48 protein-coding genes and 1 pseudogene (1 of these 49 running past the window's edge) are annotated in these 57,671 nt (G+C 73.4%); 26 read left to right on the top strand and 23 right to left on the bottom strand.

The genetic code is table 11. The features are described from left to right. Together FB457_RS13605 and FB457_RS13600 are read right to left on the bottom strand one after the other, a co-directional pair. On the bottom strand, positions 1–350 hold the beginning of the coding sequence (locus FB457_RS13605) for a bifunctional helix-turn-helix transcriptional regulator/GNAT family N-acetyltransferase (RefSeq protein ID WP_047015887.1). Its footprint begins 571 nt before the window's first position; only the first 350 of its 921 coding nucleotides appear in the window; the start codon lies at positions 348–350; its stop codon lies beyond the left edge, outside the window. A gap of 129 nt (positions 351–479) precedes the next feature. After that, positions 480–1,523: a LacI family DNA-binding transcriptional regulator gene (locus FB457_RS13600; protein WP_145782040.1), complete on the bottom strand. Its 1,044-nt coding sequence runs from the start codon at positions 1,521–1,523 to the stop codon at positions 480–482. A 248-nt stretch (positions 1,524–1,771) separates the two neighbouring features. Between FB457_RS13600 and FB457_RS13595 the strand changes: the two genes are divergently transcribed. The 3 genes from FB457_RS13595 to FB457_RS13585 are packed head-to-tail and all read left to right on the top strand — an operon-like array spanning position 1,772 to position 4,961. Beyond that, complete coding sequence (locus FB457_RS13595) at positions 1,772–2,941, top strand: Gfo/Idh/MocA family protein (RefSeq protein ID WP_047019928.1); 1,170 nt, start codon at positions 1,772–1,774, stop codon at positions 2,939–2,941. Next, positions 2,938–4,113 carry a dihydrodipicolinate synthase family protein gene (locus FB457_RS13590; protein WP_145782038.1) on the top strand — a complete coding sequence of 392 codons (1,176 nt, stop codon included), beginning with the start codon at positions 2,938–2,940 and terminating at the stop codon, positions 4,111–4,113. Before FB457_RS13595 ends, FB457_RS13590 begins: the two co-directional genes overlap by 4 nt. Continuing rightward, the gene (locus FB457_RS13585) at positions 4,110–4,961 is read left to right on the top strand and encodes a sugar phosphate isomerase/epimerase family protein (protein ID WP_047015884.1); all 852 of its coding nucleotides are present in this window, start codon (positions 4,110–4,112) and stop codon (positions 4,959–4,961) included. The genes FB457_RS13590 and FB457_RS13585 overlap by 4 nt, the downstream gene beginning before the upstream one ends. 110 nt (positions 4,962–5,071) lie before the next feature. On the opposite strand, the gene FB457_RS13580 is transcribed toward FB457_RS13585, so the two are convergent. Next, positions 5,072–5,668, bottom strand: coding sequence for a DUF937 domain-containing protein (locus FB457_RS13580; RefSeq protein WP_145782036.1), 597 nt, complete (start codon positions 5,666–5,668; stop codon positions 5,072–5,074). A 282-nt stretch (positions 5,669–5,950) separates the two neighbouring features. On the opposite strand from FB457_RS13580, the gene recD2 reads away from it, so the two are divergent. Together recD2 and FB457_RS13570 are read left to right on the top strand one after the other, a co-directional pair. Continuing rightward, positions 5,951–8,167, top strand: coding sequence for an SF1B family DNA helicase RecD2 (recD2, locus tag FB457_RS13575; RefSeq protein ID WP_047015883.1), 2,217 nt, complete (start codon positions 5,951–5,953; stop codon positions 8,165–8,167). Positions 8,168–8,336: 169 nt separating this feature from the next. Continuing rightward, positions 8,337–9,626, top strand: a complete 1,290-nt coding sequence (locus tag FB457_RS13570; RefSeq protein WP_047015882.1) for a citrate synthase — start codon at positions 8,337–8,339, stop codon at positions 9,624–9,626. Positions 9,627–10,003: 377 nt separating this feature from the next. Here the strand turns inward: FB457_RS13570 and FB457_RS13565 are convergent, their stop codons facing one another. Then, a complete protein-coding gene (locus FB457_RS13565; RefSeq protein WP_145782034.1) occupies positions 10,004–10,231 on the bottom strand; it encodes a cation transporter in 228 nt (75 codons plus the stop codon). Positions 10,232–10,330: 99 nt separating this feature from the next. Beyond that, positions 10,331–10,999, bottom strand: coding sequence for a TetR family transcriptional regulator (locus tag FB457_RS13560; protein ID WP_145782031.1), 669 nt, complete (start codon positions 10,997–10,999; stop codon positions 10,331–10,333). Positions 11,000–11,131: 132 nt separating this feature from the next. On the opposite strand from FB457_RS13560, the gene FB457_RS13555 reads away from it, so the two are divergent. Further along, a complete protein-coding gene (locus tag FB457_RS13555) occupies positions 11,132–13,447 on the top strand; it encodes an MMPL family transporter (protein WP_145782029.1) in 2,316 nt (771 codons plus the stop codon). A 43-nt stretch (positions 13,448–13,490) separates the two neighbouring features. On the opposite strand, the gene FB457_RS13550 is transcribed toward FB457_RS13555, so the two are convergent. Then, positions 13,491–13,691: a helix-turn-helix transcriptional regulator gene (locus FB457_RS13550; RefSeq protein WP_047015878.1), complete on the bottom strand. Its 201-nt coding sequence runs from the start codon at positions 13,689–13,691 to the stop codon at positions 13,491–13,493. A gap of 231 nt (positions 13,692–13,922) precedes the next feature. On the opposite strand from FB457_RS13550, the gene FB457_RS13545 reads away from it, so the two are divergent. The 5 genes from FB457_RS13545 (at position 13,923) to FB457_RS13525 (ending at position 21,761) form a co-directional block, all read left to right on the top strand. After that, a complete protein-coding gene (locus FB457_RS13545; protein ID WP_047015877.1) occupies positions 13,923–15,416 on the top strand; it encodes a CoA-acylating methylmalonate-semialdehyde dehydrogenase in 1,494 nt (497 codons plus the stop codon). A gap of 295 nt (positions 15,417–15,711) precedes the next feature. Continuing rightward, on the top strand, positions 15,712–17,313 hold the full coding sequence (locus tag FB457_RS13540) for a vWA domain-containing protein (RefSeq protein ID WP_047019926.1): 1,602 nt from the start codon (positions 15,712–15,714) through the stop codon (positions 17,311–17,313). A gap of 264 nt (positions 17,314–17,577) precedes the next feature. Continuing rightward, positions 17,578–18,696 carry a PucR family transcriptional regulator gene (locus tag FB457_RS13535; protein ID WP_047015876.1) on the top strand — a complete coding sequence of 373 codons (1,119 nt, stop codon included), beginning with the start codon at positions 17,578–17,580 and terminating at the stop codon, positions 18,694–18,696. A gap of 175 nt (positions 18,697–18,871) precedes the next feature. After that, positions 18,872–19,603, top strand: coding sequence for a DedA family protein (locus tag FB457_RS13530; RefSeq protein WP_047015875.1), 732 nt, complete (start codon positions 18,872–18,874; stop codon positions 19,601–19,603). 85 nt (positions 19,604–19,688) lie between these two features. Beyond that, positions 19,689–21,761, top strand: coding sequence for an APC family permease (locus FB457_RS13525; protein WP_145782027.1), 2,073 nt, complete (start codon positions 19,689–19,691; stop codon positions 21,759–21,761). Positions 21,762–21,842: 81 nt separating this feature from the next. On the opposite strand, the gene FB457_RS13520 is transcribed toward FB457_RS13525, so the two are convergent. The 3 genes from FB457_RS13520 to FB457_RS13510 all read right to left on the bottom strand — a co-directional run bounded on the left by FB457_RS13520 (position 21,843) and on the right by FB457_RS13510 (position 25,195). After that, positions 21,843–23,171, bottom strand: a complete 1,329-nt coding sequence (locus FB457_RS13520; RefSeq protein WP_047015873.1) for a hypothetical protein — start codon at positions 23,169–23,171, stop codon at positions 21,843–21,845. Positions 23,172–23,322: 151 nt separating this feature from the next. After that, positions 23,323–24,051: a cupin gene (locus FB457_RS13515; RefSeq protein ID WP_145782025.1), complete on the bottom strand. Its 729-nt coding sequence runs from the start codon at positions 24,049–24,051 to the stop codon at positions 23,323–23,325. 283 nt (positions 24,052–24,334) lie between these two features. Further along, on the bottom strand, positions 24,335–25,195 hold the full coding sequence (locus FB457_RS13510; protein ID WP_145782023.1) for a polysaccharide deacetylase family protein: 861 nt from the start codon (positions 25,193–25,195) through the stop codon (positions 24,335–24,337). Between the two features lie 398 nt (positions 25,196–25,593). Between FB457_RS13510 and FB457_RS13505 the strand changes: the two genes are divergently transcribed. Both FB457_RS13505 and panD read left to right on the top strand, forming a co-directional pair. Next, entirely contained in the window at positions 25,594–26,733 is a 1,140-nt protein-coding gene (locus FB457_RS13505) for a site-2 protease family protein (protein ID WP_047015870.1), read from the top strand. A gap of 166 nt (positions 26,734–26,899) precedes the next feature. Then, positions 26,900–27,319 carry an aspartate 1-decarboxylase gene (gene panD, locus FB457_RS13500; protein ID WP_047015869.1) on the top strand — a complete coding sequence of 140 codons (420 nt, stop codon included), beginning with the start codon at positions 26,900–26,902 and terminating at the stop codon, positions 27,317–27,319. An 85-nt stretch (positions 27,320–27,404) separates the two neighbouring features. On the opposite strand, the gene FB457_RS13495 is transcribed toward panD, so the two are convergent. Then, a complete protein-coding gene (locus FB457_RS13495; RefSeq protein ID WP_047015868.1) occupies positions 27,405–27,950 on the bottom strand; it encodes a YceI family protein in 546 nt (181 codons plus the stop codon). A 110-nt stretch (positions 27,951–28,060) separates the two neighbouring features. On the opposite strand from FB457_RS13495, the gene FB457_RS13490 reads away from it, so the two are divergent. Beyond that, positions 28,061–28,630: a MarR family transcriptional regulator gene (locus FB457_RS13490; protein WP_145782021.1), complete on the top strand. Its 570-nt coding sequence runs from the start codon at positions 28,061–28,063 to the stop codon at positions 28,628–28,630. Positions 28,631–28,743: 113 nt separating this feature from the next. Here FB457_RS13490 and FB457_RS13485 read toward each other — a convergent pair whose 3' ends face one another. Then, the gene (locus tag FB457_RS13485; RefSeq protein ID WP_145782019.1) at positions 28,744–29,745 is read right to left on the bottom strand and encodes a M28 family peptidase; all 1,002 of its coding nucleotides are present in this window, start codon (positions 29,743–29,745) and stop codon (positions 28,744–28,746) included. Between the two features lie 307 nt (positions 29,746–30,052). On the opposite strand from FB457_RS13485, the gene ppgK reads away from it, so the two are divergent. The 6 genes from ppgK (at position 30,053) to FB457_RS13455 (ending at position 37,864) form a co-directional block, all read left to right on the top strand. Continuing rightward, positions 30,053–30,796, top strand: a complete 744-nt coding sequence (gene ppgK / locus FB457_RS13480) for a polyphosphate--glucose phosphotransferase (RefSeq protein ID WP_145782016.1) — start codon at positions 30,053–30,055, stop codon at positions 30,794–30,796. Positions 30,797–30,880: 84 nt separating this feature from the next. Further along, positions 30,881–32,659 carry a BCCT family transporter gene (locus FB457_RS13475; protein WP_047015864.1) on the top strand — a complete coding sequence of 593 codons (1,779 nt, stop codon included), beginning with the start codon at positions 30,881–30,883 and terminating at the stop codon, positions 32,657–32,659. Positions 32,660–32,807: 148 nt separating this feature from the next. Continuing rightward, complete coding sequence (locus tag FB457_RS13470) at positions 32,808–35,042, top strand: MMPL family transporter (RefSeq protein WP_145782014.1); 2,235 nt, start codon at positions 32,808–32,810, stop codon at positions 35,040–35,042. Positions 35,043–35,047: 5 nt separating this feature from the next. Beyond that, positions 35,048–36,400, top strand: coding sequence for a sensor histidine kinase (locus tag FB457_RS13465; protein WP_145782012.1), 1,353 nt, complete (start codon positions 35,048–35,050; stop codon positions 36,398–36,400). 1 nt (position 36,401) lies between these two features. Then, positions 36,402–37,052, top strand: a complete 651-nt coding sequence (locus FB457_RS13460; RefSeq protein ID WP_145782010.1) for a response regulator transcription factor — start codon at positions 36,402–36,404, stop codon at positions 37,050–37,052. A 101-nt stretch (positions 37,053–37,153) separates the two neighbouring features. Continuing rightward, entirely contained in the window at positions 37,154–37,864 is a 711-nt protein-coding gene (locus tag FB457_RS13455) for a S1 family peptidase (protein ID WP_047015861.1), read from the top strand. On the opposite strand, the gene FB457_RS13450 is transcribed toward FB457_RS13455, so the two are convergent. Continuing rightward, on the bottom strand, positions 37,851–38,768 hold the full coding sequence (locus FB457_RS13450; protein ID WP_145782008.1) for an alpha/beta fold hydrolase: 918 nt from the start codon (positions 38,766–38,768) through the stop codon (positions 37,851–37,853). The two genes, FB457_RS13455 and FB457_RS13450, sit on opposite strands and share 14 nt — an antisense overlap. A 133-nt stretch (positions 38,769–38,901) precedes the next feature. On the opposite strand from FB457_RS13450, the gene FB457_RS13445 reads away from it, so the two are divergent. Next, positions 38,902–40,968 carry a BTAD domain-containing putative transcriptional regulator gene (locus tag FB457_RS13445; protein WP_145782006.1) on the top strand — a complete coding sequence of 689 codons (2,067 nt, stop codon included), beginning with the start codon at positions 38,902–38,904 and terminating at the stop codon, positions 40,966–40,968. A gap of 6 nt (positions 40,969–40,974) precedes the next feature. Here FB457_RS13445 and FB457_RS13440 read toward each other — a convergent pair whose 3' ends face one another. The 6 genes and pseudogenes from FB457_RS13440 to FB457_RS13415 all read right to left on the bottom strand — a co-directional run. Then, positions 40,975–41,460, bottom strand: a complete 486-nt coding sequence (locus FB457_RS13440; RefSeq protein WP_047015858.1) for a pyridoxamine 5'-phosphate oxidase family protein — start codon at positions 41,458–41,460, stop codon at positions 40,975–40,977. Continuing rightward, entirely contained in the window at positions 41,457–41,807 is a 351-nt protein-coding gene (locus tag FB457_RS36130; RefSeq protein WP_253911214.1) for an HAD-IA family hydrolase, read from the bottom strand. Before FB457_RS36130 ends, FB457_RS13440 begins: the two co-directional genes overlap by 4 nt. Before the next feature lie 407 nt (positions 41,808–42,214). Next, positions 42,215–42,772, bottom strand: coding sequence for a CGNR zinc finger domain-containing protein (locus FB457_RS13430; protein WP_047015857.1), 558 nt, complete (start codon positions 42,770–42,772; stop codon positions 42,215–42,217). A gap of 138 nt (positions 42,773–42,910) precedes the next feature. After that, the gene (locus tag FB457_RS13425) at positions 42,911–43,507 is read right to left on the bottom strand and encodes a flavodoxin family protein (protein ID WP_145782003.1); all 597 of its coding nucleotides are present in this window, start codon (positions 43,505–43,507) and stop codon (positions 42,911–42,913) included. Between the two features lie 139 nt (positions 43,508–43,646). After that, complete coding sequence (locus FB457_RS13420; protein ID WP_486589027.1) at positions 43,647–44,648, bottom strand: DUF3500 domain-containing protein; 1,002 nt, start codon at positions 44,646–44,648, stop codon at positions 43,647–43,649. An 88-nt stretch (positions 44,649–44,736) separates the two neighbouring features. Continuing rightward, a pseudogene (locus FB457_RS13415) lies at positions 44,737–45,729 on the bottom strand (ricin-type beta-trefoil lectin domain protein); the annotation flags it as partial. 78 nt (positions 45,730–45,807) lie between these two features. On the opposite strand from FB457_RS13415, the gene FB457_RS13410 reads away from it, so the two are divergent. Beyond that, on the top strand, positions 45,808–48,192 hold the full coding sequence (locus tag FB457_RS13410; protein ID WP_047015855.1) for an ATP-binding cassette domain-containing protein: 2,385 nt from the start codon (positions 45,808–45,810) through the stop codon (positions 48,190–48,192). 67 nt (positions 48,193–48,259) lie between these two features. Here FB457_RS13410 and FB457_RS13405 read toward each other — a convergent pair whose 3' ends face one another. From FB457_RS13405 to FB457_RS13395, 3 genes are all read right to left on the bottom strand, one after another. Then, on the bottom strand, positions 48,260–48,859 hold the full coding sequence (locus tag FB457_RS13405; protein ID WP_240662094.1) for a tropomyosin: 600 nt from the start codon (positions 48,857–48,859) through the stop codon (positions 48,260–48,262). 242 nt (positions 48,860–49,101) lie between these two features. Then, positions 49,102–50,493, bottom strand: coding sequence for a nitrosuccinate lyase (locus FB457_RS13400; protein ID WP_145782001.1), 1,392 nt, complete (start codon positions 50,491–50,493; stop codon positions 49,102–49,104). Continuing rightward, a complete protein-coding gene (locus tag FB457_RS13395) occupies positions 50,490–52,445 on the bottom strand; it encodes an FAD/NAD(P)-binding protein (protein WP_047015853.1) in 1,956 nt (651 codons plus the stop codon). The genes FB457_RS13400 and FB457_RS13395 overlap by 4 nt, the downstream gene beginning before the upstream one ends. A gap of 406 nt (positions 52,446–52,851) precedes the next feature. Between FB457_RS13395 and FB457_RS13390 the strand changes: the two genes are divergently transcribed. The 4 genes from FB457_RS13390 to FB457_RS36120 all read left to right on the top strand — a co-directional run bounded on the left by FB457_RS13390 (position 52,852) and on the right by FB457_RS36120 (position 55,414). Further along, a complete protein-coding gene (locus FB457_RS13390) occupies positions 52,852–53,088 on the top strand; it encodes a hypothetical protein (RefSeq protein WP_052770291.1) in 237 nt (78 codons plus the stop codon). A 128-nt stretch (positions 53,089–53,216) separates the two neighbouring features. After that, entirely contained in the window at positions 53,217–54,236 is a 1,020-nt protein-coding gene (locus tag FB457_RS13385) for a lysylphosphatidylglycerol synthase transmembrane domain-containing protein (RefSeq protein WP_253911213.1), read from the top strand. 316 nt (positions 54,237–54,552) lie between these two features. Then, a complete protein-coding gene (locus tag FB457_RS36125) occupies positions 54,553–54,948 on the top strand; it encodes a hypothetical protein (RefSeq protein WP_486589026.1) in 396 nt (131 codons plus the stop codon). Between the two features lie 181 nt (positions 54,949–55,129). Then, the gene (locus FB457_RS36120; protein ID WP_047015852.1) at positions 55,130–55,414 is read left to right on the top strand and encodes a hypothetical protein; all 285 of its coding nucleotides are present in this window, start codon (positions 55,130–55,132) and stop codon (positions 55,412–55,414) included. A gap of 180 nt (positions 55,415–55,594) precedes the next feature. Here the strand turns inward: FB457_RS36120 and FB457_RS13375 are convergent, their stop codons facing one another. Together FB457_RS13375 and FB457_RS13370 are read right to left on the bottom strand one after the other, a co-directional pair. Then, positions 55,595–56,656, bottom strand: coding sequence for an HTTM domain-containing protein (locus FB457_RS13375; protein ID WP_107086102.1), 1,062 nt, complete (start codon positions 56,654–56,656; stop codon positions 55,595–55,597). Between the two features lie 88 nt (positions 56,657–56,744). Further along, a complete protein-coding gene (locus tag FB457_RS13370; protein ID WP_253911211.1) occupies positions 56,745–57,470 on the bottom strand; it encodes a DUF5819 family protein in 726 nt (241 codons plus the stop codon). Between the last annotated feature and the right edge of the window lie 201 nt (positions 57,471–57,671).

Below are 57,671 nucleotides of genomic sequence, written 5' to 3'. Positions count from 1 at the left end.
TGCGCCAGCAGCGTCCCCACCTGCTCGCGCGAGCGCTCCTCCAGCAGGTGCGCCGCCTCCCGCCCCCGCGGCGTCAGCTCCACCCGCTGCCGCCGCGCGTCGGCGGCCGACGGCCCGCGCGTGATCAGGCCGTCCTTCTCGAACTTGCCGAGCAGCCTGCTGAGGTACCCCGCGTCCAGCGTGAGCGCCCCGCGCAGGTCCGCGGCGTCGGCCTGCCGGGCATAACTCAGCTCGTAGAGCACGCGGGCCTCGGTGAGCGTGTACGGCGTGTGGAGCTGGCGGCTGTAATCGAGGGCGCCGATCAGATTCGTATAGAAGCGGTTGAACGAGCGGATGTCCTCGACGGTCACGGGAACCCCACCTCCTGGCGCGCGCATTTCTTTGACTGGGTCAAAGATAGCCCCATGCGCCGACCCTGTGCAGAGTTATCCACAGACCGTGTCGAGCGGTCGGATGATCGACCTGACCCCCGGCTTCCGCTACGCCCGCGGGGCCGCCGTCGACGCCCGCGCCACCAGCTCCGCCGGCACCATGTAGCGCCCGTCCGCCGGCGACTCCTCCCGCCCCAGCGCCAGCCGCGCCGCCCGCGCCGCCGCTTCCTGCAGCGGCAGCCGCACCGTCGTCAGCGCCGGCGTCGCGTCCGCGCTGAACGGCAGGTCGTCGAAGCCCGCCACGGAGATGTCGCCGGGGACGTCGAGGCCCTTCTCGCGCAGCGCCGCGCAGATGCCCAGCGCCACCGCGTCGTTCGAGCCGACGATGGCCGTCAGGCCCGGCTCCCGGTCCAGCAGTTCGAGCGCGCCGTCGAAGCCGGACTTCCGGGAGTACGGGCCGTGCACCGTCAGCCGGCCGAGTTCGCCGGCGTCGCCGCCGAGGTCGTGGGCGGCGAGCGCGGCCCGGTGGCCTTCGAGGCGGTGCCGGGTGGTGGTGCGGTCGGCGGGGCCCGCGACGTAGCCGATGCGGCGGTGGCCGAGGGAGATCAGGTGCTCGGTGAGCCGGCGCCCGCCCTCGCGGTTGCCGAACTCGACGGCGACCGCGGAGCCCTCGGGCGCGGCGCTCGCCGGCCGGCCGAGGAGGACGACCTGCGTGCCGTTCGCCGCGAGCCGCCCCACCTTCGCCGCGCTGGCCGCGGCGTACTCGGGCGTCTCGACGGCGCTTCCGGTGATCACGACGGCGGCGGCGCGCTGGCGCAGCAGGAGTGTGAGGTAGGTCAGCTCGCGCTCCGGGGAGCCGCCGGTGTTGCAGACGACCGCCAGTTTCTCGCTGCCCAGCTCGGACTGCACGGCGCTGGCCATGATGCCGAAGAAGGGGTCGGCGACGTCGTTGACGAGGACGCCGACGAGGTCGGAGGTGGCGGCGGCGAGCGCGCTCGCGGGGCCGTTGATGACGTAGTCCAGCTCGTCCACGGCGGCGAGCACGCGCGCGCGGGTGGCCTCGGCCACCGGGTAGTTTCCGCTGAGCACCCGGGAGACGGTCGCGGCGGAGACGCGGGCGCGTGCCGCGACGTCCGCGAGGGTGACTGCCATCGCTCTGCCTCCCGTTGGGTACGACGTTCCGGCCCGGTGGCCGGAATCCCCCGGGGCCCGCGCGGGCCCCGGCCGGCGCCGGTCGCCGGTCCGAACTGTGAGCGGAAGTCTTGCACGTCGCGGCGCCCGCGTCGCGAGAGTGGCAGGAGTGTGCACGCCTTTGCCCGTACCCGGTCGGGCTCTTGCGCTGCAGGCCGGGCGGGGATAGCTTTCTCCCGGGGCAGAAAGCGCTTACTATGGGAGACCAGATGCCACGTAGGACGCTGCGTATCGCCATGAACGGCGTCACCGGCCGGATGGGGTATCGGCAGCACCTCGTCCGTTCGATTCTTGCCATTCGCGAGGAAGGCGGGCTGGATCTCGGCGGTGGCGACGTGCTGTGGCCCGAGCCGGTCCTGGTGGGTCGCAGGGAGCACGCGCTGGAGGACATCGCCCGCCGGCACGACCTGCCGGAGTACACCACCGACCTCGACGCCGTCCTCGCGGACGACTCCGTGGAGCTGTACTTCGACGCCCAGGTCACCTCCGCCCGCGAGGAAGCGGTGAAGAAGGCCGTCGCGGCCGGCAAGCACATCTATGTGGAGAAGCCGACCGCCACCTCCGCCTCCGCCGCCCTCGAACTCGCCCGGATGGCCCAGGACGCGGGCATCAAGCACGGCGTGGTGCAGGACAAGCTGTTCCTGCCGGGGCTGCTGAAGCTCAAGCGCCTCATCGACGGCGGCTTCTTCGGCCGCATCCTGTCGGTCCGCGGCGAGTTCGGCTACTGGGTCTTCGAGGGCGACTGGCAGCCGGCCCAGCGGCCCTCCTGGAACTACCGCGCGCAGGACGGCGGCGGGATGGTGCTGGACATGTTCCCGCACTGGGAGTACATCCTGCACGAGCTGTTCGGCCCCGTACGCAGCGTGCAGGCCCACGTCACCACGCACGTGCCGCGCCGCTGGGACGAGCACGGCGAGGCGTACGACGCGACCGCGGACGACGCGGCGTACGGCATCTTCGAACTCGCGGCGCCCGGCGGCCCCGTCGTGGCACAGATCAACTCCTCCTGGACGGTCCGCGTCCACCGCGACGAGCTGGTCGAGTTCCAGGTAGACGGCACCGAGGGCTCCGCCGTCGCGGGCCTGCGGGGCTGCCGCGTACAGCACCGGGCGGCCACGCCGAAGCCGGTGTGGAACCCGGACCTGCCGGTCTCGGAGAGCTTCCGCGACCAGTGGCAGGACGTGCCGGACAACGCCGGGCCCGTCGGGTTCGCCAACGGCTTCCGCGCCCAGTGGGAGCTGTTCCTGCGGCACCTGATGCGCGATGAGCCGTACCACTGGGACCTGCTCGCGGGCGCGCGCGGGGTGCAGCTCGCCGAGCTGGGCCTCAAGGCCGCCGCGGAGGGGCGGCGCGTCGAGGTGCCGGAGCTGGCCCGATGACGACGATCCGGCTGCCCAGGCCCGGGGGCGTGCTTGAGGCGTACGAACCGCGCGCGGAGCCCGCTCCGGCGCTCGCGACCGGCGGCCCGCGCCCCTCCTCCCGTACGGTCTTCGCCGCCGCGCACGTCGTCGCCGACCCGTACGCGGACTCCAGTCCCGGCGACCCGGACAGCCCTGCCGCGGTCGACTGGGACGCCACCCTCGCCTTCCGCCGCCACCTGTGGTCCCACGGTCTCGCCGTGGCCGAGGCCATGGACACCGCGCAGCGCGGCATGGGCCTCGACTGGACCCGCGCCGCCGAGCTGATGAGCCGCTCCGCCGCCGAGGCCAGGGCCCACGGCGGCCGCGTCGCCTGCGGCGCCGGCACCGACCAGCTCGCGCCCCAGGGCGCGACCCTCGCCGGTGTGCGCGCTGCCTACGAGGAGCAGCTCGCCCTCGTCGAGGACGCGGGTGCACAGGCGGTGCTCATGGCCTCCCGCGCGCTGGCGGCGTGCGCCCGCGGGCCCGAGGATTACGTGGAGACGTACGGCGCGCTGCTGCGGCAGGCGCGCGAGCCGGTGATCCTGCACTGGCTGGGCGACATGTTCGACCCGGCGCTCGCGGGGTACTGGGGCAGCTCCGAGCTCGACGCCGCCACCGGCACGTTCCTCGACGTCATCGCCCAGCACCCGGATAAGGTCGACGGCGTCAAGGTCTCCCTCCTCGACGCCTCGCGCGAGGTGGACCTGCGCCGCAGGCTGCCGCGCGGGGTGCGCTGCTACACGGGTGACGACTTCCACTACCCTGAGCTGATCGAGGGTGACGAGCACGGCTTCAGCCATGCCCTGCTGGGTGTCTTCGACCCGCTCGCCCCGCTGGCCGCCGAGGCGGTACGGGCCCTCGACACCGGCGACGCGGCCGGCTTCCGCAAGATCATGGACCCGACCGTGCCGCTGGCCCGCCACCTCTTCCAGGCCCCGACGCGCTTCTACAAGACGGGCGTGGTGTTCCTGGCCTGGCTCGGCGGCCACCAGAGCCACTTCACGATGGTCGGCGGGCAGCAGTCGGCCCGCTCCCTGCCGCACCTCGCGCGCGCCTACGAACAGGCCGACGCCCTCGGCCTGTTCCCCGACCCGCAGCTCGCGGCGCAGCGCATGACTTCCTTCCTCGCCGTCCACGGAGTCGCCCTGTGAGCACCGGACAGCCGGCCGGCGGGCCGGCCCGCCTCAGCCTCAACCAGGAGACCATCAGGCAGTGGTCGCTCCCCGAGCTCGCGGACGGCTGCACGGCGGCCGGGGTGCGCGGCGTGGGACTGTGGCGCGCGCCAGTCCAGGAGTTCGGGGTGGAGGCCGCGGCCAAGCTCTTCCGCGACGCCGGGCTGACGGTGACGAGCCTGTGCCGCGGCGGGTTCTTCACCACCGGCGACCCGGGGGAGCGGGCCACGGCCCTCGACGACAACCGCCGCGCCATCGACGAGGCCGCCACGCTGGGCACGGACACGCTCGTGCTCGTCTCCGGCGGCCTGCCGGCGGGCAGTCGCGATCTGCACGGCGCACGGGAGCGCATCGCGGATGCGCTGGGCGCCCTCGCGCCGTACGCGGCGGAGCGCGCCGTGCGGCTGGCGATCGAGCCGCTGCACCCGATGTACGCCGCCGACCGGTGCGTGGTCTCCACGCTGGCCCAGTCACTGGACCTGGCCGAGCGCTTCCCGGCGGACCGGGTGGGCGTGGTGGTGGACACGTACCACCTGTGGTGGGACGACACGGTCGCGGCGCAGATCACGCGCGCGGGGGAGTCCGGCCGGATCGCCGCCTTCCAGCTGGCGGACTGGGTGACGCCGCTGCCGGAGGGGGTGCTGCTGGGGCGGGGCCAACTGGGCGAAGGGAGCGTCGACCTGCGCTGGTTCCGGGAGCGGGTGGACGAGGCGGGGTACACGGGCTTCGTCGAGGTCGAGATCTTCAACCCGGGGCTGTGGGCGCGCGACGGCTCGGAGGTGCTGGCGGAGATCGTCGAACGGTACAAGCGGCTGGTCGTGCGCTGAGCGGCCGGCCGGTGCGCCGTTGACGGCGTGTCGTCGAGCCGCGGCGGCCGGTCCGGGCGGCGGCGGGTTCCGGGCCGCTCGTCGGGTACGGGCCGGTCCCGGCCGTGCCGTCAGGCGCGGTGGCGCCCGCCGCCGTAGGACTGCCCGCCGCCGAACAGCCGTGCCAGTGCGCCGAGCGTCCCGCCCGGCCTGCGGGTCGCCTGCTGCTCCTCCCTGAGCATCTCGGCCAGCCCGTCCGCCCCGACGTTGCGGCTCCGCGCGGCCCGGGAGACGGCGGCCATGGCGACCGGGGTGAGGATCTTCAGCGCCCGGGACACCTGCGCCATGGGGATGCCCGTGCGCTGCGAGACCGCGCGGGCCACGGGCATGCTCGTCCTGCCGACGATCGTCGCCAGCATCCCGCCGCCGAGGGCACTCCCGGCGAAGGTCCCGGCGCCCGCCGGCGCGGACGCCCCCTTCGCCGGGCGCGCGCCCGCTGCCGCGCCCGCGGGCGTCGCACCCTGAGCCTCGTCGAGAGCCTGCTCGACCTCGTGCGCTCCGTGCGGAGTGGCGGCCTCTTCGGCGAGCGAGCCGGTGAGGGCGGCGACCGTCTCGCCGACGACCCGTTTCGCGCCCCGGCTGCCGGTGCCCAGCTCGGTGGCCACCTGGTGCAACTGCTCCGTGCCGAGGTCGTCCAGGACGGATTTGTGTACCGGTCTGTCCCTCATGCCGGAAACGTTACGGCCGATCACCGATGTCGGCACGTCGGGTTACAGATCGATAAAGTGCCGAAGCCGTGCAACCCTTCGCCGTCGACCGGGGTCGTATAGGGCATCAGGCTTCCCGGGGGGAGTACCAGGGGGGTGGGGGAGCCTTCGGAGGGGGACACGCGAGGGGGCCCGGCCGCAGAGGCCGGGCCCCCTCGCTGCGCCCGTCACGGGTTGTCCACAACCGGCGAGTAGTCCACAGGCCGGTCCGCGATGTCGGGGCCCGGCGATAGCGTCTTTCCCATGACGCAACTGGCGGTGGTCGAGGGTGTCCTCGAGCGGATCACGTATGCCAACGAGGACAACGGGTACACGGTCGCCCGCGTCGACACCGGCCGCGGCGGCGGCGATCTCCTCACGGTCGTCGGCGCCCTCCTCGGCGCCCAGCCCGGCGAGTCGCTGCGCATGGAGGGCCGCTGGGGCTCCCACCCGCAGTACGGCAAACAGTTCACCGTGGAGAACTACCGAACGGTCCTCCCCGCCACCGTCCAGGGCATCCGCCGGTATCTCGGCTCCGGGCTGATCAAGGGCATCGGGCCCCGCATCGCCGAGCGCATCGTCGACCACTTCGGCGTCGACACCCTCGACGTCATCGAGGAGGATCCCGCCCGGCTCGTCGAGGTCCCCGGCCTCGGCCCCAAGCGGACGAAGCTGATCGGCGCCGCCTGGGAGGAGCAGAAGGCGATCAAGGAGGTCATGCTCTTCCTCCAGGGCGTCGGCGTCTCCACGTCCATCGCCGTGCGGATCTACAAGTCGTACGGGGACGCCTCCATCTCCGTGGTGAAGAACGAGCCCTACCGGCTGGCGGCCGACGTCTGGGGCATCGGCTTCCTCACCGCCGACCGGATCGCCCGCTCCGTCGGCATCCCGCACGACAGCCCGGAGCGGGTGAAGGCCGGCCTTCAGTACGCGCTGTCGCGCTCCTCCGACCAGGGCAACTGCTTCCTGCCCGAGCAGCAGCTCATCACCGAGGCGGTCAAGCTGCTCCAGGTCGACACGGGCCTGGTCATCGACTGCCTGGACGAGCTGGTGAAGGAGGAGGGCGTCGTCCGGGAGACGGTGCCCGGGCCGGCCGGGGAGGAGGCGGTGCAGGGGATCTACCTCGTGCCGTTCCACCGCGCGGAGGTCTCCCTGGCCGCCCAGTTGCTGCGCCTGCTGCGCACCGAGCGGGACCGGATGCCCGCCTTCCAGGACGTCGACTGGGACCGGGCGCTGAGCTGGCTCGGCGGTCGCACCGGCGCGGAGCTGGCGCCCGAGCAGGAGCAGGCGGTCCGGCTGGCGCTGACGGAGAAGGTCGCGGTGCTCACCGGCGGCCCGGGCTGCGGCAAGTCGTTCACGGTCCGCTCGATCGTGGAGCTGGCCCGGGCCAAGCGGGCGAAGGTGGTGATGGCGGCGCCCACGGGCCGCGCGGCCAAGCGGCTGGCGGAGCTGACCGGTGCCGAGGCGTCCACGGTCCACCGGCTGCTGGAGCTGAAGCCGGGCGGCGACGCCGCGTACGACAGGGACCGCCCGCTCGACGCCGACCTGGTCGTCGTCGACGAAGCCTCGATGCTCGACCTGCTGCTGGCGAACAAGCTGGCCAAGGCGGTGCCGCCGGGGGCGCACCTGCTGCTCGTCGGCGACGTCGACCAACTGCCGTCCGTCGGCGCCGGGGAGGTGCTGCGCGACCTGCTGGCCGAGGGCGGTCCGGTGCCCGCGGTCCGGCTGACCCGGATCTTCCGCCAGGCCCGGCAGTCCGGCGTGGTGACGAACGCGCACCGCATCAACTCCGGGGTCCAGCCCCTCACCCAGGGCCTCGCCGACTTCTTCCTCTTCGCCGAGGACGACACGGAGGCCGCCGGCCGGCTGACGGTGGATGTGGCGGCGCGTCGGGTTCCGGCCAGATTCGGCCTCGACCCGCGCCGCGATGTGCAGGTCCTCGCCCCCATGCACCGCGGCCCCGCGGGCGCCGGCGTGCTCAACGGGCTGCTCCAGGAGGCCGTCACCCCGGGCCGCCCCGGGCTGCCGGAGAAGCGCTTCGGCGGCCGTACGTTCCGCGTCGGCGACAAGGTCACGCAGATACGGAACAACTACGAGAAGGGGAGCAACGGGGTCTTCAACGGCACCGTCGGCGTCGTCACCGCCCTGGACGCCGACGAGCAGCGGCTGACGGTGCTCACGGACGAGGACGAGGAGGTGCCGTACGACTTCGACGAGCTGGACGAGCTGACGCACGCGTACGCCGTCACCATCCACCGTTCGCAGGGCAGCGAGTATCCGGCGGTGGTGATCCCCGTCACCACCGGTGCCTGGATGATGCTCCAACGGAACCTGCTGTACACGGCCGTCACCCGGGCCAAGAAGCTGGTCGTGCTGGTCGGCTCCCGCAAGGCCCTCGGCCAGGCGGTGCGGACCGTTTCCGCAGGCCGGCGTTGCACGGCGCTGGATCATCGGCTGCGTGGGCGAGTAGGTCTCCCATAACGCGCTCCGACAGGGCACGATGGTCCGTATGTGGCACGCAGTGCCGTATGTTGATCCGGCAGCCGACCCCGAGTGCACGGAAGAGCTCCGCATGGGGGAAGCTGGAGGGTAGTCAGGGCACCTCAAGCACACCTCAAAGAAGAGGCACGATACGTCGGGTGAGGACAGAGTGAGCGACAAATCTGCAGTACTTCGGTACGGCGACGGCGAGTACACCTTCCCGATCGTCGACAGCACCGTCGGTGACACCGGCGTCGACATCGGAAAGCTGCGCTCCCAGACCGGGCTGGTGACCCTGGACAGCGGCTACGGCAACACCGCGGCGTACAAGTCGGCCATCACCTATCTGGACGGCGAGCAGGGGATTCTGCGTTACCGCGGCTACCCCATCGAACAGCTCGCCGAGCGCAGCACGTTCCTGGAAGTCGCGTACCTGCTGATCAACGGTGAGCTGCCCAGCGTCGACGAGCTGTCGGTGTTCAAGGGCGAGATCACCCGCCACACCCTCCTGCACGAGGACGTCAAGCGCTTCTACGACGGCTTCCCGCGGGACGCACACCCGATGGCGATGCTGTCCTCCGTGGTCAGCGCGCTGTCGACCTTCTACCAGGACAGCCACAACCCGTTCGACGAGCAGCAGCGGCACCTGTCGACGATCCGGCTGCTGGCAAAGCTGCCGACGATCGCGGCGTACGCGTACAAGAAGTCCGTCGGCCATCCGGTGGTCTACCCGCGCAACGACCTCGGGTACGTCGAGAACTTCCTGCGCATGACCTTCTCGGTGCCCGCCGCCGAGTACGACCTGGACCCGGTCGTGGTCAGCGCGCTCGACAAGCTCCTGATTCTGCACGCCGACCACGAGCAGAACTGTTCGACCTCCACCGTGCGGCTGGTCGGCTCCTCGCAGGCCAACCTGTTCGCCTCCATCTCGGCGGGCATCAGCGCGCTGTGGGGGCCCCTGCACGGCGGCGCCAACCAGAGCGTGCTGGAGATGCTGGAGGGCATCCAGGTCACGGGCGGCGACGTCGACACCTTCATCCGCAAGGTGAAGAACAAGGAAGACGGCGTGAAGCTCATGGGCTTCGGGCACCGCGTCTACAAGAACTTCGACCCCCGGGCGAAGATCATCAAGGCGGCGGCGCACGATGTCCTCTCCGCGCTGGGCAAGTCCGACGAGCTGCTGGACATCGCCCTCAAGCTGGAGGAGCACGCGCTCGCCGACGACTACTTCGTCGAGCGCAAGCTGTACCCGAACGTCGACTTCTACACCGGCCTCATCTACCGCGCCATGGGCTTCCCGACCGAGATGTTCACGGTGCTCTTCGCCCTCGGGCGGCTGCCGGGCTGGGTCGCCCAGTGGCACGAGATGATCAAGGAGCCCGGCTCCCGGATCGGCCGTCCCCGGCAGATCTACACCGGTGAGGTGCTGCGGGACTTCGTCCCGGTCGAAGAGCGCTGAGCTGCCGGCCACCCGCACGCCGGCAACGACGCACAAGAACGCGAAGGCGCCCCGTCTGCGATCCCCCCACGGATCAGTCGACGGGGCGCTTCGCTCTCCCGGCCCCGGTAAGGGCCGGGCGCCTTCATGCCGCCGGGACGCCGCCGCGGGAGGGGCCGCTCAGTGGTCCTCGCACGTGCCGTCCCGGCCTCGTGCACGTCGACTCCGCCGGGTGTCGACGTCACCCGAATAGACACGCGAATGGCGCCGATGGTTACCCCCCGACTAGTGTGATCTAAGTCACTCATCCCGGGTCGCGCAACCGGCGGCTCACGCGCCGACGCCGCCCCCGTGGCGCATGGGGATGCGGGGGCGGCGTTCGCCGTGGACCGTACGGCTCAGGCCGTGCCGGTCAGTTCGTACCCGGCCTCGTCGACCGCGGCGCGCACCTTCTCCTCGTCGAGCGGGGCGGCGGAGGTGACGGTCACCTCGCCGGTGGCGGCCGCGGCCTTGACCGAGGAGACGCCGTCGATTTCGGAGATCTCGGCGCTCACGGCACCCTCGCAGTGGCCGCAGGTCATGCCGGTGACCTTGTAGACGGTGGTGACGGAGGTCTGAGTGCTCATGGGGGTCTCCCTTGTCGACGGTGGGCGCAGCCGTGTCCTGCTCCCTGCACTCGACAGTATACCCCCTAGGGGTATTTTACCTCCGCGCTGATCCCGCGGTCAGCCCGGCGGGGCTATGGCGTCGGTGCCGACGACCGGCGCGAGGTAGCCGAACAGGGCCCGCTTGATCTCCCCGCGGTACGGCTCCCGTTCGGCCTCCCCGGCGGTCATGAACAGCTCCAGACCCGCCTTGAAGATGCTGAACGACATGGCGGTGGTGCGGGCGATCTCGGTGTCCGAGAGCTCCGGGGCGCGCAGGGTGAGCATGCCCTCGACGGCGGCCACGATCGTCGTGTGCACCGCCTCGTGCTCCTCCGCGACCAGGCCCGGGGCGTCCGCGCTCTGCAGCAGCACCTCGAAGCCGGGGTTGGCGGCGCAGAAGTCGATCACCGGGTCGAGGGCGGCGTCGAGCATCGCGCCGAGCGGGAGTGCGGCGTTGGCGGGGGTGAACGCCTCGCTGTTCGCCTCCTGGAGTTCGTGGTTGTAGCGGCGGCCCAACTCGACCGCCACCGCCTCCTTGTTCGGGAAGAACTGGTACAGCGTGCCGGGAGAGACGCCGGCCTCGCGGGCGATGGCGTTCGTGGACGCGGCGGCGTATCCGCCGCGGGCGAACACGGCCGCGGCGGCGTCGAGCAACTGCTGTACGCGCCGCTCGCCGCGCGCCTGCCGGCGGCGGGGCGGCCGGTCGGCGGGGGTGTGTCCGCCGACGGCCGGTGCTGGATTCGACACGGCTATCCACAGCCTCCGGGTAGGAGTTGACAAACACGAGCGTCCGCTCGCATTCTGAGTGAACGCGAGCGCGGACTCGTATTCCGGCACGTGTCTCATTCTATTGCGCTGTGCAACGAGAGGGCGGGTCCGATGGCCGAGGGCACGAACGGGGGGACGGCCGGGGTGAGCCGCTGGACGCGGTTCGTCACGGCGCGGCCCAGGCTGTCGCTGCTGCTCGCGCTGGTCTTCACGGCGCTGGCCGTGGTGACCGGGAGCGGGGTGGCGGACCGCATGAGCGGCGGGGGGTGGCAGGATCCTGCGTCCGAGTCGGCGTACGCCGCGGACGCGCTGGACGCGCAGTTCCCCGGCGCCCGGCCGAACCTGCTGCTGCTCGTGGACAGCGGCCGGCCGGACGGGGTGGACGACCCCGCGGTCGTCGCCGAGGCGGAGCGGCTGGCCGGGCGGCTGGCGGCGGTGGATTCCGTCGAAGGGGTGACGTCGTACTGGGCGGCGGCCCGGACCGCCGGGCAGGCGGAGGCCGGCCCGGCCGGGGGCGCGGCAGGCGCGGACGAGGCGCGGGGCGCGGCGACCGCGGCCGCCGGACTGCGGTCCGAGGACGGCAGCGAGGCGCTGATCGCCGCGCGGATCACCGGGGACGAGACACGCAACAGCGAGGTCTTCGACGAGCTGGCACCGGACTTCCGCGGTGAGCACGGCCCGGTCGAGGTGCGCCTCGGCGGTCAGGCCGCGATCTACGACGAGTTGCAGGGCACCATCCAGGAGGACCTGCTGCGGGCCGAGATCATCGCCCTGCCCGTGACGCTCCTGCTGCTCATCGTGGTCTTCGGCAGCGCGGTCGCCGCGCTGCTGCCGCTGGCCGTGGGCGTCATCGCCATCCTGGGGACGAACGCGGTGCTGCGCGGCATCACCGAGTTCGCGGACGTGTCGGTCTTCGCGCAGAACCTGACCACGGCCCTCGGTCTCGGACTCGCCATTGACTATGCGCTGTTCATCGTCCGGCGCTACCGGGAGGAGCTGGCGGCGGGCGCGGATCCGCTCGGCGCGGTGGGCACCACGCTGCGGACCGCCGGCCGCACGGTGCTGTTCTCGGCGCTGACGGTCGCGGTGTCGCTCTCGGCGATGCTGCTCTTCCCGCAGTACTTCCTGCGCTCGTTCGCGTACGCCGGGATAGCAGTGGTGCTGCTGGCCGCGGTGGCGGCGCTGACGGTGCTGCCCGCCGCGCTGGTGCTGCTCGGCCCGCGGGTCAACGGCTGGCGCATTCTGCCCAAGCGGGGCGGCGGGGTGCCCGGCGGCGCCGAGAGCGGGCGCGGCTGGGCGCGGCTGGCCAAGGTCGTGATGCGCCGGGCGCCGGTCTTCGCCGTGCTCACGACCGGCGGGCTGATGCTGCTCGGACTGCCGTTCCTGGGAGTGCAGTTCGGTACGGCGGACGACCGGCAGCTCCCCGGGTCGGCCGAGTCCCACGTGGTGCAGGAGCACATCAGGGACGGCTTCCCCGGCACTCCCGGCGGGACGATCGAGATCTACGTCGAGGGCGACCCGGCCGCCGCGGAGCTGGCCGCGTACCAGGAGCGGATCGCCGCGCTGGACGGGGTGGAGCGGGTCGACGGCTCCGCGATGAACGCCGGCGCCGGCTATCTCACCGTGACCGCCGAGGGCGAGGCGGTGGAGGCGTCCAGCCAGGACCTGGTGCGCGACATCCGGGACCTGGGGCCGCCGTTCGAGGCGTCGGTCGCCGGCTCGGCCGCCGATCTGGTGGACGCCAAGGACTCCATCCAGTCCGTCCTGCCCTGGGCAGCCCTCATGATCGTGCTGGCCACGCTGATCCTGCTCTTCCTCCTCACCGGCAGCGTGCTCATACCGTTCGTGGCCGTCGTGCTCAACGCGCTGAGCCTCACCGCGATGTTCGGCGCCATCGTGTGGGTCTTCCAGGACGGCAACCTGTCCGGGGTGCTGAACTTCACCGCCACCGGCGACATCGAGACGACGCTGCCGGTGCTGATGTTCTGCGTCGCCTTCGGCCTGTCCATGGACTACGGCGTCTTCCTGCTCTCCCGCATCAAGGAGGAGTACGACCGCACCGGGGACCGGGACGGGGCCGTGGTCTTCGGGCTGCGGCGGACCGGCGGGCTCATCACCGCGGCCGCGGTGATCCTCGCGGTGGTGATGTTCGCGATAGGCACCTCCCGGGTCACCAACACCAAGATGCTGGGCATCGGCCTCGCGCTCGCGGTGCTGATGGACGCGATGGTGGTGCGCGGGCTGCTGGTGCCGGCGGTGCTGAAGCTGACCGGGGCCGCCACGTGGTGGGCGCCCGGGCCGCTGCGCCGGTTCCACGCGCGCGTCGAGCGCAGCGGATTCGGCGAAGGCGGGCCCCGGGCGGCCGGTCAGGAGGAGGAGCGGCCGGCGGACAAGTCCGACGACCTCACGCCTATCGGCGGGCGGTGACGCCCGCCGGCCAGGAGGGCCGGCCCGGCCGCGGGGCGGGGCGTCACCGGCGGCCGCGGCGGGTGCGGCTGCTGGGCCGCTGGGCGACCCAGGCGCGCACCGTGTCCGGGTACCAGTAGGGCTTGCCGTGCTCGACGACGTCGGGCGCCGGCAGCATCCCGTGCTTCCGGTACGACCGCACGGTCTCGGTCTGCACGCCGATGTGTGCCGCGATCTCCTTGTACGACCACAGACTGTCCGTCATCTCTGTACCTCCCGGCGGGGCGCCGGGGCAGCGCCCCTGGTGATCAGTGACCCTGTGCCCGCCGGGAGACACCTCCGACCCTCGCCGGCGGGTTGTCGAGCAGCTGTGGTGGGGAACCGACGTAACCGTGACATTGGTGACGAGACACGCACGCGGCGTGATCGACGCATGATTGACACGGCTCCTCGGCGGCGGTTAGACCGAAACCGTTGCTGGACGAAGGGATTGCCCATGAAGACCATCGGCCACTGGATCGGCGGCAAGGCAGTCGAGGGCGCGTCGGGACGGTCGGGGCCGGTCTACGACCCCGCCACCGGGGCGCAGGCCGCCGAGGTCGCGTTCGCCTCCGCCGCCGAGGTGGACGCCGCCGTCGCCGCCGCCCGCGAGGCGTTCGCGGAGTGGGGCGGGTCGTCGCTCGCGCGGCGCACCGCCGTGCTGTTCCGCTTCCGCGAACTGCTCGCCGCCCGCCGCGAGGACGTCGCCCGGCTGATCACCGCCGAGCACGGCAAGGTGCACTCCGACGCCCTCGGGGAGGTGGCCCGCGGGCTGGAGATCGTCGAGGTCGCCTGCGGCATTCCGCAGTTGCTCAAGGGCGAGCTGTCCACGCAGGTCTCCACCCGTATCGACGTCGCCTCGATCCGCCAGCCCGTCGGCGTGGTCGCGGGCATCACGCCGTTCAACTTCCCCGCGATGGTCCCGATGTGGATGTTCCCGCTGGCCATCGCCTGCGGCAACACCTTCGTGCTGAAGCCCAGCGAGAAGGACCCGTCGGCCTCCGGGCTGCTCGCGGAGCTGCTCGCCGAGGCGGGACTGCCGGAGGGGGTGTTCAACGTCGTCCACGGTGACAAGGAGGCCGTCGACCGGCTGCTGGAGCACCCCGACGTCGCCGCGCTCAGTTTCGTCGGCTCCACCCCGATCGCCCGGTACGTCTTCACCACCGGCACCTCCCACGGCAAGCGTGTCCAGGCGCTCGGCGGCGCGAAGAACCACATGCTGGTGCTCCCCGACGCCGATCTGGACGCGGCCGCGGACGCCGCGGTCTCGGCGGCGTACGGGTCGGCGGGAGAACGCTGCATGGCGGTCTCCGCGGTGGTCGCGGTCGGGGACACCGGCGACGAGCTGGTGACGAAGATCGCCGAGCGGGCGCGCAAGGTCCGTATCGGCCCCGGCGACGACCCCGACTCGGAGATGGGCCCGCTCATCACCCGCGAGCACCGCGACAAGGTCGCCGGCTATGTGCGGGGGGCCGCGGCGCAGGGCGCCGAGGTGGTCGTGGACGGCACGGGCTACACCGTTCCCGGCCGCGAGGGCGGCCACTGGATCGGGGTCAGCCTGCTGGACCGGGTGCCGGTGGAGTCCGACGCGTACCGGGACGAGATCTTCGGCCCGGTGCTGTGCGTGGTCCGGGCGGAGACGTATGAGGAGGGCGTGCGGCTCGTCAACGGCTCGCCGTGGGGCAACGGCACCGCCATCTTCACCCGTGACGGCGGCGCCGCGCGCCGCTTCCAGCTCGAGTCCACGGCCGGGATGGTCGGCGTGAACGTGCCGATCCCGGTGCCGGTGGGCTACCACTCCTTCGGCGGCTGGAAGGACTCCCTCTTCGGCGACCACCACATCTACGGCGAGGACGGCGTCCGCTTCTACACCCGGGCGAAGGTCGTCACGACCCGCTGGCCCGACCCCGCGGACGGCGGCGTCGACCTGGGCTTCCCGACGTCCCGCTGAGACGGGTGCCGCCGTTGGGGAGGCAGATCGTGCGGCCGGGGGGTACTTTGCGGGTAACGGTGCGACATGTCTGCGGCATCGGGATCCGGACGGTCCCGGTGTTCCGCACCGCCTCCACCATCAACCGTCGTGTGTGCGAGGAGCTGATGCCGTGTCACTGATGCCCCGGGCCGGGATCCGCGAGTCGACGGAGTAACGGCACCGAATCGCCCCCTCCTTCGTCACAGTCCCGATGAGGACGGCACGAGGGAGGGGCGCGATGAGACGCGTGGTGCTCACAGGACTGGCAGGAATGATGACGGTGCCGCTGCTGCTGACAGGCTGCAGCGGGGGCGGGGGCGATACGAGCGACAAGCAGGTGTCCCATGACCGGGCCGGCGGCGGGAGCGCACCGCTGCCGGCCCCCGCGGCGCCCTCCGCGGCCCCGGAGGGCGCGTACGACGCCGCCCCGGAGGCCGCGGGCAAGGAGCGGGCGGACTCCTTCGTACCCGAACCCGACATGGTCTCCACCTTCGCGCTCGACGTGGACACCGCCTCGTACAGCTACGCCCGCCGCACCATCGACAGCGGGGCGCTGCCGCAGCCGGACACCGTGCGCCACGAGGAGTTCATCAACAGCTTCAGCCAGGACTACCCCGCGCCCGAGGACGACGGCTTCTCCGTCACCACCGACGGCGCCCGCACGGCGGACGACCGCTGGTCGCTGATGCGCGTGGGGCTGGCGACCCGCCCGGAGAGCAACGAGTACGGCACGCAGCCGCGCCGGCCCGCCGCGCTGACCTTCGTCGTGGACGTCTCCGGCTCGATGGCGGAGCCCGGCCGGCTCAGCCTCGTACGGGAGGCTCTGCACACGGCGGTCGACGAGCTGCGCGACGACGACGCGCTGGCGCTCGTGGCGTTCAGCGACGAGGCCCGTACGGTGCTGCCGATGACGGCCGTCGGCGGGGCGGAGGACCGTATCCACGACGCGGTCGAGGAGTTGCAGCCCACCGAGAGCACCAATCTCGGGGCGGGCGTGGCCCGCGGCTACGACGAGGCGGTCGACGGCCACCGCAAGGGCGCCACCAACCGCGTCGTCCTGCTCTCCGACGCCCTCGCCAACACCGGCGCCACCGACGCGGAGACGATCCTCGACCGCATCGCCGCGGCCCGGGAGGACTACGGCATCACGCTCTTCGGCGTCGGCGTCGGCAGCGAGTACGGCGACGCGCTGATGGAGCGGCTGACCAACCAGGGCGACGGCCACACCGCCTACGTCTCCGGGACCACCGAGGCCCGCAAGGTCTTCGTCGAGGACCTGCCGCGCAACGTCGACCTGCGCGCCCGGGACGCCAAGGCGCAGGTCGTCTTCGACGCGGACGCCGTCTCCGACTACCGGCTGATCGGCTACGACAACCGTCGGGTCGCCGACGAGGACTTCCGCAACGACGCCGTCGACGGCGGCGAGGTCGGCCCCGGCCACACCGTCACCGCGCTCTACGCCGTCCGGCTCGCCGAGGGCGCCTCGGGCAGCGTCGCGACGGCCACCGTGCGCTGGCTCGACCCTGACACCCGCGCCCCGCACGAAGAGTCCAGCACCGTCGACGCGGGCGCCCTGACCGGCGACCTGTGGGGCGCGGCCCCGCCCCGGCTGCAGCTCACCGCGCTCGCCGCCTACTTCGCCGACGCCCTGCGCGGCGGCTCCGGCGCCGGCACCACCCCGACCCCCACCCCCGAGCCGTACGCGGACGGCAAGGAGGGCGCCGGTACCACGGGCGCCGGGTACCTGCCGCTGCCCGGGGCGCCCACGGTCGACGAACTCGCCGGTCACGCTGAGGACCTGGCCGCCGAGACCGAGGACCCGGCCGTGGGCGACCTCGCCGAGACCGTCCGGCAGGCGGTCGAGCTGACGGGCTGAGGCACAGGCTCCGCGGACGCGCCGGGCGGCCGACGGACCGGCTCCCCGGACGAGGCGGCAGGCGGACGGACCGGGCTCCGCGGACGAGGCGGCAGGCGGACGCGCCGGCCGGGCCGGGGCGGCGGGAAGCGGGTTCCCGCCGCCCCCGCCGCGTACGGGCCGCGCTTTCCCGCCCGAACCCCCGTGACGTACTCTTGGCGCCACATTTCCGGGACCCGGCAGCGACCGCGGTGTCCCGTCTCCAGGATCCGGCAACCGGGAGCGGTGGTGGCGCGAACGCGCGTGGCGGGGTCACTCCCCGAGATCCTCGTCGGCTACGCGGACCTGCTGGCCGACGTGTCCGCCACCGGCCGGCTGCTGCGCCGCCCCGAGCTGGACGCGCTGCGCGAGCTGGGCGAGCAGGCCGCCGAGTCAGGACGCAGCCTGCGTGAGCTGGTCGCGGGACACCTCGCCGAGACCCGCCGCACCTGGGCCGCCCTGCCCGGCGTGGCCAGGGCCGCGAGCGCCGCCGAGCGCGCCCGCAGCAGCGACGCCGTGCTGGCCGCCGTCGAGGCGGCCGTCACCGCGCTCGGCGAGGGCCACGAGCGCGCCCAGCGGCTCGCGGTCCGGCAGGAGGAGGCCGAGCGCCGCGAGTTCGTCGACGACCTCCTCTACGGCCGCAGCGACCTCGGCCGCCTCGCCGAGCGCGCGGAGCGCTTCGGGCTCCGCCTGGCCCGCGCCCACGCCGTCGCGGTCGCCGCAGGTGACGAGCCCTTCGCCGACGTGCACCCCCTGGTGCGGCGCATCGAGCGGGAGCTGCTGGGCCGCTTCGTCGAGCGCGACGTGCTGCTGACCACCAAGGAGGGCCGGCTCGTCTGCGTCGCCGGCAGCAGCGAGCGCGCCCTGCTCGACGCCTTCGCCAAGGTGGCCCTGGAGCCGGGCAGCGGCTACGCCGTCGCCACCCGCGTCGCCATGGGCCGCGAGCACGCGGGCCCCGGCGGGGTCGTACGCAGCTACGAGGAGGCGCTCGGCGCGCTCGACATGGCCGCCGCGCTCGGCCTCACGCAGCCGGTGCTGCATGCCGCCGAGCTGCTGGTCTTCCCGGTGCTGCTGCGCGACCGGGCCGCTATGGCCGATCTGGTACGGACCGTCCTCGGCCCGCTGACGCAGGCCCGCGGCGGCGCGGAGCCGCTGCTCGCCACGCTGCAGACGTGCGCCGCCGCCGGCTACGTCAACGCCGAGGCCGCCCGGCGGCTGGGCGTGAGCGTGCGGACGCTGTCGTACCGGCTGGACCGGATATGTACCCTCACCGGCTACGACGTGGCGGACTCCCTGCACCGCTACACCCTGGAGACCGCCGCCATGGGCGCCCGGCTCCTCGGCTGGCCGGAGGAGCCGGTCTAGCCATGCGCCGCGGCGAGCCCGCGGCCCTCCCACCAGGCCCCCACCGCCGCTCCCGCCCGCCTACCCGCCCCTGCGCGCCGCGTCCGGAACCGGACGCACCCGGCTTGCGTTCTCCCCCGTAGGTGGCCCACTCTTCTCCCTGCCGCCCGTCCCAGATGTCTGGAGTCCCGAACCCATGAACACGCTCGCGCTCGGACCCGGATGGCTGGATCCCGACTTCCTGATCGACAAGTTCGGCGTGCTCGGCGTGCTCGTGATCGTCTTCGCCGAGTCCGGGCTCCTCATCGGGTTCTTCCTGCCGGGCGACTCGCTGCTCTTCACCACGGGCCTGCTGATCACCTCGGACGTGCTCGACTTCCCGCTGTGGCTGATGTGCGTGCTCATCGCCGTCGCGGCCATCGCCGGCGACCAGGTCGGCTATCTCTTCGGCCGCAAGGTCGGCCCGGCCCTCTTCAACCGCCCGGACTCCAAGCTCTTCAAACAGGAGAACGTGCAGAAGGCGCACGAGTTCTTCGAGAAACACGGCCCGAAGTCACTGGTCCTCGCCCGCTTCGTGCCCATCGTGCGCACCTTCACCCCGATCATCGCCGGCGTCAGCCGGATGAACTACCGGCAGTTCGTCGTCTTCAACGTCATCGGCGGCATCCTCTGGGGCGTCGGCGTCACCCTTCTGGGCGCCGCCCTGGGCCGGATCGACTTCGTGCACGAGAACATCGAGGCGATCCTCATCGGCATCGTGCTGCTGTCGGTGCTGCCGATCGTCGTCGAGTACCTGCGCGCCCGCAGCCGCGCCAAGAAGGCGCCCCCGGCGGCCCCTTCCGCGGACGAGCCGGAGGGCCACCCGGCCACCCCCGCCGCCGACGGCGGCGACGGCGGCCCGCAGCGCGGGCGGCACGCACGGCGTTAGGGTCGCGTCAAAACATCGGCGCCGTCCTGGACAAAAGTGCACTTCGCATCCCAGAGCGGTATTTCGGATCACTTACGATCGCCCCGTGCCCAAGCTGACCGAACTGCCGAAGCGCATACTGATCGGCCGCGCGCTTCGCAGCGACCGGCTCGGCGAGACGCTGCTCCCCAAGCGCGTCGCGCTCCCGGTCTTCGCCTCCGACCCGCTCTCCTCGGTCGCGTACGCCCCGGGCGAGGTGCTGATCGTCCTGTCGATCGCCGGCGTCGGCGCGTACTCGTACAGCCCCTGGATCACCGCGGCCATCGTCGTGCTGATGGTCGTCGTCGTCGCCTCGTACCGCAAGACGGTGCACGCCTACCCCAGCGGCGGCGGCGACTACGAGGTCGCCACCACCAACCTCGGCCGCCGCGCCGGCCAGGTGGTGGCCAGCGCGCTCCTCGTCGACTACGTGCTCACCGTCGCGGTGTCGGTCTCCGCGGGCGTGGAGAACCTCGGCTCGGCCTGGGGGTTCGTCGCGGACAACAAGGTGCTCTGCGCGCTGATCGTCATCGGCCTGCTGACCACCATGAACCTGCGCGGCGTGAAGGAGTCGGGGACGCTCTTCGCCATCCCCACCTACGTCTTCGTCGGCAGCGTCCTTATCATGATCGCCTGGGGCGTCTTCCGCGCCCTCGTCCTCGACGACACGATGCGCGCCCCCACCGCCGACCTGGAGGTCCACAGCGAGCACGCGGGCGGCCTCGCCGGCTTCGCGCTGGTCTTCCTGCTGCTACGGGCCTTCTCCTCCGGCTGCGCCGCGCTGACCGGCGTCGAGGCGATCAGCAACGGCGTGCCCGCCTTCCGTAAGCCCAAGAGCCGCAACGCGGCGACGACGCTGGCGATGATGGGCCTGCTGGCGATCGTCATGTTCGTCGGGATCATCATCCTCGCGCTCCACACCGACGTGCGGATGGCCGAGCGGCCCGCCGAGGAACTGCTGCGGAACGGCGAGGCGGTCGGCTCCGGCTTTATCCAGAACCCGGTGATCGCACAGGTCGGCGCGGCGGTCTTCGGCGACGGCTCGCTGCCGTTCGTCATCCTGGCGGCGGCCACGGCGCTCGTGCTGTTCCTGGCCGCCAACACCGCGTACAACGGCTTCCCCGTGCTCGGCTCGATCCTCGCCCACGACCGCTTCCTGCCGCGCCAGTTGCACACCCGCGGCGACCGGCTGGCGTTCAGCAACGGCATCCTCTTCGTCGCCCTGCTCTCCGGCGCCCTCGTCTACGCGTTCAAGGCCGACTCCACCCGGCTGATCCAGCTCTACATCGTCGGCGTCTTCGTCTCCTTCACCTTCAGCCAGACCGGTATGGTGCGGCACTGGAACCGCGCGCTGACCGCCGAGCACCGGCCCGACGAGCGCCGCCGCATCCTGCGGTCGCGGGCGATGAACGGCTTCGGCGCGGTGTTCTGCGCGCTGGTGCTGGTGGTCGTCCTGATCACGAAGTTCAGCCACGGCGCGTGGATCGCGCTGGCCGGTATGCTCTTCTTCTACGTGGTCATGGCCGCCATCCGCCGCCACTACGACCGGGTCGCGCAGGAGGTCGCGGTCGCCGAGGGCGAGGAGGACGACGCGATGCCGCGTCCCGGGCACATGCACTCGATCGTGCTCGTCTCCCAGTTGCACCGCCCGACGATGCGCGCCCTGGCGTACGCGAAGCTCGTACGTTCCGACAAGCTGGAGGCGCTGACCATCGGGGTCGACGCCGAGGAGACCAGGCAGCTCCAGCAGCAGTGGGTGGACAGCGAGCTGGACGTGCCGCTCACCGTGATCGAGTCGCCGTACCGCGAGATCACCAGGCCGCTGATCGCGTACGTCAAGCGGCTGCGCCAGGAGAAGCCGGACACGGTGATCAGCGTCTACATCCCGGAGTACGTCGTCGGGCACTGGTACGAGCACCTGCTGCACAACCAGAGCGCGCTGCGGCTGAAGGCGCGGCTGCTGTTCACGCCGGGCGTGATGGTGACGTCGGTGCCGTACCAGCTCGGTTCCAGCGAGCGCGCCAAGCGGCGGGCGCGGCGCAGCGCGGAGTGGCAGGCACCGGGTGCGGTACGGGGTCCGGCGCCGGCGGCGGCGCGGAAGCGGCGGGAGCCTTCGGGGCGGGAGTCGGCGGACCGGTAGCCGGGGCGGCGGCCTTCCGTCCGCCTCGGGCTCGGGCGCTGTCCGGCCGGGCCGGACCTGTTGTCCCGCCGTCCGGCGTGCTCAGAAGCCGCCGAAGCCCCCGTCCCCGAACCCCCCGCCGCCGAAGCCCCCGTCCCCGAAGTGGCCACCGCCGAAGCCGCCGCCGAAGTCGCCGGGGTCGAAGTCGGCGCCGGCGGGGCCCTCCGCGTGACCGCCCTCGCCCATGCCGTCCGCCGCCGCCCAGCCGCCCGCGGCGTACACCGCCTGCCCCAGCATCGTGCCCACGAGCAGCCCCGGGAGGAGGCCGCCGCCGAAGTAGCCGCCCGCCCAGGGGGCGTACGCCGGGCCGGCGTTCCAGTACGGCTGCGGGCCGCGGGCGGTGTGGACCGTGCGGACCATCGGCTCCTCGCCGGCGGCCAGCAGGTTCGCGTCCGCCGTGCACGCGGGTACGGTGCGTGCCGCGGAGCCCGGCGGAGTCCACTTCACGTCGGCGGTCGAAGGGCCGTGGCGGGGGTCGAAGAAGCACGGCGGGCGGCGCTCGGGGAGTGCGGCGCCGGTGCGGCGGGCCTCCAGGGTCGCCAGCGCGAACCGCCCCTCCTCGAGTGCCTCCGTCACACCGCGTACGTCGCCGGGGGCGCCGGCCGCGTCCATCCGGGACTTGGCCTTCTCGTACGCGTCGAGCGCCTTCTGGTAGTCCGCGCGCATCGCGTCGTCGGCGGCCGGATCGGCGGGGTCGAAGGCGATACGGGCCATCGCCTCGCCGTACGCGGTGATGTCCTCGTCGACGACGGTGCGCAGCCGCGCCAGCTCCGTCCTGGCGCGCTCCGCGTCCCGCAGCCTGGCGCGCTGCCGGACGAAGAGGACGGCGCCGACGAGCAGCAGGAGCACGACGCCGACCGTGAGGGCTCCGGTACCGCCGATGCCCGTGCTGTCGCGCCAGCCGGAGGGGGCGCTGCCGCCGGCCTGCCCGGCGGCGTCGTCGGCGAAGGTGACGAGCTGGCCGGTGGCGTCGCCGGGGTGGGCGCCGACGGCGGCGCGGCGGAGGTTGTCGACGGCGCGGGCGGAGAGCACGCGATCGTCGGCGGCGGCGCCGAAGCCGGCGCCGAGGCGGACGGCGTAGACGCCGGCGATGCCGGTACGGGAGCGGAGGTTCGGCAGCACGTCGCGCGCGGCGACGCCCGAGTCCGCGGGGAGCACGGCGACGAAGACGGGGCTGTCCTCGTCCTTGATCCGCGCGGCGAGCGCGTTGGCCTGATCGACGGACATCTGGCCCCGGACGTCGGGATGCACGTACACGGGCCGGTCGCGCAGTGCCTTGGCGGCGTCGCCGACGGGGTCCTGGGCGTGCGCGGTGGATGCCGTGAGGAGTGCGGCGAGCAGGGCGAGGAGCGGGGCCAGGAACCGGTGCATACCTGACATTCTTCTCGCGGGATGGGTGGGCGCCACCCGGGTCGCGGCTGTTGCCGCGGTGTCAGAGGGGGCGCCTACCCTGGGGCGGGGTGTGCGGGGGACGCGGGGTGGGGGTCGGCGCGGTGGTGGGGGCTGCGGTTTCGGGCCGCCGTTACGTGCCCACCGTCACCGCGCCGTCCAGGTCGCACGCCTGGAGCCGGCCGCACATCCCGTACCGCGACTCCGCCCCCGTCCGCTGCACCGACGCCGACCGCAGGTGGGCGCCGTCCGTGCGGAGCGCGGTCAGGTGCGCGTCCGTCGCCGCCGCGGCGGCGGCCGGCCCCCGTTCCCAGCGCTCGCGCCAGTTGTCCAGGTGTGGCCGGACCAGCTCCACCGCCCGCGCGTGGAACGCCTCCAGAGGCGCCGGATCGCCCGCCCGCGCGGCCCCGGCCAGTTCGGCGAAGCCGGCCAGCGCCAGATCGCGGCGCGCCTGCGCGGACTTCTCCGGCTCCGCCGGGTCGAGCGCGGCGGCCCGGGCGTAGGCGGCGTCGTCGTACAGGACGTCGGACGGGAAGGGGAAGACGGCGTCGCCGGCCTCGGGCAGACCGGCGTTCTGCATGAGGACGAGGATGTCGAGCCGGCCGTCGGCGTTGACGAGCCGGTGGATGGTGCCCGGCGTGAACCAGACGACGGCGTCCTCGACGAGCTCGGTCTCGGCGTACCCGGAGGCGGTCAGGGTCTGCACGGCGCCGTGGCCGCCGAGGACGACGTACGCCTCGGTGCAGGCGAGGTGCAGATGCGGGGTGCCGCCGCGGAGGCCGTCGGGGGCCTGCCAGTCGTAGACGCGGAGCCGGGAGACGCTGACGCCGCCGGGGAGGGGCGGAAGTGCGGGATCGGCCATGGCACCAGCATGACGCAAGCGCTTTCTACGGGCCAGACCCCCGAGCCGTCCGATCTGCCGCCCGGCCGCGCCGCGCCACGGGGGGCGGGTCTGCGGGCGCTGTGCCGGCGGGCGGTTCTGTCGGTGGGGCGGCCTACCCTTGGGCGGGTGTGCGGGGGATGTGCGGGGATGTTCCGGGTGTTCCCTGTGTGCCGTGTGTGTGGTGCGTGCCCTGTGCGCTGTACGCGACAGGTGGGGCGGGTGTGCGGGATGTCGGGAGTGGCCGGGGCGGGCTTTCGCTGGGCTACGCCGGCTGCACCAGCGTGTATCCCTCGTCCAGCAGCCGCGGCAGGTAGTACTCCAGCGCCCGTACCGTCGCCCACCTGTTGCCCCCGCCGTCGTGCGCCAGCACGATCGCGCCCGCGTGGGCCTTCCTGAGCACGGTCTTCTCGATGAACGCCTGGTCGCGGTGGTCCCAGTCGAGCGTGTCGATGTCCCACTGGAAGGGCTCCATCTGCAGTTGCGCGCAGATCTCCAGGCTCGGCCCGTGCCACCTCCCGTACGGCGCCCGCGCCACCCGCGGCGGCGCGCCCAGCTCCTTCGCCACCAGCTCGCAGGTCTGCTCCAGTTCGGCGCGCACCCGCGGTGTGCTGATCAGGTCGAGCTGCGGGTGGGTGTAGGAGTGGTTGCCGACGACATGGCCTTCCGCGGCGATCCGGCGCAGTACGTCGCGGTTCCAGGGGATGTTCTCGCCGATGACGAAGAACGTCGCGCGTGCCCCGTGGTGGCGCAGGATCCGCAGGATCTCCGGCGTCTGAGTCGCATGCGGGCCGTCGTCGAAGGTGAGCGCGATCTTCTTGCCGGTCTCCCGGAGCGTGGTGTGCGCTGCCGCGCGCACCGCGACCGGCCGGGTGGGTCCGACGATACGGGCCATGCCGCCCGACGTCGTCATCGGCGCGGTGCCGGTGCGGCCGGCGGCCGGGCGCAGCCCGTACGAGGGGCGGCGGAGCGGCTTGCCGTCCGCCAGGCCCGTCCGGACGGCCGCCGTCCCCGACCTGGGGGCGTGCGCGTCGGGGGCGAGGGCGAGCTGGTACGCGCCGAGCAGGCCCAGGCAGAACGCGGTGCGCCGGGACACCCCTCGCGTGGGGCCTTTGTCATATTTCATGACCAACTGCTCTCATGAGGTGGAGCCAGGGCCGGTCAGTGACACGGGGCGCCGCGCCGAAGCACCGGATCGGGCCCCGGCGAGTGGCGGGGAGATCCGGAACGCGGTAGTTACGGGGGCGTCTTGTGCGCGTCGTCCCTCCGCGGGGGCCGCAGGCACGAGCGTCGTCCGGCGGCGGCCGCCGGGCCGCGACCGGACCCCCGGCGGCGGCCCGCCGCAGGGGCGGCGCCGCCCGTCCGCTACGCCGAATGGCCCAGGTCGCGCCCCTTCGACAACGTGCCGGAGCCGGGACCGGGCTTCACTGGAAGCGTCGATAACGGAGCCGGAGCCGGGAGCGCCGCCGTCACGAGGGCCCGCCGGACCGTCCCCGCGCCGAATGCGAGCTGAGGAGAGACGCCGTGCGGGCGACGTTCACACTGGGGCGCATCGCCGGGATCCGGGTCGGGGTCCACTGGAGCGTGGTCCTGATCTTCGGCATCATCCTGGTCGGCCTCGCGCAGGGCCAGCTCCCGGACTCGGATCCCGGCCGTCCCCGGGCGCTGTACTGGGCGGCGGGCCTGGTGGCCGCCCTGGTCTTCTTCGTCTCCCTCCTCGCCCACGAGCTGGCGCACGCCGTGGTCGCGCGGCGCAACGGCGTCGACGCGGACGACATCGTGCTGTGGCTGCTCGGCGGGGTGGCCCGGCTGAAGTCGGAGGCGTCGAGCCCGGGGGCGGAGCTGCGGATCGCGGGGATCGGCCCCCTGGTCAGCCTCGTGCTGGGCGGACTCTTCGTGCTGGGCACCTGGCTCCTCCACCACGCGTCCGCGCCGGAGCTCGTGGTGCAGGTGATGGGCTGGCTGGCGGGCATCAACCTGCTGCTCGCCGTCTTCAACTCCCTGCCGGCCGCGCCGCTGGACGGCGGGCGGCTGCTGCGCGCGCTGCTGTGGTGGCGTACGGGAGACCGGCTGCGGGCAATCGCCGGGGCCACCGCGGCGGGCCGCGCGCTGGGCTGGCTGCTCATCGTGCTGGGCTTCGTGTGGTTCCTGAGAGGCGGCGGGTTCAGCGGCCTCTGGCTGGCGCTGATCGGCTGGTTCCTCATCGGGGCGGCCACCGCCGAGAGCCGGCAGGCGCAGTTGCGCGGTGTGCTCTCCGGTGTCCCCGTACGGAACGCCATGACGCCGGACCCGGTCGTGGTGCCCGCGAGCCTGGACGTCGCGCACCTGCTGGACAACCCGCTGTACCGGCACTCGGCGTTCCCCGTCCTCGGCGGGAACGGGGAGCCGGTCGGTCTGGTGACGCTGCGCGGCGCCCGGCACGTACGGCCCGACCACGGCGGGACGGTGACCGTGGGCGAGGTGATGGTGCCGCTGGCGGAGCTCGTCGTCGTCGGACCGGACGACTCCCTGGCCGATCTGCTGCCCCGCATGTCGCCGGGTCCCGAACACCGCGTCCTGGTCACCGAGGAGGGCAGGCTCGCCGGGATCCTGTCGCTGTCGGACATCAGCCGGACGGTGAGGTACCTGGCCGAAACCACGCCCCGCGCGAGACAGGGACCCTGACCGCGGGGCCGCCGGCTCCTCGTCCGCCATGGACGTGTACGCCGTGCCGGTGCCAGGCCGTGCGGTGGTGTCGCTCACAGTTCGCGGGCCGCGGGACCGGCGCGGCGCGGCGGCGCGGTTACCCTGGCGTCGCTCCCGTACCCCCTGACCGCAGGCGAGGCCGCACGTGTTCCGGACGATGCTGAAGTCCAAGATCCACCGCGCTACCGTGACCCAGGCCGACCTGCACTACGTCGGGTCCCTCACCGTCGACGAGGACCTCATGGAGGCAGCCGACCTGCTGGCCGGCGAGCAGGTCGACGTCGTCGACATCGACAACGGCGCCCGGCTCACCACCTACGTCATCCCCGGCCCGCGCGGCAGCGGCGTGATCGGCATCAACGGCGCGGCGGCCCGGCTGGTCAGCCCCGGCGACCTGGTGATCGTCATCAGCTACGCGACGGTGGCCGACGCGGAGGCGAAAGCGCTGCTGCCGCGGATCGTCTTCGTGGACGGCGACAACCGCCCCGTCCGGCACGGCTCGGACCCGGCCGAGGCGCTGCCCGGCACGGCAACGGTGCGGGGCGACTCCGTGGCCGGCGACTGAGCGGAAGTCGCCGGCGGGGGTCGCCCCGCACCGTGAGGGGCGCAGCGGGCGGCGCCGCGGCCGCCCGCCGTCGTGTGCGCGGGCCTCAGGAACGGCCCGCCTCGATGTCCAGCGTGATCTTGATCTTGTCGCTCACCGCGGCACCGGCCGCGCCGCCGGTCACGCCGAAGTCGCTGCGGTTGATCTCGGTGGTCGCGGAGAACCCGACGACCGTGTGGCCCTCCTGCATGCCCGGCCCGAAGCCGCCGACCTCGGTCTCCAGGGTCACGGGGCGGGTCACGCCGCGCAGGGTCAGGTCGCCGTCGATCAGGTAGACATCGTCCTTCACCCGGATCCCGGTGGACTTGAAGGTCATCTCCGGGTACGTCTCGACGTCCAGGAAGTCCGCCGTGCGTACGTGGTCGTCACGCATGTCGTTGCGCGTGTTGACCGAGGTGGTCCGGATGACCGCGGTGACCTCGGACTGCAGCGGGTCCTCGTGGGTCACGATGGTGCCCTCGACATGGTCGAACGTGCCGCGGACCCGCGTGACGCCCAGGTGCCGGACGACGAACGAGACGTCGGAGTGCACCGGGTCGATCGTCCAGGTGCCGGTCTGGTAAGCGGGGATCCGGTCGGCGTGAGTGGTCATGGGGATATGCCTCTTCCGTAGCGGTGCCCACCACTGGGCAAGTGGTTGAACTCTCACCAAAAAGACTAGCACTCTCTGGTTGAGGACTCAACTATAGGTATGCTGGACACATGAACGACGTACGCTGGCTCTCCGAGGACGAACAGCGGATATGGCGCCTCTTCATGGACGCGGTCCGTGACTTCAACGCTCATCTGGACCGCCAGTTGCGGCGCGACTCCGGGATGCCCGTGGCGTACTACGAGATCCTGGTGCACCTCTCCGAGGCCCCCGGGCGCAGCCTGCGCATGAGCCAGCTCGCCGAGCTGTGCCGCTCCTCGCGCAGCCGGCTGTCGCACGCGGTGGCGGCCCTGGAGAAGGCGGGGTACGTCTCCCGCTGCACCACCGACGCCGACCGCCGGGGGTCCGTGGCGCAGCTCACCGACGCCGGGTTCGGCGTGCTGGAGGCGGCGGCGCCGGCGCATGTGACGGAGGTGCGCAAGCACCTCTTCGACGTGCTCACGCCGGAGCAGCAGCAGCAGCTCGGTGAGATCAGCGGCGCGGTGAAGAACGGGCTGCGGCCGATCTGCGCGCAGGCGCGGGCCGAGGACGGTGAGGAGGCCGAGGAGGCGGAGGTCACCGTGGAGGCCACCGCGGAGGGCGCCGCAGGCAAGGCGCGGGAAGCCGTCGCGGAAGCCTGACGCCCGCCGCCGGGTCCCGACTCCCCGGCCCGCCGCGGCGGCGGCCGCCGCGCGGGTGCCCGCCCCGCCGCCGGGGATCGCGTCCGGAGCGGAGCGGGCAGGGTGCGTACGCCTTACTCGGACAGCGTCCATACCGCGTGCGCGAGCGCGTCGCTGTTCCGGTTGAGCGCCGTGTCGTTCACGTTCGACGTGGTGTCGCACGAGGAGTGGTAGCACCGGTCGAATGCCTGACCGGCCGTGCCGCCCCACTTCGCCGCCTGCGCCGACGACTTCGTCCGGCTCGCGCCCGTGAACAGCCCGCCGACCGGCACGCCCGCGCTCTTGAACGCCGCGTGGTCGGACCTGCCGTCGCCCTCGGTCTCGATCTCGGTGGGGACGCCGAGGCCGGCGTAGTAGTCCTTGAAGACCTTCTCGATCTGCGGGTCGTCGTCGTAGACGAAGTACCCGGGGTTGGGCGAGCCGATCATGTCGAAGTTCAGATAGCCGGAGAGCGCGGCGCGGTCGGCGGCCGGCAGGTTGCTGACGTAGTACCGGGAGCCGACCAGGCCCAGTTCCTCCGCGCCCCACCAGGCGAAGCGCAGGTGCTCGCGCGGCTGGAAGCCGGACCGGGCGACGGCAAGCGCGGTCTCCAGGACGGCGGCGGAGCCGGTGCCGTTGTCGTTGATGCCGGGTCCCGAGGAGACCGAGTCGAGGTGCGCGCCGGCCATGAGGACCTGGTTCGCGTCGCCGCCCGGCCAGTCGGCGATGAGGTTGTAGCCGGTGCCGCCGCCGGCGCTGAACTGCTGGATACTGGTGGTGAATCCGGCGGCGTCGAGCTTGCCCTTCACGTAGTCGAGCGAGGCCCGGTAGCCGGGACGGCCGTGGGCGCGGTTGCCGCCGTTGGCGGCGGCGATGGACTGGAACTGCGACAGGTGCGCCTTGACGTTCGCGACGGGTATGTCCGGCGCCTGCTCGGGCGCGACGCGCGCCGCGGGCGCGGCGGTTGAGCCGTTGGACGCGGGCTGCGCCGCGGGCTCCGCGGCGACGGCGGCCGGCACGAGCAGCGCGGTCAGCAGCCCGCCGGCGAGGAGCGCGGCGGCCGGCCGCGACCTGAGGCGTGCACGACGGAGGGGCATGGGTGCTCCCAACGGTGGGGGACTGTCGTGCACATGAGGCTGGCGGAGCTGTTGAGGCCGCGTCAAGAACCCATCCGGTCGCGCAAAACCGGTTATCGGACAGGTGGTGTACGCGGCCACCCGCCGTCGTACGCAGTCGCGCCCGGTTCGGCGCCCCCTTCCGCACCCGGTGCACCCGCTTCCGTGCCCGGTCCTGCGCCCCGTCGTACGCCGCCGAGCCCCCCGCGCCGCCGCCCGCACCGGTTCGTACGACCCCTCCGCCGGTCCTCACCGGCGCCGGGCCCCCGTCCCCGTATCGTCTCTGGCTATGAACATCATGGGAGTCGACATCGGCGGCTCGGGCATCAAGGGCGCCCCGGCCGACCTGGACACGGGCGCCCTCGCGGAGGAGCGGCACAAGGTGCTCACCCCGCACCCCTCGGGCCCCGACGCCGTCGCCGACGGCGTCGCCGCGGTCGTCGAGCACTTCGCCGGGCACGAGGGCCCGGTCGGCGTCACCTTCCCCGGCGTCATCACCGACGGCGTCGTACGCACCGCCGCCAACGTCGACAAGAGCTGGGTCGACGTCGACGCCGCCGCCCTCCTCGGCAACCGCCTCGGCCGCCCCGTCCACATCGTCAACGACGCCGACGCCGCCGGCATCGCCGAACTGACCTTCGGCGCAGCCCGCGGCCGCACCGGCACCGTCATCGTGCTCACCTTCGGCACCGGCATCGGCAGCGCCGTCTTCACCGGCGGCCGCCTCGTCCCCAACACCGAGCTGGGCCACCTGGAGCTGCACGGTCACGAGGCGGAGAAGCGCGCCTCCGCCAAGGAGCGCGAGGACAAGGACCTGAGCTGGAGGCACTGGGCCCACCGGGTGCAGCGCTATCTCGCCCATCTGGAGATGCTCTTCACGCCCGAACTCTTCGTCATCGGCGGCGGGGTGAGCCGCAAGGCGGACAAGTTCCTCGACGACATCACCGGCATCCGCGCCGACGTCGTCCCCGCCGAACTGCAGAACAACGCGGGCATCGTCGGCGCCGCGATGGCCGCCGCGGCCGCGCGCTGACACCGCCGGTCTCCGGCGCTCCTGCCGCTCTCCCCTATGGTGAGTGGGTTCCGCATACGGAACGTAGGGAGAAGGTGACCGTACGTGCTCGACGAACGGGTGGAGACGCCCGCGGAAGGCGGCGGCGCACCGGGGCGCTCACCGCGTACCGACGCGGTGGTCTTCGGCGTCGCCGCCGCGCTGACGCTGGCGTTCGTGATCTGGGGCGCGGTGGCGACGGACTCCCTGGAGGACGTCTCCACGTCCCTGCTGAACGACACGATGCACTACGGCGGATGGGCCTTCGTGCTCGCCGCCTCCGGCTTCGTGATCTTCGCCCTGTGGCTGGCCTTCAGCCGCTACGGCCGCATCACCCTCGGCCGGGAGGGAGAACAGCCGGAGTTCCGCACCGTGTCATGGGTCGCGATGATGTTCAGCGCCGGCATGGGCATCGGCCTGATGTTCTACGGCGTGAACGAGCCCCTCGCGCACTTCGCCACCCCGCCGCCCGACACCGTCTCCGCCGGCGCCGGTGCCGCCTCGCGGATGGAGGTCGCGATGGCGACCACCCTCTTCCACTGGACGCTGCACCCCTGGGCCATCTACGCCGCCGTCGGCCTCGCCATGGCGTACAGCGTCTTCCGCCGCAACCGCCGGCAGACCATCAGCGCCGTCTTCACCCCGCTCATCGGCCCGCGGCACGCCAACGGCGGCGCCGGCAAGGTCATCGACATCCTCGCCATCTTCGCCACCCTCTTCGGCTCCGCCGCCTCGCTCGGGCTCGGCGCGCTGCAGATCGGCAGCGGCGTCAGGGAGGTCGGCTGGACGTCGGAGGAGGTCGGCGAGGGGCTGCTGATCCTCGTCATCGGCGTGCTCACCGCGGCGTTCGTCGCCTCCGCGGTCTCCGGCATCGAGCGCGGCATCCAGTGGCTGTCGAACATCAACATGGTGCTCGCCGCGGCGCTCGCCGTGTTCGTCTTCATCGCGGGACCGACGATCCTGATCCTCGACCTCATCCCGACCTCGATCGGGTCGTTCTTCGCCGAACTGCCGCAGATGATGGCGCGTACGGAGGCCAGCGGCGGCTCGGACGTCGCCGGCTGGCTGTCGGGCTGGACGGTCTTCTACTGGGCGTGGTGGATCTCGTGGACGCCGTTCGTCGGTATGTTCATCGCGCGCATCAGCCGGGGGCGCACCATCAGACAGTTCGTCGGCGGCGTGATCCTCGTGCCCAGCGTGGTCAGCCTTCTGTGGTTCTGCATCCTCGGCGGCACGGCGATGCAGCAGGAGGCCCACGGGGCGGGCATCACCGAGGAGTCGACGCAGGAGGGGCAGTTGTTCGCGGTGCTGAACGCGTACCCGATCGCCGGCGTCACGACGCTGCTGGTGATGGTCCTCGTCGGCATCTTCTTCGTCTCCGGCGCGGACGCCGCGTCGATCGTGATGGGCGCGCTGTCGCAGAAGGGGACGCTGGAGCCGACGCGCATGGTGGTCGTCGTCTGGGGTGTGCTGACCGGTGCGGTCGCCGCCGTCATGCTGCTGGTCGGGGGCGGCGGGGACGCCGCGCTGACCGGGCTGAAGAACCTCACGATCCTCGTCGCGGTGCCCTTCACGCTGGTGATGATCGGGCTGTGCGCGGCGCTCATGCGCGACCTGCGGCACGACGAGCTGATCGTCATCGGCGAGCAGGGCGAGCAGGCGGTCGAGACGGCGGTACGGGCCGGACACCAGCACTACGGCGGGGAGTTCGAGCTGCAGATCCGCGGACCCGCGCAACGGCTGCGCGGCGGCCGGGGCCCGGGCCGGGACCGCGGTGACGGGGAAGGCGGGGGTGACGGCGGGGACGCGGCGCCGGACCCCGGGGACGGCCGGCCCGCGGACTGAGCAACGGGGCCCGGCGCCCGGTGCGTACGAGCCGGAAGCCCGGCCCGTACGCACCGGGGCGCCCGGCAGGGGTCAACCGACCGGTGGACCCCCGGTTCCACCGGTCGCGGCTGTCGGGGGCAGGGGCGCGATCGCGAGCATTTCCGGTATGAGAAATCTCCCCGTTCGCACAGCCCGCTGGAGCGCCCGGCATCCGTGGCGCGCGATCGCCGGCTGGTTCGTCTTCGTCGCCCTCTGCCTGGGCACCGGCATCGCCGTCGGCGGCAACCCCGCCACCACCGAGGACTTCTGGGTCGGCGAGGCCGGCCGCGCCGAGCAGATGGCGACGGAGGGCGGTCTGGAGCGTAAGCCCACCGAACACGTCCTCATCCGCGCCGAGTCCGGCCGCTCCCTCGACCACGCCGCCGCCCGCGCGGCCGCCCGGGACATCACCGACCGGATGGAGCGGCTTCCCGAAGTGGCGTCCGTCGCCGCGCCCGTACGCTCCGCCCACGGCGAGGCGCTGCGGGTGCCGGTCGTGCTGAAGGGGGCCGAGCTGGACGGGAAGAAGAACGTCGGGCCCCTGCTGGAGCAGACCGGGAAGGCGGCCGCGGCGCACCCCGGCGTCGTCATCGAGGAGACCGGTTCGCCCGCGATCAGCAAGGGGGTCAACGAGCAGCGCGGCGAGGACCTGGCGCTCTCCGAGCGCATCTCGCTGCCCGTCACGCTCGTCACGCTGCTCGTCGTCTTCGGGTCCTTCGTCATGGCCGGCGTGCCGCTGCTGCTGGCCCTGACGTCGATCGCCGCGGCGCTCGGCCTGTCGATGACGGCCTCCCACCTGCTGCCCGACCCCGGCGTCGGTACCAACCTGATCCTGCTCATCGGCCTCGCCGTCGGCGTCGACTACACGCTCTTCTACCTCAAGCGCGAGCGAGAGGAGCGCGCCCGCGCCGAAGGAAGGCTGTCGTCCGCCGCCCTCGTCGAACTGGCGGCGTCGACGGCCGGGCGCGCCATCGTCGTCTCCGGCCTCGCCGTCATCGTCTCCACCGCCACCCTCTACCTCGCCACCGACGTCATCTTCTCCTCCCTCGCCACGGGCACGATCCTCGTGGTGGCCATGGCCGTCGTCAGCTCCCTGACGGCGTTGCCCGCGCTGCTCGTGACCATCGGCCGCCGCACCGAGCGGCGGGCCGCACGTCGTGAGGCGCGCGGGGCCACCCCGCGCCGGCGCCGGCAACGCCCCGAGCACGGCCGGGTCTTCGCCGCGCTGATGCGGCCCGCGCAGCGGCGTCCCGCCGCCACCCTGGTCGTCTCCGTGCTGGCCATGGCCGCGCTCGCCGTGCCCGCGCTCGATATGAAGCTCGTGGACCCCGGCAAGGACACCTTCTCCCGCGACATCCCCGCCATGCAGACGTACGACCGGCTGACCGCCGCCTTCCCCGAGCTGAAGGTGGAGCACGAGGTCGTCGCCCGGGCCGCCGCGGAGCGCGCCCCCGAGGTGCGGCGGGCGCTGGCCGGGCTGGGCCGGCGGGTGTCGGCCGACCCGCTGTTCGTCCGGGACGCCGAGCCCGCGGTACGTACCTCACCGGACGGCCGGACCAGCGTGCTCGTGCTCTCCGTACCGCACTTCGCCAACTCCCGGCCCGCGAAGGACTCGCTGCGGCATCTGCGCGACGAGCACCTGCCCGCGACCGTCGGGCGGCTGGCCGGCGTCGAGACGGCCGTCAGCGGGGACGTCGCCCGCGGCACCGACTACGTGGAGGACGAGCGCGACAAGCTGCCGCTGGTCGTCGGAGCCCTGCTGCTGCTCACCTTCGTGATGACGGTGATCGCGTTCCGCTCGGTGGTGATCGGGCTGCTCGGCGTCGTGCTGAACCTGCTCTCCGCCGCCGCCGCGCTCGGCGCGCTCGTCATCGTCTTCCAGGGCACGTGGGCCGAGGGGTTGCTCGACTTCGACTCGATGGGCGCGATCGCCTCCCGGGTGCCGCTGTTCCTCTTCGTGATCCTCTTCGGCCTTTCGATGGACTACCAGGTGTTCGTGGTCAGCCGGATCAAGGAGGCCCGGGACACCGGGATGCCGGCGCGGGAGGCGGTGATCGCGGGCATCGGGGCGTCGGCGAAGGTCGTGACCAGCGCTGCGGTCGTGATGGTCACCGTCTTCGCCGGGTTCGTCGCGCTGCATCTGACCGAGATGAAGCAGATGGGCTTCTGCCTCGCGCTCGCCGTGCTGCTCGACGCGGTGGTGATCCGGTTGATGGTGCTGCCCGCGGCCCTGCTGCTCCTCGGCGAGCGGGCCTGGTGGCGGACGCCGCGCCGGCCCGCACCGCTCCCGGCGGCGGGGGTGCCGGTGCCGGTGGGCGGCGCGGACGGGGAGACGGCCCGTACGGCCCGGAACGTACGCTGAACAGCATGCTTCCTCGGCCACGGCGCGGCGACCCCCTCTGGATCTGGATGCTGCACGGCTGGGACGTCTTCTCCTGGGCGATCATCGGCCTGCTGACACTGGTCACGATCCTCGGAGACGTCCCGGCCGGGGACCGGTACGGGTCGCTCGCGCCCGTGGCCCTGCTCGCCCTCGGCTACGCGGTCGTGCGCAGCCGCCCCGGGAATCCGGTGCGGCTCGCGTACGGCTACCTCGTCCTGCTCATTCTCGTCCTGGGGTGGCTGTCGTGGCTCCGCGACGGCTACGGCGTGCTCTACACGGTGACGCTGGCCCAGTTCGTGATCTTCGTGGACGGCCTGCGGGGCGCCGTCGTCAGCAGCGCCCTCGGCGCCGTCGCGATCACTCTCGGCGGTGCGCTGCGCGAGGGCTGGAGTGTCGACAGTCTCGCCGCCAACGCCCTCTCGTCCGTCGCCGTCTACGCCGTCAGCGTCATGATCGCGCTGCTGACCCCCCGGGCACTGGCGGTACGCGACGAGCGCGCCCGGTTGCGCAGCCGGCTGGCCGACGCCGAACAGCAGCTCGTGCACGCGCAGAAGCGGCAGGGCGCCGCCGAGGAGCGGGAGCGGATCGCGCGGGAGATCCACGACACCCTCGCGCAGGGCTTCGCTTCGATCGTCGTACTCGCCGAGGCGGCGCGCGCCGGGCTGGCCGCCGAGCCCGCGAAGAGCGCGCAGCAGTTGCTCTCCATCGAACGCACCGCCCGCGAGAACCTCGCCGAGGCCCGCGTCCTCGTCGGCGCCGCCCCGCGCAGCGGTGTCGCCGCCGGTTCCGTCGCCACCACGCTGCGGCGCACCCTGGACCGCTTCGCCGAGGACACCGGGCTCGTGGTCGAGGCCCAACTGCCTGACGTCGACTGCGACCAGCCGACCCGGATCGCACTCCTGCGCTGTACGCAGGAGTCGCTGGCCAACGTGCGCAAGCACGCGGAGGCGTCGACGGTCGGGGTGGTGCTGACGGCGGGCCCGGAGGGCATCGAGCTGGAGATCACCGACGACGGGAAGGGGTTCGCACCGGGGGCGGTGGGGCCGGCCGCGACTCGCGGCGGCGGTGCCGGTGTCGACGACGGCGAGGCGGACGGCGCCGTGCCTGCCGGGGGCTTCGGGCTGGACGGGATGCGCCGGCGGCTCGCCGAGTTCGGCGGCGAGCTCACCGTGACCAGCTCCCCCGGTGACGGCACCCGCATACTCGTCACCGTGCCCGCCGCCGAGCCCACCGCGGACGGCGCCCTCCCGGACGGGACCCGCGCGGCCGGGGCGGCCACCGTCACTGCCGCCGGCGCGACGGGCGCCACCGGAATCGCCACGGACGGACAGGTCTGAGATGACGACACCCGTACATGCCACTCCGCTCCGCGTCGTCCTCGCCGACGACCACATCGTGATGCGCGCGGGCCTCGTCGCGCTGCTCGCCGCCGAGCCCAGCATCGAGGTCGTCGGCGAGGCCGGCGACGGCCGCGAGGCCGTCGCCCTCGTCGCCCGCCTCGATCCGGACGTCGCCCTCCTCGACCTGCGGATGCCGCAGCTCGACGGCGTCGGCGCCACCGCCGCGATCGTCGCGGCAACGGCGCGTACCCGGGTGCTGATCCTCACCACGTACGACACGGACAGCGAGATCGAGCGCGCGGTCGAGGCCGGTGCCACCGGCTATCTGCTGAAGGACGCCACCCGCGCCCAGTTGGTCGACGCCATCCACGCCGCCTCCCGCGGCGAGACGGTCCTCGCGCCCCGCGTCGCCCAGCGCCTGGTGGCGAAGATGCGCAGCCCCGCCCCGGTGACGCTGACGCCGCGTGAGTCCGAGGTACTGGCCGGGGTGGCCGAGGGGCTGTCGAACGCCGAGATCGGCAAGCGCCTGTTCATCGGTGAGGCCACCGTGAAGACCCACCTGCTGCGCATCTTCGCCAAGCTCGACGTCAGCGACCGTACCCGCGCCGTGGTCGTCGCCCTGGAGAGCGGCCTGCTGCCGAGCCGCTGAGGCCCGGAGCTTCCGGCCGCTCCCGACTCGCCCCCTTCCTGCTTCCGCGCGGCGCGCGCACAATGCGGTCGACACCGTCGCCGCCCGGAAGGCAGGGACCCGTGAGCCGACGCCGTACCGCACCCCCGTTACGCACCACCGCCACCGCCGCCGTCCTCGCCGTGCTCGGCGCGCTGCTGACCGTGCTCGCCCCGCCCGCGTCGGCGTCCGACGCGGGGCGGCCCGCCGCGGCGACCGCGGTGCGCGGCGGCGAGGCGCTGTACGGGCCCTCGTACGCCTGCACGCTGGGCTTCAACGCCGTGAGCGGCGGCACCTCGTACGGCATCATCGCCGGCCACTGCGCCGACGTCGGCAGCACGTGGGCCGTCGAGGCGGAGGGCGGCCGCGTGTCCGTCGGCGTGACCTCCGGGTCGGTCTTCCCCGGCAGCGACTACGGCGTCGTCCGCTACACCAACACCTCCGTGTCGTACCCCGGCGAGGTCAAGGGCAGCGGCGGCGCGCCGGTGGACATCACCGGCGCCGCCGACCCGGCGCCCGGCATGTCGCTGTGCCACTACGGGCGGGTCGGCGGCTACCGCTGCGGCACGGTGCAGGCGGTCAACCTCACCGTGAACTTCCCCGGCGGGACCGTCTCGGGACTGTTCCGCTCCTCCATCTGCTCCGAGCCCGGCGACACCGGCGGACCCGCGTTCTCCGGCGGCCGGGCGGTCGGCATCATCGTCGGCGGCAGCGGCAACTGCACCAGCGGCGGCGTCACGTACTACCAGCCCGTCAAGGAGATCCTGGCCGCCTACGGCCTCACGCTGTCGTAGCCGCGGAGGTACGGGCGAGGAGGTCGCGCAGCGCCGCGGCCACCTCGTCCGGTGCCTCCTCGGCCATGAAGTGGCCGCAGCTCACGGTGGCGTGCCGCAGGTCGGGGGCCCAGGCGCGCCACCGCGCCGCGGCGTCGAAGCCGAGCGCGGCGCCCCAGTCCTGCTGGAGGACGGCGACCGGCATGCGCAGCAGGTTGCCGGCGTCGCGGTCGGCGGTGTCGTGCTCGACGTCGACGCCCGCGGAGGCGCGGTAGTCCGCCACGATCGACGGCACCGCTTCGCGGGACGCGGCGAGATACGCGGCGCGCACGTCGGCGGGGAAGGTGTCCCCGCCGCCGGACCAGATGTCGAGGAAGTGGCCGAAGAACGCGTCCGGGGCGGCGGCGATCATCTCCTCGGGCAGGCCGGGCGGTTGCGCCATGAGGTACAGGTGGAAGCCGACCGCGGCCGACACCCCGTGCATCACGTCCCACATGTCGAGCGTCGGCAGCACGTCCAGGCACGCCAGGTGGGTCACCGCGTCCGGGTGGTCGAGCCCCGCGCGGAACGCCACCAGCGCGCCGCGGTCGTGGCCCGCGAGCGCGAAGCGCTCGTGCCCCAGCGCGCGGGTGAGCGCCACGACGTCCTCGGCCATCGTGCGCTTCGCGTACGTGCCGCCGCCGGGCCCGCCCGCTGCCTCGGCCGGCTTGTCGCTGGCGCCGTAGCCGCGCAGGTCGGGGCAGATGACGGTGTGGTCGGCGGCAAGCCGGGAGGCGACGTGCCGCCACATGAGGTGGGTCTGCGGGAAGCCGTGCAGCAGCACGACGGCGCTGCCGCCGGGGTTGCCGCCGACGGCGGCGCTGAGGGCGACGCCGTCGGCGACGGGGACGCGCCGGTAGTCGAAGCCGGGGATGCGGGGTGACATCGGGGATTCCCTTCGTAGCCGATCGTTGCCCCCAGCGTGCGCGGCGCGGATGAGCAGCGGATGAGCGCGCTGTACGGTGGCGCCCGGCGGGGCCCGGGCGGGTCCCGGGCCGGGTCTGGAGAGGTGGTCGGCGGTGCGGGTCCTTTTCGGCGTGCTGGGTCCTGTGACGGCCTGGGACGTCGACGGGGCCGGGTCCTCCGGCCCCGGGGGCGGCGGCGCGGAGGGCGGCGCGATCGCGCTGAAGGGGCCGCGGCACCGGGCCGTGCTCGCCCGCCTGATCGTCGCGCGCCGCCGCGTCGTCCCGGTCGGCCTGCTGGTCGAGGACCTGTGGACCGACCCGCCCGCGGACGCGGTGGGCGCGGTACGCACCTTCGTCGCCGCGCTGCGCCGCGCCCTCGAACCCGGCCGCCCGCCGCGCGCGCCCGCGCGGCTGCTGGTCACGCAGGGCCCTGGATACGCGCTGCGCGCCGACCCGGACGCCGTCGACGCCTGGCGCTTCGAGCGCGCGGTAGCCGAGGCGAGAGACCTGCCACCGGGGGAGGCGGTGGCGCGCCTCGAACAGGCGCTGGGCTGGTGGCGCGGCCCCGCGTACGCGGAGTTCGCCGACCTGCCGTGGGCCCGTACCGAGCGCTCCCGCCTCGCCGACCTGCGCCTGCACGCCGTCGAGTCGTACGCGGAGGCCCGGCTGTCGCTGGGCCGCGCCGCCGAGACCGCCGCGGACCTGGACGCCCACGTGGCCGAGCACCCCTGGCGCGAGGACGCCTGGCGCCTGCTGGCGCTGGCCCTGTACCGCGCGGGCCGCCAGGCCGACGCGCTCGCGGTGCTGCGCCGCGCGCGCACGACGCTGGTCGGGCAGTTGGGCGTGGACCCGGGCCCCGCGCTACGGCGACTGGAGACGGACATCCTGGCGCAGGCGGACCACCTGGAGGCGCCGGGCGGGGGCGACGAGGCGCGGAGGGTGTGGGCCGAGGCGGCGGCCGCGTACGACCGGGCCGTCGCAGGCGGGGCGCGGGCGCGGCTGGAGTCCACGGTCGGGCTGCTGCGCAGCCTCGCGGTCACCGGGGGCGGCGGGCTCCAGGCCGCGCGGCGGCACCGGGTGGCGGCCGTCGAGGCGGCCGAGGAGTCGGGCGACCCCGAGCTGACCGCCCGGGTCATCGGCGCGTACGACGTGCCCGCCGTCTGGACCCGCGTCGACGACCCGGAGCAGGCCGGCCGCGTCGTGGCCGCCGCCGAACGCGCCCTCGCCGCGCTGCCGCCCGCCGAGCACGCCGCCGTACGGGCCCGGCTGCTGGCCACCGTCGCCGTCGAGTCCCGCGGCACCCGCGCGGCGCGCGGGCCGCAGGCCGCCCGGGAGGCGGAGCGGCTGGCCCGCGGCCTGGACGATCCGGCGCTGCTGGCGTTCGCGCTCAACGGCGCGTTCATGCAGACCTTCGGGCGCACCGGTCTGGCCGCGGAACGGGACCGGATCGGCGCCGAGCTGGCCGGGCTCGCGGCGCGGCACGGCCTCGTGACGTACGAGGTGCTGGGCCACCTGATCCGGCTCCAGGCCCGCGCCGCACTGGCGGACTTTCCGGGTGCGGACGAGCACGCCGCCGCGGCCGACCGGCTCGCCGAGCGCCACGAACTGCCGCTGGTCGCGGTCTTCACGGGCTGGTACGCGGCCCTCCGCCTCGCCGAAACCGGCACCCCGCCTCCGTATGCCGCGGCCCCCGCGGAGGGCGGACCCGCCGGCCGTGACGCGGCCGGGCGGTCCGAGGACGCCTACCGCGCCGCCGCCCGGCTCCTCGACGGGGCCGGGATGCCCGGCCTGGAGCGGGGGCTGCTCCCCTTGGCGCTGCTCTGCCTGCGGCTGCGGCGCGGGCTCCCCGCGGCCGTCGGCCCGGACGCCGACTGGGGCCCGTACGAGCCGTGGGTGCGGCCCCTCCTCCTGCTGGGCGAGGGGCGGCGTGCGGAGGCGGCGACGGCGCTGCGGGCCGCGCCGGAGCCGCCGCGCGATCTGATGCAGGAGGCCGTCTGGTGCCTCCTCGCACGGGCCGCCGTCGAACTCGGCGACCGCGAGACCATGGCGCGCGCCCGCGACCGCCTCGCCCCTGCGGCGGACGAGATCGCCGGCGCGGGGACCGGGCTGCTGACCCTGGGGCCCGTCGCGGCCCACCTCGCCGCGCTCACCGCCGCACTCGGCGACCCACCGCCCGCGTAGCCCGCCTCAGAGGCGGACCTCGCGGCGGGTGTCTATGCCCGTGCCGTACACCGGGTCGCGGCCCGGGACGTGGACCTCGCAGCTCGTCGCCCTGGCCCGGTAGAGCCGCAGTCCGGCGTCACCGCTGAGGTCCGGGGGCCGGAACCGCGTCGCTCCGGCGGCGACGGCGCCCCCGAACGCCTCGTCGCACGCCGCCGCGAGCTGCGCCTCCGGCACCTCCTCCGCCGTCGCGCCGACGTACACCGCGCGTCCTTCACCGATCGCCGCGGTGGAGTCGTAGACGACGAACTCGACGGCGGGCCGGGCCGCGACGTTGGCGGAGTGCCGCGCGCGGGGCGAGGAGACCCAGTAGAAGGTGCGATAACCGGCGTGCGTGAAGAACACCGGCGAGACCCGCGGCCGCCCGTCGGGCTCCGCGGTGCCCAGGGTGAGATAGCGGTTCGCGTCGAGCACGCTGCGCGCCAGCCCGGCCAGGTCGTCGGGAAGTGTCACGGCTGTCCCCCTTCACCGTTTGCGGCCGCCGCCGGCCGTCTGGCGACGGTATCCGACGCGACTGACAACCGCCGCCGGGCCGGCGCGGGCCCCGCCTCCCCGCTCTCAGCCCCGCGCCCCCACCGGCTCCGCCGCCTGTACTGCGACTGGGCCACGTGCACCGCCTCGTGCGGCTCCACGCCCGCGCGGCCGAGGACGAGTTCGAAGAGCGCCCGGTGCGGTTTGTACGCGCCGACCGCCTCGCCGGTGAAGACGTACGTGAAGGGGTCGCCCAGCTTGCGCACGCTGACGTCGATGATGTCGCGCTGGCTGTTGGAGATCGTGGCCAGCGGCGCGTGTGCGCCCACCAGGCGCAGCGTCCCGACGCTGTCGGCGAAGGGGGTCGGCTTCGGCCATCACGTCGCCGAGCGCGGCCAGTTCCGCGTCGTCCGCGGTGATCCCGGCCTCCGCGGCGAGGACCTCGGCCATGGTCGTGGCGAGCAGGTCGCGGTAGGGCAGGAAGCGGCCGTGGACGGCGGGCAGGGCGTAGCCGTAGTACCAGCGGCGGTGGAAGGCGGCGACGTGTCCTGCCCCCGTGCCGCGAACAGCGCGCGGAGGTGGGCGCGGAGGGCGCCGTCCCAGTCGATGAGGGTGCCGTAGGTGTCGAAGGTGATGAGCCGGGGGCGCGTCGGCAGCGGTGTGGGCGTGGCTCGACCGTAGGACCGTTCACTGACATTGATTAAGAGCTGATAACTCATGTGCGAAGCGGGCGGGGCTAGCCGGCGCTCCGCGTGCGCTTGCGCTCCCGGTAGGCGGTGACGTGGGCGCGGTTGCCGCAGCTCTTGGTGTCGCAGTAACGGCGCAGCCCCGGGCGGGAGGCGTCGACGAAGACGTTGGCGCAGTCGGCGCCGTCGCAGATCCGCAGCCGCCCCGCGCCGCCGTCGGCGATCGCGGTCAGCAGCGCGACCACGCACGACGTCGCCACCCGCTCGCCCAGCGGCGCCCGCGGACGGGCGTAGTGCCAGTGCCAGGCGCCGTCGTGGTCGGTGAGGTGGGGCTGCGCGCGCAGGTCGCGCAGGAGCGCGTTGAGGTCGGCGACGGACTTCTGCACGGGCGTGCCGCCGAAGACGAACCGCAGCCGCGGGCGCAGTCGCCGCAGCCGCTCCAGGTCGGCGGCGGAGACCGCGCGGCCGACGTCCCAGTGGTGCCGGGCGAGGAGCGCGGCCGCGTCCTCGCCGTCGCGCAGCCGGTCCCTGCCGGTGATGACGTCCAGGCTGTTGACCAGGTCGACGGCCGTGAGCGCGGCCTGCCCCGTGTAATCACTTACGGCCATGGTGACTTCCATTCGTACCCATTACTTAAGGAAAAGATACCAATGGCGGCGGGTGCGGCCCGCCCGTCACGCGACGCCCAGCGCCGCCCGTCACGCGACGCCCAGCGCCGCCCGTCACGCGACGCCCAGCGCCGCCCGTCACGCGACGCCCAGCGCCGCCCGTCCCGCGAGCACCACGGCGGTGTGCCGCGCGACCCGTGCGCCCAGGTGCTCGGCGGTCGCGATGTCGGCCTTGTGCACGGCGTCGGTGCCCAGGTCGCCCATGGTGGCCGCGGCGGCGCCGTTGAAGTAGCCGAGGCGGTTGAGGTCGTTCTCGCTCTCGTGGCTGAGGTGCCAGCCGGGCGCGAGGCCGAGGTTGACCCAGTGCATCTGGTGCTGGGCGGCGAGGGTCGCGAAGTACCCGAGGGTGATGTGCTTGTCGCCTGCCTTGCACGACGAGTGCGTGAAGCCCGCCCCGATCTTGTCCTTCCAGGACTGCGTCGACCAGCGCGTGCTGGTCGCCTCGGCGAAGACGTGGAACGCGCCGGAGGCGGAGCCCATGAGCGTCGGCGCCCCGAACACGATGGCGTCCGCGGCGTCCAGCGTCTCCCAGTCGCCGTCCTGCATCTCCTCGACGAGCACCATCGCCACCGTGCCGCCCGCCGCCTCGGCGCCGGACCTGACGGCCTCCGCCAGCACGTGGGTGTGGCCGCGGCGCGAGTGGTAGGCGATCGCGATGCTGGGTGACGTGTCCATCGAGTGGTTCCCCCGTTACCGGTCCATGGCCGATGCCGTAAAGGGCCAGGATCGGGCCGGGAGGTTGGCCGAGACTAACCCCTGGCTTGACGCCCACTTGGCGCGGCGGCGCGCGGTGAAGGGGGCAGGTTCCGGCCGCTCATCCGTGGCCGCTCTCGTAGTGGGCGCGGAGGAGGTCAAGGCCCCAGTCGTGGCGCGTGTGGCGCCATACGGAGTGGGCGTGGTTGCCGTCGTCCTGGGTGTTGTCGTACTCGATGAGGAAGTCCGGGGCGCGTACGCAGTAGTAGTGCCGGTCGCCCGGGGCGAGGCCGCCGGCCCAGGCGAACGAGAGCCGCTCCAGGCCCCCGGCCACCGTGTCCGACCAGCATGCGCGCGCGTACGCCTCGGGTGCCCGCGCCAGGTAGCGGCGGACCAGGCGCTCCAGCAGCGCGTGCTGGGCCGGGGTCATGGCCGCATACGTCAGGCCCGGCGGCAGCAGGTCCGGGTCGGCGAAGGGGTCGGCGCGGGTGAGGATGTCGTCCGGGGGCTCGGCGGAGTAGACCGCCGTGGTGCGGGCGGCGGTGTCCAGGTCCGTGACCAGTTCGCGGGCCAGATCCTCCTCGGGTCCCAGCAGCCGTCCCGCCCGCGGTCCCGAGGCGACGACCGCGGGCTCCGAGCCGACGAAGTGCGGGGTGACCCGCAGCCCCGTGGGCGTGATCAGCACGTGTACGGCCAGGTGGTGGCCGTTCATCCGCCAGCCCCACGGCCCTTCGCCGTCCGGGTCGCCGAGCAGCCGCAGCCAGTAGCGGTCGGGCCCGGGGCGGCCGGCCAGCTCGCGGCGGTGGCGCTCCACCTCGATCGCCCCGGCCGCCAGCCGCCCGCCGTGCGCGCTGTGCGCCGCGGCGAGCAGCGCGTCGACGGCCTCGCGCTGGTCGCCGTCCAGTTCCTCGGTGGACAGGCCGGGGCGGGGTCCCGGCAGGTATGTCCACTCGCGCAGCTCCGGCGTGTCCAGCCGGGCGGGCCCGGCGCGCAGCTCCCGTACCTGCGCAGGCGCCAGCACCGACAGCAGCGCCCGCGCGGCCTCCCGCATCCGCGCCGCGGTCGCCGCCGTGCCGGCCGTCCCCGTCCCGGCCGTCGCCGTTGGTTCGTCGGACCCGCCCACCCGTTCCTCCTGCCCGTCACGCGGTCACCGGGGGCGGCGCCCCCGGTGACCCATGGTGCAGTATGCCCGCACCGCGCGCGGGCGGAGCTCACGCCGTGTTGAGCGTCCACTTCTGGTTGGCGCCGCCCGTACACGACCGGATCTGCGTCTTCGTGCCGTCCGCGGAGGTGTTGCCGGTGACGTCGAGGCACTTCCCCGAGCCCGCGCCCACGACGTCGTGGGTCACGGGATCGTACGACCATTGCTGAGCCGCGGTGCCGTTGCAGCCGTAGAGCTGGACGGCGGTGCCGTTCGCCGTGCCCGCGCCGGCGACGTCCAGGCACTTGCCGAGCGCCCGTACGGTGCCGTCCGCGCCCAGGGTCCAGCGCTGCGCGGCGCTGCCGTTGCAGCCGTAGATCTGCACGGGGGTGCCGTCCGCGGTGGCGCCGCCCGCGACGTCGAGGCACTTGCCCGCGATGCCGGTCAGCGTGCCCGTACCCGTACCGGGTGCGGTGCCGGAGGGGGTGCCGGACCAGGTGAAGGTGGCGGTGGTGCGGGCGGGCAGGGAGTAGACGAAGGACTGGCCGCCCCAGTCGACGCGTACGGAGCGCGCGGACGTGCCCCCGTTGTGGGCGATCAGGGCCTTGGAGCCGTCGGGGTTGCGCCAGGCCACGTTCTGCACCGTGCTGCTGGCCGTGGAGGAGATGCGCCGGGCGCCGGGCTTGACGAACTTGGTGAGGTGGCCGGTGGTGTAGTACTCGATGGTGTTGTCGACCTGACCCGCCCGCGGGCCGCCCTCCTGGACCGTGACCAGGCCCGTGCAGGTGCCGCAGCCGCCGTTGTGCGGGCCCATGTCCTGGTTGAGCGCGAGGCTCCACTTGACCACGGTGCCGCTCCAGTTGCGGGTGTAGGTGACGATGTCGGCCATGTCCTCGTTGTGCTGGTTGCCGATCCAGGTGCCGCCGGAGTGCTCGGTGCTGAACTGCGGGACGTCCGGGTACTGCTGGTGCACCTGGCTGCCGACCGCCGGGTCGCCGGCGTAGCCGTGCCACGCGATGCCGCCGAAGAGCGGGTCGTTCCGCACCCCGGCGTCGGCGAGGATTGTCAGAGGGAGGTTCTAGGGTGGCGGAAACCGCCGGCCGAGGGGGCCGCGCGACCGCTGACACACGGAGAGACGAGCATGGCCACCAGGAAGGACACGCCGGCACCCGAGCAGCACGCCGCCGACAGCCACGACCTGATCCGTGTGCACGGAGCGCGCGAGAACAATCTGCGGAACGTCGACGTGGAGATCCCCAAGCGGCGGCTGACGGTCTTCACCGGCGTCTCCGGCTCGGGGAAGAGCTCGCTGGTCTTCGACACGATCGCCGCCGAGTCGCAGCGGATGATCAACGAGACGTACAGCACCTTCGTGCAGGGCTTCATGCCGACCCTCGCCCGGCCGGACGTGGACGTCCTCGAAGGGCTGACCACCGCGATCATCGTCGACCAGGAGCGCATGGGCGCCAACGCCCGCTCCACCGTCGGCACCGCCACCGACGCCAACGCGCTGCTGCGCATCCTCTTCAGCCGCCTCGGCGAGCCGCACGTCGGCCCGCCGAACGCCTTCTCCTTCAACGTCGCCTCCGCCCAGGGCACCGGCGCCGTCACCGTCGACCGCGGCGCGGGGGAGACGGTCAAGGAGGTGGCCTTCACCAGCACCGGCGGCATGTGCCCGCGCTGCGAGGGCATGGGCAGCATCTCCGACATCGACCTGAGCGAGCTGTACGACGAGACCAAGTCGCTCTCCGAGGGCGCGATCACCATCCCCGGTTACAAGGCCGGCGGCTGGATGGTGCGCCTCTACGCGGAGTCCGGTTTCTTCGACCCCGACAAGCCGATCGGCAAGTTCACCGACAAGGAGCTGCACGACTTCCTCCACCACGAGCAGACCAAGCTCAAGGTGAGCGGCATGAACGTGACCTACGAGGGTCTCGTTCCGCGGGTGCAGAAGTCCTTCCTGTCCAAGGACCGCGAGTCGATGCAGCCGCACATCCGGGCCTTCGTGGACCGGATCGCCACCTTCACCGCCTGCCCCGAGTGCGAGGGCACCCGGCTCAGCGCGGCCGCCCGCTCCTCCAAGGTCGCCGGCATCAGCATCGCCGATGCCTGCGCCATGCAGATCAACGACCTGGCCGAGTGGGCACGCGCACTGGACGAGCCCTCCGTGGCGCCGCTGCTGAAGACGCTGCGGGAGACGCTCGACTCGTTCGTGGAGATCGGCCTCGGCTATCTGTCGCTCGATCGCCCCTCGGGCACCCTGTCCGGCGGCGAGGCGCAGCGCACCAAGATGATCCGCCACCTCGGCTCCTCGCTCACCGACACCACCTACGTCTTCGACGAGCCCACCACCGGGCTGCACCCGCACGACATCCGGCGGATGAACGACCTGCTGCTGCGGCTGCGCGACAAGGGCAACACGGTGATGGTCGTCGAGCACAAGTCGGAGGTCATTTCGATCGCCGACCACATCGTGGACCTCGGCCCCGGCGCCGGCACCGCCGGGGGCACGGTCTGCTACGAGGGCACGGTGGACGGGCTGCGCGCCGCCGGCACGGTCACCGGCCGCCACCTCGACGACCGCGCCGGGCTCAAGGACACCGTGCGCAAGGCCACCGGCGCCCTGGAGATCCGCGGCGCAAGCACGCACAACCTCCAGAACGTCGACGTCGACATCCCCCTCGGCGTCCTCTGCGTGGTCACCGGCGTCGCCGGCTCCGGCAAGAGCTCGCTGGTGCACTCCTCGCTCCCCGCCGGTGCGGGCGTGGTCTCCGTCGACCAGGGCGCCATCCGCGGCTCCCGCCGCAGCAACCCGGCGACGTACACCGGGCTGCTCGACCCCATCCGCAAGGCGTTCGCGAACGCCAACGGCGTGAAGCCGGCGCTCTTCAGCGCCAACTCCGAGGGGGCCTGCCCCGCCTGCAAGGGCGCCGGCGTGATCTACACGGACCTCGGCATCATGGCCGGCGTCTCCACCACCTGCGAGGAGTGCGACGGCAAGAGGTTCCAGGCATCCGTCCTCGACTACCGTTTCGGCGGGCGCGACATCAGCGAGGTGCTGGCCATGCCCGTCGCGGAGGCCGAGGAGTTCTTCGCCGGGGGCGAGGCCCGTACGCCCGCGGCCCACCGGATACTCCGGCGGCTGACCGACGTCGGCCTCGGCTACGTCAGCATCGGTCAGCCGCTGACCACCCTGTCCGGCGGCGAGCGGCAGCGGCTCAAGCTGGCCACGCACATGGGCGACAAGGGCGGGATCTACGTCCTGGACGAGCCGACGACGGGACTGCACCTGGCGGACGTGGAGCAGTTGCTCGGACTGCTCGACCGACTGGTCGACGGCGGCAAGTCGGTCATCGTCATCGAGCACCACCAGGCCGTCATGGCGCACGCCGACTGGATCGTCGACCTCGGCCCCGGCGCCGGCCACGACGGCGGCCGGGTCGTCTTCGAGGGCACGCCGGCCGACCTGGTCGCCGACCGCTCGACGCTCACCGGGGAGCACCTCGCGGAGTACGTCGGGGCGTAGCGCGCCCCCGCGGCGGACACCCCCGGCCGCCGGCCGGAGGCGCCGTAGGAGGGGAACGGGCACCCGGCTAGCGCGCGCCCTCCAGCCGGGCCGAGCGGGCCGCGGCGGCCTCCGCGACCCGGCGGCTCTCCCGCGCGGTGCGCTCGGCGTCCGCCAACCGCTCGCGGGCCGCCTCCACCTGCCAGTTCGCCGTGTCCCGCGCCGCGCTCGCCGCCTCCATCTCGCGTTCCAGGACGGCGATGTACTCCTGTGCCTGGCGCAGCCCGGCCTCGGCCCTGGCCCGCTGCTGCTCGGCCTGGCGCACCTCGCCGTCCAGCCGGACGGCCTGCCACTGCGCCTCCTCGGCCTCCTGGCGCGCGCTGAGCATCTCCAGGAAGCCGGCGAGGTTCCGCACCGCGCCGGCCATCTGCTGGAGCATGAACGCGGCGGCCGCCACGTCGTGCACCTCGAAGTTGTTGGCGCTGCCGGTCTCGTCCGACACCCGCAGGAACGGCCGCCCGGGACTGCCGTCGGTCAACGAGTACGCGCACAGATCCACATCGAACCCCACTGTCTGGCGCGGGTCGCCCCGCCCCTGGAACATCGCCCCGGCATTCCAGCCCAGGTGCAGCACCCGGGTCAGGTCGTCACCGAGAGCCCCGAAATGGTCTTCCGGTGAGTCGGCCATGTTGCACCACGGCGGACAGACGAATTGGAGGCATTCATCCATGACGGTCACCCTCTTCGTATCGTCACGAACCGCACCCGACTGGAGTGTTGTCGCCCGCAGGGGGTAAGAGGGGCGGGAATGGCGATGACGCGGAGGGTCGAACTCGCCGCGTACGGACCGGTGATGGCGGTGCCCGCGGCCCGGGACGCGCCTGCACGCGCATGCGTATGCGACGCCAAGTCCCGTGCTACGAAGCGGAGTTACGAGTCCGCGAGCGCCCGGTCCACCAGCGGCCCGGCCGCACCGGTGTAGGAAGCGGGGTCGAGGAGCGCCGCCAGCGCCGGTTCGTCGAAGTGTTCGGCGATCGCGGGCACGGCCGCGAGGAGCCCCGGCATACCCGCGCCCGTACGCTCCGACTCCGCCGCCGCGTCGGTCAGCAACTCCTTCGCCCGCGCCTTGCCGAGCAGCGGCGCGAGCACCGCCGCGACCCGCTCGGAGGTGACCAGGTTCTCCGTCAGCCGCATGTTGGCGCGCATGCGTTCGGGCCTGACCTGGAGCCCCTCGGCCAGTTCGACGGCGGTGTGCGCCGCGCCGCCCGCCAGCCGCAGGCACTCGCGCAGCAGATGCCACTCGGCGTGCCACGCGCCGGCGGAGCGCTCGTCCTCGGTGACCATGCACTGGGTCACCGCGGCGGCCAGCGCCGGGACCTGGAGGGAGGCACTGCGGATCAGGGTGGCGAGGACCGGGTTCCGCTTGTGCGGCATCGCGGACGAGCCGCCGCGTCCCGCGACCGCGCGCTCGGCCACCTCGGCGACCTCGGTCCTGCCGAGGGACTGCACGTCGACGGCGATCTTGCCGAGCGCCCCGGCGACGACCGCGGTGACGGCCGCGACGTCGGCGATCGGGGTGCGCAGCACGTGCCAGGGCAGGGTGGCGGGCGCGAGCCCGGTCTCGTCGGCGAACGCCGCGGTCAGCCGCTCGACGTAGGCGCCGGAGTCCTCCGCGCCCGCGCCGTCCAGCGCCGCGTACTCCAGGTACCCGGCCAGCGTTCCCGCCGCCCCGCCGAGCGCCACCGGCAGCCCGCCGGCCAGCACCCGCTCCAGCCGCGCGGCCGCGTCCAGCACCAGCGCCCGCCAGCCGGCGGCCTTCAGCCCGAACGTCGTCGGCACCGCGTGCAGGGTCAGGGTCCGCCCGGCCATCAGCGTGTCGCGGTGGCCGGCCGCCAGCTCCGCCAGGGCGCCCGCGGTGCGCACCAGGTCGGCGTGGACGAGGCGCAGCGCCCGGTCGCACACCAGCATCGCGCCGGTGTCGAAGACGTCCTGGCTGGTCGAGCCCCGGTGCACGTACTCGGCGGCCGCGGGGTCGCGTTCGGCCACCACCCCGCTGAGCGCCTTGACCAGCCCGACGACCGGGTTGGCCGTCTCGCGGGCGGCGCAGGCGAGCGCGCGCAGGTCGAGCAGCTCGGCGCGGGCCGCGGCCGTGATCGCGGCGGCGGCGGTCGCGGGCATGGTGCCCGTACGGGCCTGGGCGCGCGCCAGCGCCGCCTCGGCGTCCAGCATCGCCTGAAGCCACGCCCGGTCCGACACGGCGGCTTCGACGGGGGTGCCGGCCCGTACGGGGGACAGGAGGCCGGCGTCGAGGTCGGTGGTCACGAAAGCTCCTCGGTGGCATGGGGGCGCGGGCCGTCCGCGGGGGTGAGGGCGAGGACGGCGCGGGCGATGGCGTCGGAGTCGCCGAGCGTCACGGAGTTCACCCCGGGGCGTATACCCGCGGCGGTCACCCAGTGCACGGCCTCGGTCGGCACGCCGTAGGCGAAGCGGCGGGGGTGGAGCACTCCCGCCGCGTCGAGCAGGCGGTACGGGCGCTCGCCGACGGCCAGTCCGCCGGTCACCACGTCGGCACCGGAGTCGCTGGAGATGCGGTACGGGCGGCACTGGCCGGTGGCGAGGAGGTGGGTGAGCAGCGGGTCGGCGGTGCGCCGGATGTCGGGCTCGGGCAGCCGCGCCTCGATGAGCGCCTCGGCCCGCACCGGCGGGCCCTTGACCCGGCTCGACTCGGCGACGAACGCCGGTTCTGCGCCCGTACGGTCGATGCGTACGCGCAGCTCCGGGCCCATGAACTCCAGGATGCCCGCGTGGGCGAGCGCGATGGTCTCCTCGATCCGGGAGGCGGGCGGGCCGATGGACAGGTAGGCATTCAGCGGCGTGTACCAGTTCTGCAGGTCGTCGCGGTACGAGATGCCTTCCAGACCGCCGTGGTCGACGACGAGGCGGATCTCGTTGCGCAGGTCGCGCAGCACGTCGAGCGCCGCCTTGAGCGGCCCGCTGACGTTGCCCTCGCGGGCCTCGCGGACGTCCTCGGCGAGGTGCCCGAGCAGCCAGTCGCGGAACTCGTCCCGGCTGGCGAACTCGCGTGTCGCGTACGGGCGGTCGATGCGGTCCCAGTCCCAGCGGTCCGCGGCGGGGATCCGGTGCTCGTCGAGCAGCGCGGCCTCCACCTCGGCGGTCGGCGCGGCGAGGTATCGCGCGACGAACGCCTCCCGCTCCTCTCCCCGGCCCCGCGCCGCGAGGAGGGCGCCGTAGTAGACGCTCGCGACCTCCTTGGCGATCAGCGGCCACAGGTCGACGGCGAAGTACACCCGCCGGCCCGCGGCGCCGCGCTCGCGCAGCCGGGCGATGACCTCGGGGGTGAGCAGCCGCGGCTCGTAACGGCCGTGCGCGCCCTTCTCGTTGTGGCCGCGCGCGTGGTACGGAACGCCGCGCCGGGAGCCCGCGAACAGCCGCGGCTCGCGGCCCGACGGCCGGTACACCAGCCGGTCGCCGCTGCGCTCGAACCGGCCGCCGCGGCCGGTGGTGAGCAGGGCGAGGTGGTCGAAGAAGTTCAGCCCGAGCCCGCGCAGCACCACGTTCTGCCCCGGCTTGATCCCGGACAGGTCGGCGTCGGCGGGGTTCACGGGCGTGACGAGCACGAGCCCGCACACGGCCGCCTCCCGCGCCAGCTCCTTCTCACGCTCGGTGGCGCGCGCCGGCAGGTGCCCCTGGGCGAGGACGACGGCATCGAGGTGATGTAAGCGGGTGCCGTCCGCGAGGGCGAGGCACTGGCCGGCCCCGTCCTCCTCCTCGTCCAGCGCGATCGCCGTGGACCGGTGGACGAGCACGGTCACGTGCTCGGGGGCGCCGGCCACCACCCGGTGGAAGGTGTCGCCCAGGTAGTGCCCGTAGAACGCCCGCGTCGGATAGTCGTCGGGCCCCAACTGGCGCGCCTCGGCCAGGGCACCGCCCGGCAGCTCGGGGCCGCCCCCGTCGCCCCGCACGACGGACCGCGCCCACTCGTACAGGCTGGGCCCGGCCTCGATCGGCCCCTCCATCTCCACGCTGTCGTCGGTGTAGACGGTGACCTGGGAGGCGACGGTGTTCATGAGCAGCAGATCCGGCTGGTCGGTGCGCCACACCCGGCCCGCCCCCGGCGGGTGCGGGTCGACGACGTGGACGCGCAGCTCCCCGTGGGACGGGGACTTTCGCTCGTTGGCGCAGATCCGCTCCAGGACCGACAGGCCGCGCGGCCCGGCGCCGACGACGCAGACGTTCAACTGCCCGTTGGACATGGACACCTACTCCTCGGAAGCGATGTACAGACCCTTGGGCAGGAGAATTCCACAATGCCCGACCTCACAGCGATGACAAGTTCCTGTGAGGTGTCCGGGGCGGGCTCCAGCGGCAGGGCGCTGACGTGCGGATGGCCGCCCGGGCGGGCCCTTGATGCGGTAGGAAGGCCGGGGCGGTCGCCGGTGGGGAGGCGGTGCGGGTGGAGAACGTCCTTCCGGGCGTGGTGGGCGCTCATCGGACTGGGGGGGTGCTGCCCGGCACCTGGTCGACCAAGCGCAGCGAGGACCGGCGGTGGCTGCGGGAGCAGAAGCTGAAGAGCGCGGCCGACATGATCACGGCCGGGCCGCACCTGTACGAGGCCCAGCTCGACGGCAGCGACCAGCCCGGCCGAGCACGGCGGACCGGGTGGCGTGGCAGGACCGGCTGCAGACGGGCAGGTCGCACGTTCACCTGCGGTGCGGTCCCGGGACGCGCGCCGCGGCGGACCGCTTCTCCGGTCTGGTGTGGCGGAACGAGGGCACGCGGAACGTGTCCGACCAGGCGGACGTGACGGCGGCGCTGCGCGCGTTCAACCGGCATCTGCGCGGCGAGATCCGGTCGGACGGGCGCCGGCCCGGCCCGCGTACCGCGGCCGGGCGCTGACCGCGCACCGGGCCGGGAGCCGTACCCTCCGCGCGCCGGCCGGTGGAGCCGCCCCGCCACGTCGGGCCGGGCCCGCGGCCGTCACGCGGTAGCGTCGGCCGAGTGCGCTACGTGATCACCGTCCCGGTGTGCCGGTCGTGAATCCGTGCAGTACGGGCTCGCGTACCCGGTGGACGCGCATCGGCCGGCTCTGGTGGGTGCTGGCGGCCGGGCTGATCACGGTGGGGCTGCTGCTGGCGGTCTCGCAGCGCGGCGAACTGCGCCGCGCCCTCGAACTGCTGACCCACGTGAGCCCGGCCAAGGCGCTGGTCGCGCTGGTGTGCCAGGCGGGGTGCCTGGCGTGCCTGGCCGGGCTGCAGCAGTGGCTGCTGGCGGTCGGCGGGGTGCGGGTGTCGCTGGCCGCGATGGGCCGGTTGGTGCTGGCGGCGAACGCGATGGCCGGTGCGCTGCCGGGCGGCGCGGCGTTCGGCACGGCCTGGCTCTACCGGGAGTTCCGGCGCCGGGGCGCGGACCGGGCGCTGACGGCGGGGGTGCTGGCGGCCTCCGGAGTGTTCTCCGCGCTGGCCCTGGTGGTCGTGATCGTGCTGGGCGTGCTCCTGGCCGGGACCCGGGGGCCGGGCATGACTCTGCTGTGGGCGCTCGCCATCCTGGCGCTGCTGGCCCTGGCCGGCCTGATCGTGCTGCGCTCACCGGCCGTACGGAAGGCGCTCGGCCGCCGCTGGGAGCGGATCGCGGCCCGGCACGAGGGCCTCGGCTCGGCCGGCCGGGCGACCCGGGACCTCATCGCGCACGCCCGCACGGTCCGGCCCGGGCTGCGCCCCTGGCTGACGCCGGCCGCGCTGGCCCTGCTCAACTGGCTGCTCGACGCGGCCTGCCTGCTGGCCAGCCTGTGGGCGCTGGGTCTCCCGGTGCCCTGGAGCGGCCTGCTGCTCGCCTTCGCGCTGGTGCAGATCCCGGTCAGCGCCCGCATCACCCCCGGCGGGCTGGGCATCGCGGAGGCCAGCCTGACGGGCCTGCTGGTCGTCTACGGGCTCCACCCCGGCCAGGCGTTCGCCGCAACGCTGCTCTACCGGATCTTCAGTTACTGGCTGCTCGAACCGATCGGCGGGGCCTGCTGGCTCGTCACCGCACTGGAGCGCAAGCGGTGAGCGGACCGCGGGTGCCGAGGCCGGGCGGCCCGCCGGTGCTCCGGACGCGGGGGCGCCGGGGGACGCCGGGTGAAGGGGCGGTGTGGCTGAGCCGCCGTCCGGGAGCGGTGCCCCACGCTTGCCGGGTGACGGGAACGACGGGGCGCGTGCGCGGCAGCACGGCGGGTCCGCCGGGGCCCGCCGCGGTGCTGCCGAGCCCGAGCGAGGAGCAGCCGGGCGCTGCGGCGGGTCGGCAGGGCCTGGGGGCGGGTGTCGGCGGCCCCCGAGGTGTGGCGGGAGGCGCTGCCGGTGGAGCCGGACGCCGGGTCGTTCCCGGGTGCCGCTCACCCCGCTGCGGGCGCGCGCCGCGGAGGGCCGGGCGGTGCCGGTGCCGGAGGGCGTCGGCCCGGCGGAGGCGGGCTCGCTCGTCCGCCGGGTGCTGGTCCGGGCGCCGCTGGCGAGTTCGGCGTTCGCCAAGGAGCGGATGCGGAAGCCGGTGGCGGTGCCGGTGCTGTCGGCGGACGTGCTGTCGTCGGTGGCGTACGCGCCGGAGGCGATGCTCGCCGTGCTGGTGCTGGTGCTGGTGCTGGTGGGCACGGCTGGCCTCGCGTACGCGCTGCCCATCGCCGCGATCGTCGTCTTCCTGATCTGGCGGTGGGCGTGTCGTACCGCCAGACGATCCGCGCCCACCCGCACGGCGGCGGCTCGTACATCGTCGCCATGCTCGTCCTGATCGGGTACGGGCTCGTCGACGCGGCGCGCGGCGGCTTCCACCGGGTGCCCGCGCCCCATGCGCCCGTCACCGAGGCCGTCGGTGTGCCGCGGACCGCAGGCCCCGGCCCGCCCGCACCGCGGCCGGGCTGCCGGCCGACCGCGAGACCGAGGAGATCCCCGGGGAGATCGACCACCTGCCGGTGGTCCCCATCGCCACCCTGGACCTCGCCGGCATGCGCACGCTCGCGTACGCCGCCTTCCTCGGGCAACCCGTGCTGGCCGTCCACATCAGCATCTCCGAGGAGGAGGAGCGCCGCTTCCGCGCCTATCCGGACCTGACCCTGACGGCGATCCTCCCGGAGGTCGTCACCCGGCACCGGCGGCACCAGATCCTGCACAGCCGCACGGCGGGCAGGCTGCGGCGGGGCCTGCGGCACCTGGCGAAGATCGTCATCACGACGGTCCCGTTCCACCTGCCGTGCTGAGGGCCGGCCCGGCGGGCCGCCGGGATGCCGCATGACTTTCGGAATGGGGGCGGCGAATCGGGGGAGGCGAGGCGCAGGGAGCGCGGTGACCGGCGGCGGGGTCCGCAGGTTGGGCCCTCCCTGGGGGAGGAGGGCAGCGGCGGCCTGCGCCGGCCGGTTCCGTCAGCAGGTCGCGCGTTTTCATCTGCTTGTGCGGGCGGGGTCGGTCGTGGCCGGCGTCTGTGTCCCGGGGAGGTGCTGTGCGGGTACGGACGTCGTCTTGCCGGGAGGGGGCACTGCGTCTTCGGTGTTCGTACGGCGCCGGAGGGAGTGGAGTCCGGCTTCGGCGGCTCGGTAGAAGCGGTCTGGCAGGAACACCGCGTCCGCGATGATCATCGCGCCGGAGAAGAAGGGAAGGCCCATGAGTACGGCGATTCCCAGGTGCATGCCCAGCGTCATGACCAGCACCGGATACTTGAGCCTGCCGAACAGTACGAAGGGGAACGAAATCTGGAGCAGCACCGCCATGTAGCCGGCGAGAGCGAGCAGTTGCAGGTGCTCGGACGCGAGGCCGGAGAGCGCGGGCCAGGGCTGGAAGAGGTCGAGGTGTGTGACGTAGTGCAGCGCGGTTCCGTTGCCCCAGGTGTCTCCTTGCACCTTGTAGAGCCCGGCGGCCCCGTAGACGATGCAGACCTGAGCGGCGATGACGAACATGCCGCAGTTGTGCAGCAGCGTCGTCACCTGTCGTCGAGCGGTTTCCAGTTGGCAGAGCCAGGGGGCCATGGACAGGTTCCCCTTGGCCGTACCGCGTCCCCTCGCGCGGCAGGCACGGCGCGCGTCAAGCGACCAGCGGCGGCCGCAGGCGGTGAAGCAGAGATACACCGCCATGAGCAGGACGATGTTGTCTCCGCCGTCGGTGCTGAAGATGGCCCGGGCGTGGAAGGACGTCACGACGAAGGCGAACAGGAGTGATGTCGCCCTGGTGCGCCATCCGGCCGCGAAGAGCAGAGAGGTGAGGAGTGCGGCCCCGTAGCAGAGTTCGAAGTAGAGCGGGTCGTCGGAGAGCGTCAGGAAACTGGTCCAGCTCGTCTGGTCGAAGAGCTGCCGCGCGAGATCCGGTGTCCAGGGTGCTTCGGGCCCCCACAGCTCGTCCCGGTGCGGAAACTCTCTGAGCAAGAACGCGAAGTAGAGCGTTCCGTACCCGATGCGCAGCACGGCTGCGGCGTGGAGGGACACCTCTCTCTCTACGAGCATCATGCGCATGCCGCCGACGCGTTCGAGGAGCCGATCTGGCCTGGATCCGGCGGTCCGTACGCCTCTGCGAGTGGGCGGGGACGGCGCGGGAGTCCGGTCAGAGTGCATCGCGTTCCACCTTCCACCACGGCAGGTTCCGTGTTTCCGCGGGCTGGGGTTGCGGCCGGGAGCCCTCCGCGCCGGCGGGGCCCGTGATGGGCTGCGTGACCACGCGCATCTGAAGGGCCTCGAAGTCTCCGCCCCGTGCCGCTGAGACTCGTTGTGCGGCCACGTTGCGTAGGTACTGCTCCATCATCACGGCGCGTTCGGAGTGGGATTCATCGGTGTTGCCGTGCATTTCGACGTAAGCGGTCCATGCCCGGCGCAGCGTGTTCTGTGCCGTGTGGCTTGGTGCGATGTGGTGCCGTACCGCGGCGTTGTCCAAGGCGGTGAGATCGAACCAGGGGCTGACCTGTGACTCACCGTCGGCCGTGGTGTGCCGTGTTCGCACGGAGATCTGCCGGTCGACCGATTCCGGGTTCGGGGCGAACAACCGCCAATTCTGCTCGAAGAGTGGATACACCCAGGAGTGGATCTGCTTTTCGTAGCGTTGCGAGAAGGGATTGGAGGGTGCCACGTGCAAGAACACCAGGGCGAGGTGAGCGATCGTCATCACCAGGCCCAGGGCAACCATGCCGCTGACCACAGTTCTCAGGTGACGCGACAGGGCCGTCGAGCGTCGCGATGCTGCGGTGTCCACCCATGGCGGAGGTTCAGAAGGGGCTTCTTTCAGGCTCACCGAATTACTGTCGTTCATTACGCGGTCACGACCGGCATGTTCCATCTTGACCGACGTCTCCTTCTTGTGTTCGTACGCTTCAGCGTCAAGTCGGCGGGGGGGGGGGGGGGGGGGCCCCCCCCCCCCCCCCCCCCCCCCCCCCCCCCCCCCCCCCCCCCCCCCCCCCCCCCCCCCCCCCCCCCCCCCCGGGGGGGGGGCCGGGGGGGGGCCCCCGTGGCACACCGCCCCCACCCCCGCGCCCCCCCC

It is taken from the genome of Streptomyces sp. CNZ287, assembly GCF_007827615.1.
This window is presented reverse-complemented; position numbering and strand designations above follow the sequence as displayed.

Excerpts from the sequence above, each read along its gene's own strand:
- FB457_RS13580 (WP_145782036.1), bottom strand. The coding sequence starts at position 5,668 with ATGAGGGACAGACCGGTACACAAATCCGTCCTGGACGACCTCGGCACG.
- FB457_RS13395 (WP_047015853.1), bottom strand. The coding sequence starts at position 52,445 with ATGTCCAACGGGCAGTTGAACGTCTGCGTCGTCGGCGCCGGGCCGCGC.
- FB457_RS13555 (WP_145782029.1), top strand. The coding sequence starts at position 11,132 with ATGGCCGAGGGCACGAACGGGGGGACGGCCGGGGTGAGCCGCTGGACG.
- FB457_RS13405 (WP_240662094.1), bottom strand. The coding sequence starts at position 48,859 with ATGGCCGACTCACCGGAAGACCATTTCGGGGCTCTCGGTGACGACCTG.
- FB457_RS13460 (WP_145782010.1), top strand. The coding sequence starts at position 36,402 with ATGACGACACCCGTACATGCCACTCCGCTCCGCGTCGTCCTCGCCGAC.
- recD2 (WP_047015883.1), top strand. The coding sequence starts at position 5,951 with ATGACGCAACTGGCGGTGGTCGAGGGTGTCCTCGAGCGGATCACGTAT.
- FB457_RS13600 (WP_145782040.1), bottom strand. The coding sequence starts at position 1,523 with ATGGCAGTCACCCTCGCGGACGTCGCGGCACGCGCCCGCGTCTCCGCC.
- FB457_RS13495 (WP_047015868.1), bottom strand. The coding sequence starts at position 27,950 with ATGACCACTCACGCCGACCGGATCCCCGCTTACCAGACCGGCACCTGG.
- FB457_RS13595 (WP_047019928.1), top strand. The coding sequence starts at position 1,772 with ATGCCACGTAGGACGCTGCGTATCGCCATGAACGGCGTCACCGGCCGG.
- FB457_RS13565 (WP_145782034.1), bottom strand. The coding sequence starts at position 10,231 with ATGAGCACTCAGACCTCCGTCACCACCGTCTACAAGGTCACCGGCATG.
- FB457_RS13450 (WP_145782008.1), bottom strand. The coding sequence starts at position 38,768 with ATGTCACCCCGCATCCCCGGCTTCGACTACCGGCGCGTCCCCGTCGCC.
- FB457_RS13430 (WP_047015857.1), bottom strand. The coding sequence starts at position 42,772 with ATGGCCGTAAGTGATTACACGGGGCAGGCCGCGCTCACGGCCGTCGAC.
- ppgK (WP_145782016.1), top strand. The coding sequence starts at position 30,053 with ATGAACATCATGGGAGTCGACATCGGCGGCTCGGGCATCAAGGGCGCC.
- FB457_RS13590 (WP_145782038.1), top strand. The coding sequence starts at position 2,938 with ATGACGACGATCCGGCTGCCCAGGCCCGGGGGCGTGCTTGAGGCGTAC.
- FB457_RS13375 (WP_107086102.1), bottom strand. The coding sequence starts at position 56,656 with ATGCGCATGATGCTCGTAGAGAGAGAGGTGTCCCTCCACGCCGCAGCC.
- FB457_RS13410 (WP_047015855.1), top strand. The coding sequence starts at position 45,808 with ATGGCCACCAGGAAGGACACGCCGGCACCCGAGCAGCACGCCGCCGAC.
- FB457_RS13530 (WP_047015875.1), top strand. The coding sequence starts at position 18,872 with ATGAACACGCTCGCGCTCGGACCCGGATGGCTGGATCCCGACTTCCTG.
- FB457_RS13485 (WP_145782019.1), bottom strand. The coding sequence starts at position 29,745 with ATGCCCCTCCGTCGTGCACGCCTCAGGTCGCGGCCGGCCGCCGCGCTC.
- FB457_RS13550 (WP_047015878.1), bottom strand. The coding sequence starts at position 13,691 with ATGACGGACAGTCTGTGGTCGTACAAGGAGATCGCGGCACACATCGGC.
- FB457_RS13490 (WP_145782021.1), top strand. The coding sequence starts at position 28,061 with ATGAACGACGTACGCTGGCTCTCCGAGGACGAACAGCGGATATGGCGC.
- FB457_RS13465 (WP_145782012.1), top strand. The coding sequence starts at position 35,048 with ATGCTTCCTCGGCCACGGCGCGGCGACCCCCTCTGGATCTGGATGCTG.
- FB457_RS13425 (WP_145782003.1), bottom strand. The coding sequence starts at position 43,507 with ATGGACACGTCACCCAGCATCGCGATCGCCTACCACTCGCGCCGCGGC.
- FB457_RS13545 (WP_047015877.1), top strand. The coding sequence starts at position 13,923 with ATGAAGACCATCGGCCACTGGATCGGCGGCAAGGCAGTCGAGGGCGCG.
- FB457_RS13515 (WP_145782025.1), bottom strand. The coding sequence starts at position 24,051 with ATGGCCGATCCCGCACTTCCGCCCCTCCCCGGCGGCGTCAGCGTCTCC.
- FB457_RS13470 (WP_145782014.1), top strand. The coding sequence starts at position 32,808 with ATGAGAAATCTCCCCGTTCGCACAGCCCGCTGGAGCGCCCGGCATCCG.
- FB457_RS13540 (WP_047019926.1), top strand. The coding sequence starts at position 15,712 with ATGACGGTGCCGCTGCTGCTGACAGGCTGCAGCGGGGGCGGGGGCGAT.
- FB457_RS13370 (WP_253911211.1), bottom strand. The coding sequence starts at position 57,470 with ATGGAACATGCCGGTCGTGACCGCGTAATGAACGACAGTAATTCGGTG.
- FB457_RS13520 (WP_047015873.1), bottom strand. The coding sequence starts at position 23,171 with ATGCACCGGTTCCTGGCCCCGCTCCTCGCCCTGCTCGCCGCACTCCTC.
- FB457_RS13510 (WP_145782023.1), bottom strand. The coding sequence starts at position 25,195 with ATGAAATATGACAAAGGCCCCACGCGAGGGGTGTCCCGGCGCACCGCG.